Consider the following 52,964-nt stretch of genomic DNA (forward strand, 5'->3'; position numbering starts at 1 on the left):
CCCTGGCCGGGGGGGGGGGGGGCCCGCCCCCCCCCCCTTCCCCGCCCCGGGGGGGGGGCCCCCCCGGGCCCCCCCCCCCCCGGCACCGGTCGTCAGACCTCCTGGACGGCGGCGGAGCGCTGCTCGGCGCCGTGCCGCTCGCCCTTCTCGGGCTTCTCCGGGACGACGAAGCGGTAGCCGACGTTGCGCACGGTGCCGATCAGCTGCTCGTGCTCGACGCCGAGCTTGGCCCGCAGCCGCCGGACGTGGACGTCGACCGTCCGGGTGCCGCCGAAGTAGTCGTAGCCCCACACCTCCTGCAGCAGCTGGGCGCGGGTGAAGACCCGGCCGGGGTGCTGCGCGAGGTACTTCAGGAGCTCGAACTCCTTGAAGGTGAGGTCCAGCACCCGGCCCTTGAGCTTGGCCGAGTACGTCGCCTCGTCGACGGACAGGTCGCCGTTGCGGATCTCCATCGGGCTGTCGTCGGCGGTGACCTGGAGCCGGCCCATGGCCAGCCGGAGCCGGGCCTCGACCTCGGCCGGCCCCGCGGTGTCCAGCAGGACGTCGTCGATGCCCCACTCGGCGGTGACGGCGGCCAGGCCGCCCTCGGTGACGATCAGCACGAGCGGGCAGCCGATGCCGGTGGAGCGCAGCAGCTGGCAGAGGCTGCGGATCTGCGGCAGGTCGCGCCGCCCGTCGACCAGGATGACGTCGGCGCTCGGGGTGTCGACCAGGGCCGACCCCTCGGCCGGGGCGACCCGGACGTTGTGCAGCAGCAGCCCGAGCGCGGGCAGCACTTCGGCGGACGGCTGCAGGGCGTTGGTCAGGAGGAGGAGAGAACTCATACCCGGTAGTCCCCTTTCCGGGTCGTCGCGGTCGCACCACGCCTGCGGTCACGGCCGGCGGACGCGGGAGCGGTGGAGGTGGAGGGTGCGCTCGCAGGGCGTCGGGGAGTCGTTCCGGCGGATTCGTCGGCGCGCACGGCACGGCGGGGCGCACGGCAGAGGTCCCGCGACCTCTGGCGTACCGTTCCTGCCCTGCCCATCCGCGAACCTTCCGGTCTGCTCCCGCGCCGGGCGGAGGCCCGGCGCCGGTCCTGACGCCCCGTCGGACCACGCGCACTCCGTTGTGCCGCTGTCCTCGGGGTGTTCCCGCTTCCGGCGCGGGTGGTGCGCCGTTCGCAAGAACGTCCGTACTGGCGTCCTGAAAGCACAAAAGGACCCGGGGGCGACTCTGCCCGGATCCCTTACGCGTCGAGAATAGCCGACCACACCCCGCTCCGGGAGGGGCGTGCGGGAGTGGTGGACCACACGGCGCGCGCCCCGGGGCGTCCGGAGGCCCGCATTCCGCCCGGCCGAACTGCGCCGTTACCGCCCGGGCGGGCCGTCGGGCCATCATGGGAGACAGCGCACCGGCCGCACCGTACGTGTACACCTGTGGCGTGGGCGGGCCGGCGGACGGAGCCGGGCCGCTGCACCGGGCGAGGACGACGAGGAGGGCTTGCCATGGGCACCACCGCCGCAGCTTCACCCCGGGGAGTGGCTCCGGAGGCCGTGCGGGTGACCGGGACGATCCGCTACTGGGCCGCCGCCAAGGCGGAGGCCGGCACCGCCGAGGAGCCGTACGAGGCCGCCACGCTCGCCGAGGCGCTGGCCGCGGTGCACGAGCGCCACGCCGACCGCCCGCGGCTGCTCCAGGTGCTCGGGCACTGCTCGTTCCTGGTGGACGGCGAGCAGGTCGGCACGCGCGACCGCGCCGGGGTGCTGCTGACCGAGGGCGGCACCGTGGAGGTCCTGCCGCCCTTCGCCGGCGGCTGAGCCCGGCCCGCACCCAGGAACCGCAGGGGTCGGCCGATCGTCGTAGGTCTCCGAACGGCACGGCGACACGGAGCGACCATCGGGGAGAGAGATGCGCGGCTGGCTGAAGCTCACGATCGGCCTGGCGGCCCTGGCAGGCCTGCTGGCCGGTGCGGACCGGATAGCCGTGGGGGTCGCCGAGGACGAGGCGGCCGACAAGCTGGCCGGCAGCGGCCGGATGTCGCAGCGGCCCACCGTGCACATCGACGGTTTCCCCTTCCTGACCCAGGCCCTCGCCCGGGAGTTCGACGACGTGCGGCTCTCCGGCGAGGGCATGACGGTGGGCAACGGCAACGAGCAGGTGGCGCTGCGCTCGTTCAGTGCCCGGCTGTCCGGTGTGGCGGTGGGCGACGACTACCGCAGCGCCACCGTGCGGCACGGCACCGGCACCGGTCTGATCAGTTATGCCGATGCGGCGCGGTTGGCGGCACCGGCCTCCGGTGTGCCGGGCGCCGACCGCCTGGAGCTCTCCTACGGCGGCCCCGGCAAGATCAAGGCCTCGCTGATGGGCGTCTCGATCGGCCAGGGCGACGTGCACAGCAAGGGCAACACCATCACCGCGGACGGCTTCAAACTGACCGGCATGGGTTCGCTGCTGAACGGCCCGCTGGCCGGGAAGCTCGGCGCGCGCAGCTTCACCCTGACCGAGCTGCCCGCCGGGCTGAACCTCGCCGGTGCGGTGCCGCAGCCGGACGGCCTGCAGCTCACCTTCCAGGGCGACAACGTCCGCGTGATCGGCTGACCGGACACTCCGGCCGGCCTTTTCCCGACCTCTCCAGGCGTCCCGCTCTGCGAGACGCGCTGTCCAGCCCCGGCGTCCGAGCGGCCGTCCGGGGCCGTTCTGTGCGGGCGCCGGAACCGCGTTCTCGCTGGCCGTGGCGGCGGTAAATCGGCAAATCCCAGTATTCGGGCCATTCGGTCTCATTATTTGACACGCTGATGACAGCGGACGTTCCGGGTCCCTAGCATCGTCGACATGAAGCGACAGGCGGATCTCACGAAGCGGCGGGCGGTAGACCTGTGCCGCGTGTCCACCTGCCTGTGTCGAATGCGCTGACCGGGCAGCTCTGACCGGCCCGTCAGACCCCGCCCGCCCCGCATGCCGGCCCCGCACGGCCCGCTCCCGAGCCGACGGCTCCCCGGCTCCCATGACCCGAACCGCACGGCAGGCCCATGACCTGTGGTGTCCGAACTGTGGACACCTATTCGGAACCGGGCCCTTCGAGCACCCCAGCAGCCTTCCGCAAACCGCCCCCGGATGGAGACATCACCATGAGCCGCAGCGACGTCCTGGTCGACGCCGACTGGGTCCAGGCCCGCCTGGACGACCCGCAGGTCGTCATCGTCGAGGTCGACGAGGACACCTCCGCCTACGAGAAGAACCACATCCGCAACGCCGTCCGCATCGACTGGAAGAAGGACCTCCAGGACCCGGTGCGCCGCGACTTCATCGACCAGGCCGGCTTCGAGGCGCTGCTCAGCGCCAAGGGCATCGCCAACGACCAGACCGTGGTGCTCTACGGCGGCAACAACAACTGGTTCGCCTCGTACGCCTACTGGTACTTCAAGCTGTACGGCCACGGCGACGTCCGCCTGCTCGACGGCGGCCGCAAGAAGTGGGAGCTGGACTCCCGCGAGCTGGTCGTCGAGGTGCCCGAGCGCGCCGCCACCGAGTACAAGGCGCAGGCCGCCGACAGCTCGATCCGCGCCTTCCGCGACGACGTGATCAACGCGATCGGCAACCTCAACCTGGTCGACGTGCGCTCGCCCGACGAGTTCTCCGGCAAGCTGCTCGCCCCGGCCCACCTCCCGCAGGAGCAGTCGCAGCGCCCGGGCCACGTGCCGAGCGCCAAGAACATCCCGTGGGCCAAGAACGCCAACGACGACGGCACCTTCAAGAGCGACGACGAGCTGCGCGCGCTCTACCAGGAGGAGGGCGTGGACCTGGCCAAGGACACCATCGCCTACTGCCGCATCGGCGAGCGCTCCGCGCTCACCTGGTTCGTCCTGCACGAGCTGCTGGAGCAGCCGAACGTGAAGAACTACGACGGCTCCTGGACCGAGTACGGCAGCCTCGTCGGCGTGCCGATCGAGCTCGGCTCCAACTGAGCCCCGGCTGGAACCGTAGGAAGGGAAGACAAGACATGTGCGGTGCGAAGGCCGGCGGCCCGGACCTGGCAGGAGTTGACGTGGCAAGCGAGACCATCATCCAGGGTTCGGTGACCCGCGACGGCGAGCCGGTCAACGGCTACGTCCGACTGCTCGACGAGGGCGGCGAGTTCACCGCCGAGGTGCCCACCTCGGCCACCGGGCAGTTCCGCTTCTTCGCCCGTCCGGGCAAGTGGACGCTGCGTGCACTGGTGCCGGGCGCGACCGTCGACCGCCAGGTCGTCGCCGCCCAGGGCGAGTTCACCGAGGTCGCGATCGCGGTCTGACCTCCGGAGACCGGTGCTGTGGCCCCCTGCCGTGCAGGGGGCCACAGCCATACCCTGGAGACGTGCAGGCACACCAGCGGCACGTCCGCTACTTCGTGATGATGGGCGTCTGCCTCGGCATGTTCGTCCTGGCCTGGGGCGTCGTGCGCCTCTGGTCCGTCCCGGCCGCGGTCGGGATGTGCCTGTTCGCCATGGTCATCCCGCCGCTCGCCGCGGTGTTCGCCAACAAGCGCGACCCGGACGACGACTGGTGGAACGACCCGCGCTGGGACGACCCCGGCTGGAACAGGCCCGGCCACGACCGGGACCGCCCCGACCACGAGCCCCGTCAGTAGAGCGGCCCGCGAGCCCCGTCAGTAGACCAGCGCCTGCACCCCGTCCTGCATGATCTCGCTCAGGAAGACCTGGGCGCCCGCGATGCGGACACCCTCGACGGTGTCCTTCTCCGTGATGTCCCGGCGCGCCGCGCACTGGGTGCACAGCGTCACCGTGCCCGCCGCGAGCACCGACTCCAGCAGCTCCGGCAGCGGCGCCGCGTGCGGCAGCTCGAACTCCGCCGCCCGCCCCGGCAGCGCGAACCAGGACGACTCCCCGGTCAGCCAGAGCGAGACCTCCACACCGCTGGCGACGGCGACCGCCGCCACCGTGAACGCCTGCGAGCAGCGCTCCGGCGCGTCCGCCCCGGCCGTGACCTTGATGACCAGCTTCTTCGACATGCCGCCCAGACTATCGACGGCGTGGCGGGGCTCACCGAGACCGGCCGGAGGGCGGCCGATAGACTCGCGACGTCCTTCGTCTATCTGTCCGCCCGCCCGCAATGGAGCGCCTCGTGTCCGGTCTGGAAATCTTCTTCGACAGCCTGCTCGCTCTGATGGCCGTGCTGATCACCTGGTTCGCCATCTTCTCCGTGATGAAGCTGTACCAGGGCCAGCGCTGACGCTGCCCGGACTGCCGTACCGTTGGGTCCAGGGCCTGTTCTTGCGGAACGGGCCGACTCCGACGACAGCAGCAGGAAAATGATCGAGATCCCCTCAGACCTCCACCGTGACGTCGTCCCGCTGGCCTTCCTCCTGGGCACCTGGGAGGGCGCCGGCGTCTACGACTTCCCGGGTACCGAGAAGTGCAACTTCGGCCAGGAGGTCGTCTTCCGGCACGACGGGCGCCCGTTCCTGGAGTTCCGCTCCCGCACCTGGGTGCTGGACGAGCAGGGCGAGAAGGTCCGCCCGCTGGAGAACGAGCACGCCTTCTGGCGGATCACCAGCAACCAGCACGGCACCTCCGGCGAGCGCGAGATCGAGGTCTCGTCCGTCCGCGACGACGGCACGGTCGAGGTCTGGTACGGCAAGCTGCACGACGGCAAGCCGCAGATCGACCTCGCCACCGACGCGGTCGCCCGGATCGAGGGTGCCGCACCGTACACCGGCGGCAAGCGCCTGTACGGCATGGTCAAGGAGGAGCTGCTCTGGGTCGGCGAGAAGGCCGCCCCCGAGGTTCCGCTGCGGCCGTACATGTCCGCCCAGCTGCGGAAGGTGCTCAGCCCCGCACAGCTGATCAAGGACATCAACGACCTGCCGGACGACGGCATCGCCTTCTTCCGCTGACCGCCGCGGGGCCGCCCCCGCACGGCGCAGGCCGCACGACGTAGGGACCGGCCGCACGGCCGGTCCCTACACTTGTCCCATCACCTCGAACCGGGCAGGGACCTAACGTGGCGAACACCGACACCTCCACCGACTGGAAGAGCGACCTGCGGCAGCGCGGCTACCGGCTGACCCCCCAGCGCCAGCTCGTCCTGGAGGCCGTCGACGTGCTGGACCACGCCACCCCGGACGAGATCCTCGGCCACGTCCGCAAGACCGCCAGCGGGGTCAACATCTCCACCGTCTACCGGACGCTGGAGCTGCTGGAGGAGCTCGGCCTGGTCTCGCACGCCCACCTCGGCCACGGCGCCCCGACGTACCACCTGGCGGGCCGCCACAGCCACCTCCACCTGGTCTGCCGGGACTGCGACAAGGTCACCGAGACGGACACCGCGATCGCCGCGCCGCTGATCGACAGCCTGCGCGCCCAGCACGGCTTCGACACCGACCTCAAGCACTTCGCGATCTTCGGCCGCTGCGCCGACTGCACCGAAAAGCGCCGCGCCGAGCAGTCGTAAGCTGGCCGGTATGACCGGAACCAAGAGCCCGCTGCTGGACCTGCCCGGTGCCGTCCCCGCCGAGGGGCCCGACGAGGGCGTCGCCGCCCACTACGGCGACTTCTTCCGCGAACAGCGCGAGCTCGCCGGCGGCCGCGGCTTCGTCGACCTCTCGCACCGCGGGGTGGTCACCGTCGGCGGCGCCGACCGCCTCTCCTGGCTGCACCTGCTGTTGACCCAGCACGTCAGTGCGCTGCCCCCGCAGCAGGCCGCGGACGCGCTGATCCTCTCCCCGCACGGGCACGTCGAGCACGCCCTCTACCTGGTCGACGACGGCACCACCACCTGGCTGCACGTCGAGCCCGGCACCGCCCCCGCACTGCTCGCCTACCTGGAGAGCATGAAGTTCTTCTACCGGGTGGAGATCGCCGACGCGACCGCCGACTTCGCCGTGGTGCACCTGCCGGCCGGCTCCGCCGCGTCCGCCGACGGCGCCGCCGCCGTCCGCGAACTCCCCCACGGGCGCGACCTGTTCCTCCCGCGGGCGGAGCTGGAGAAGCTGACGGCCGGTTACGGCCCGGCGGCCGGCGTCTGGGCGTACGAGGCGCTGCGGATCGAGGGGCACCGGCCCCGGCTCGGCTTCGAGACCGACCACCGCACCATCCCGCACGAGGTCGACTGGCTGGCCACCGCCGTCCACCTGCAGAAGGGCTGCTACCGCGGCCAGGAGACGGTCGCCCGGGTGCACAACCTCGGCCGCCCGCCCCGCCGCCTGGTCTTCCTGCACCTGGACGGCACCGAGGAGAAGCTGCCGCCGCACGGCGCCGAGGTCCGGCTGGCCTCGGACGGCGAGGACGGCCGGGTGCTCGGCTTCGTGACCTCCTCGGCCCGGCACTGGGAGCTCGGCCCGATCGCGATGGCCCTGGTCAAGCGGAACGTGCCGGTCGACGCGGTGCTGGTGGCCGACGGCGTGCCCGGTACCCAGGACGTGATCGTGCCGCAGTAGCCGCGGCCGGCCTCAGATCTCCAGCAGCACGGTGAACGGCCCGTCGTTCACCAGCGACACCTTCATGTCCGCCCCGAACCGCCCGGTCTCCACCTTGGCGCCCAGCGCCCGCAGCTCGGCCACCACCGCGTCCACCAGCGGCTCGGCGACCGGGCCGGGCGCCGCGGCGTTCCAGGTGGGCCGGCGGCCCTTGCGGGCGTCGCCGTACAGCGTGAACTGACTGATCACCAGCAGCGGTGCGCCCAGCTCCTCGCAGGAGCGCTCGGGGGTGCCCTCGAACAGTCGCAGCGTCCACAGCTTGCGGGCCAGTTGGGCCGCCTTCGCCGGGGTGTCCTCGTGCGTCACGCCGATCAGGACGCACAGCCCCGGCCCGTCGATCGCACCCACGCACTCGCCGTCCACCCGGACGGCGGCCTCCGACACCCGCTGCACCACTGCTCGCATGCCGCCATTCTGCCGGAGGCGCACGCAGGCACGGCGCGCGCCGGGTCGTGCGCGCGTGCGCCAGTGTCGGCGCAGGTCAGCGAGCGGCCGCCAATTGTCGTACCAGCCATGGCGGTTCGCCAGGGGGGCCGTTCGGGTGCCGGGCGGTGCGCGGTCCCCTGCCGGGGTGGCACGCTGTCGGTGGGCCCACTCGGGACGCTGCACGTTCGAACGGACCGGCTCCCCGGCCGCGCGGCTAGCCCGAGCGGGTGGCACCGGGCCCCGCCGGGAACTCTCCCGGGGGCTGCGGGCGTGCTCTGTTCGGGCCGCACACGGCGCAGGAACTTCGGCAGGTGGTGGATGGACGCGAGCGACATCGGCGGGCTGGGCCTCGACCGGCTACGGACGCTCCGGCGGGACGCGCAGGAACAGGAGGCCGACCTCTCGTACCTCCGGCGCCTGCTGCAGGGCCGGATGGACATCCTGCGGGCCGAGCTGGCCGGCCGCCGGGTGCCGCACCAGCCCGCCCCGCCCGTCCCCGCGGACCTGGTCGACCGGCTGCCGGCCATCCTGGCCGACGCGCCGTCCTCCGTCCGGCGCCCGGCCCGACACGTCACCCTGGGCCCGCCGCGCGGCGAGCAGTACCGGCGGGAGGCCGACGCCCTCATGGGGGACGTCCGGCTCGCCGACCTCGCCGCGCATCCCACGCCGGCCCTGCTGGCGGCCGTCGAGCGGCTCGCCCGGCACGAGCGCGAGGTCTCCGGTCGGCGCCAGCGGCTGCAGCGGACGGCGGACGACTGCAGCGCCGAAATCACCCGCAGGTACCGTGAGGGGGAAGCACGGGTCGACGACCTGCTCACAGGGGGCTGAGGAGCGGGCGGCGGCCGGGCCACCCTCACCCAGTGCACAGCCGTCAGGAGTACCCGCATGCCGCAGTCCGCCCTGCCCGCCCTCGCCGAAGTCATACGCTCCGGCTTCACCGAGGGCCGCCACCGCGGCTCCCTCGTCCTGCTCGCCGCCGACGGCAGCGTCGAGTACGCCCTCGGCTCGCCCGAGGCAGCGGTCTTCCCCCGCTCCACCGCCAAGCCCTTCCAGGCGGTCGCCACCCTCCGGGCCGGCCTCGCCCTCGACGGCGAGCTGCTCGCCCTGGCCGCCTCCAGCCACTCCGCCGAGGAGTTCCACCGGGACGCCGTCCGCGCCGTGCTGGCCGGCGCCGGGCTCACCGAGGCCGACCTGCTCACCCCGGCCGACCTCCCGCTCGACCGGGTCGAGGCCGAGCTGCTGCTGCGCTCCGGCGGCGCCGCCGCCCCGATCCTCATGGACTGCTCCGGCAAGCACGCCGGCTGGCTGGCCGCCTGCGCCGCCAACGGCTGGGACACCGCCGGTTACCTCGACGCCGCCCACCCCATCCAGCGGCTGGCCCGCGAGGCCCTGGAGGAGGCCACCGGCGAACCGGCCGCACACGTCGGCACCGACGGCTGCGGCGCCCCGCTGCTCGCCGTCTCGCTGACCGGCCTGGCCCGCGGCTACCGCGCCCTGGTGCTCGCCGAGCCCGGCACCCCGCAGCGCCGCGTCGCCGACGCCATGCGCGCCCACCCGGAGTACGTGGCCGGCACCCGCCGCGCCGACACCTGGCTGATGCGCGCGGTGCCCGGTGCGCTGTCGAAGATGGGCGCCGAGGCCGTCCAGGTGGTCGCCCTGGCCGACGGCCGGGCCCTCGCCTTCAAGATCGAGGACGGCGCCGAGCGCGCCCGCGGCCCGGTGCTCGCCGCGGCACTGCGCCGGCTGGGCGTGGAGGACGAGGTGCTGGCCCGGATCGGTGCCGAGCCGCTGCACGGCGGCGGCACGGTGGTCGGCGAGGTGCGCGCCGCCTTCTGACGCATCCGCGTCCGGGCGCGGCGGCTCCCGGGGCACCCGCCGGCCGGGTCCCCCGGGCGGCCGACGCCCGGGCGGCGGCTCGGCGCGCGGGCCACGGCGTCCTGCGGCACGGTGGACGAGGGCCCGTCACACCACCCTCGCCACACCACCGCTGGGAGATGCGCCATGACCGACCACGTCTACCGAGTCACCGAGATCGTCGGCTCCTCGCCCGAGGGCATCGACGCGGCGATCCGCAACGGCATCGAGCGGGCCTCCCGCACCCTCCGCAACCTCGACTGGTTCGAGGTGACGCAGGTCCGGGGGCACCTCGCGGACGGCCGGATCGAGCACTACCAGGTCGGGCTGAAGGTCGGCTTCCGGCTGGACGACGCGGGCTGACGGCACCAGGGCTGACGGCACCAGGGCGGCCGCACGCCGCAGGCGCCGCCCGCCCGCCGGGCGCGGACGCCCGCGCGCACGCACGAGGGCCGGGGCGAGCACACCTGCTCGCCCCGGCCCCCGTCACCCCGGAGAACCGAGGGGAGGGACGGCTCAGTGGCCGCCCTTCTCCTCCAGGCGCTTGATCGAGGCCTCGATCTCGGCCTCGGCCTCGGCGCGGCCCACCCAGTTGGCACCCTCGACCGACTTGCCGGGCTCCAGGTCCTTGTAGACCTCGAAGAAGTGCTGGATCTCCAGGCGGTCGAACTCCGAGACGTGGTGGATGTCCCGCAGGTGCTCCCAGCGCGGGTCGGTCGCCGGGACGCAGAGCAGCTTGTCGTCGCCGCCGGCCTCGTCGGTCATGTGGAACATGCCGATGGCGCGGCACTTGATCAGGCAGCCCGGGAAGGTCGGCTCGTCCAGGATGACCAGCGCGTCCAGCGGGTCGCCGTCCTCGCCGAGCGTGCCCTCGACGTAGCCGTAGTCGGCCGGGTAGCGGGTCGAGGTGAAGAGCATCCGGTCGAGACGCAGGCGACCGGTCTCGTGGTCGACCTCGTACTTGTTGCGCGAGCCCTTCGGGATCTCGATCAGGACGTCGAACTCCAAGGTTCCTCCAAGGTAGAAACTGACAGAATCCAGTGTCTCGCACGGCAGGGAGTGCTCGGGAAAGGGGCCGGTCGGTGAACGAGGGTGCACGGGTGGGGCGGGCCGGGAGAGCCGCTGCCGCCGGAGCCGTGGCGACGGTGCTCGCGGTCCTCGTGGCGGCCACCGCCCCGACGGCCGCGGCGGCCCGGCCCACGCCTTCCCCCGGCCAGCAGGGCCGGCACCACTCCGGCGACGACGCCGACGGCGCCCGGCACCCCACCGGCGACAACAGGAACGACGGCAGGGGCGGCAAGGGCACGGCCGGGCGCCACCGGGCCACCCCGGTCAAGGGCCCGGTGCTCGCCGCCACCGGCACCGCCGCGGACCCGGCGGGCGCCCCCACCGGCCCCGGCGTGCAGAACGCGCTCGGCACCAGCGTCCGGGACAGCTCCCTCGGCACGCTGAACTTCGCGGTGGCCGACGCCGCCACCGGCAAGCTGCTGTACGGCTCCGGCGAGAACACCCCGGCCACCCCGGCCTCCACCACCAAGCTCGCCACCGCGGTCGCCGCGCTCGCGCTGATCCCGCCGACCACCCGGCTCGCCACCACCGTGGTGCGCGGGGCCGAGCCCGGCACGATCACCCTGGTCGGCGGCGGCGATCCGACCCTCACCGTGCTGCCGGCCGACCAGATCCGGATCGGCGGCCAGCCGGTGGACGCCGACACCGCCCCGGCCTCGCTCGCCGACCTCGCCTCCCGCACCGCCGCCGCGCTCCGCGCGGCCGGCACCACCACGGTGAGGCTCGGCTACGACACCTCGCTGTACACCGGCCCGCTGCTGCACAAGGAGCACGACGCCACCAACATCGCCGCCGTCACCCCGCTGATGGTCGACGAGGGCCGGATCGACCCCAAGTCCCCCGACGAGGCCCCGGCCCGGGTCTTCGATCCCGCCGGGCAGGCCGCGGCGGCCCTCGCCGACCGGCTCCGCGCCGAGGGCATCACCGTGACCGGCACCCCGGCCAGGTCGACCGCCCCGGTCGGCGCGGCCGTCCTCGCCGCGGTGCAGTCGCCGACCGTCCCCCGGCTCATCGAACGGCTGCTGACCACCTCCGACAACACCCTGGCCGAGGCCGTCGCCCGGCAGGTCGCCGTCGCCGCGCACCGGCCCGCCAGCTTCGAGGGCGCGGCCGCCGCCACCGTGCAGGCGCTGGAGCGGCTCGGCGTGCCGACCGCCGGCGTGGTGCTGAACGACGGCAGCGGGCTCAGCCAGGACAACCGGATCCCGCCGATCACCCTGACCCAGCTGCTCGCCCGCGCCGCCGCGCCCGACCACCCCGAACTGCGGCCGGTGCTCACCGGCCTGCCGGTGGCCGGCTTCACCGGCACGCTGGCCAACCGCTTCGGCGCCCGTTCCGGCGCCGCCGAGGCGGCCGGCATCGTCCGGGCGAAGACCGGCACGCTGTCCGGCGTGGCCACACTGGCCGGCACGGTCGTCGACGCGGACGGCCGGGTCCTGGCCTTCGCGCTGATGAGCCGGACGTCCGGCGGGGACGCCAGGGCCGCGGTGGACCGGATCGTCGCCCGGATCGCCGCCTGCGGCTGCCGCTGATCCACTCCGCCGGGGCGACCGGCCGGGACCGCGCGGCAGGTTCCCTCCCTCCACCGGCCCGGAGCACGTACGGTGAGGGCATGACGAGCGGTAGCGGCGGAGCAGGAATGGTCGACTGGAACCTCGCGGTCGCGACCGCCACCCGGCTGGCCAGGCCCGGCCCGGAGGTGACCCGCGAAGAGGCCGTCAAGGTCGTCGCCGAGCTGCGCCGGCACGCCCTGGAGGCCGAGGAGCACGTGCGCGCCTTCACCGGGCTGCAGCCGGCCCGGCTGACCGACGCCGAGGCCACCCCGGTCCTGGTGGTGGACCGGCCCGGCTGGGTGCGGGCCAACGTGGCCGGCTTCCGCACCATCGTCCAGCCGCTGGTGGACCGGATGCAGGCGCGCCGCGGCGACGGCACCGGCGCACAGGTCTTCGGGGCCATCGGCGAGAAGGCCACCGGCATCGAGGTCGGCGCGCTGCTGGCGTTCCTGTCCACCAAGGTGCTCGGCCAGTACGAGACCTTCGCGCCGGCCGAGCTGCCGCCCGCGCCGGACAGCCCGGCCGGGCTGTTCGACAAGCCGCGGCGTGGCCCCGAGCCGCCCGGCCCCGGCCGGCTGCTGCTGGTCGCCCCGAACATCGTCCAGGTCGAGCGGGAGCTCGACGTCGACCCGCACGACTTCCGGCTCTGGGTCTGCCTGCACGAGGAGACCCACCGCACCCAGTTCAGCGCGGTGCCGTGGCTGCGCGACCACATCCAGTCCGAGGTGCAGTCCTTCCTGGCGCAGACCGACATCGACCCGGGCGCGCTGCTGGAGCGGGCCCGGGAGGCCGTCGCGGACGGCTTCCCCGGCCTCGGCGGCCGCGGGGACGGCTCCGGCCCGCAGACCCTGCTGGAGGCCGTGCAGTCGCCCGGCCAGCGCGAGGTGCTGGGCCGGCTGACCGCCGTGATGTCGCTGCTGGAGGGCCACGCGGACGTGGTGATGGACGGCGTCGGCCCGGCCGTGGTGCCGAGCGTCGGCGAGATCCGGGAGAAGTTCCAGCGCCGCAGGGACCGCGGCGCCGGCCGGCTCGACCTGGTGCTCCGCCGGCTGCTCGGCATGGACGCCAAGCTGCGGCAGTACCAGGACGGCGCGGTGTTCGTCCGGGGTGTGGTGGAGCGGGTCGGCATCACCGGCTTCAACCGGGTCTGGACGTCGCCGAACACCCTGCCGACCAAGGAGGAGATCCACGACCCGGCCGCCTGGGTGGCGCGGGTGGCCCGCTGAGGCAGGCGCGTCCGGCCCGTACAGATGCCCCCACCCGGGCGGACGGCGGCCGAATGAACGTTTCTCCATTCACCCGTACGTGGGACGGTGGAGACGGCGCTAGCGCGCACGGCCTGGCAGCGGCCCGCTATCTGCGACCATCTGTGAGCGCCCGGTGACCGTGAGCGTGCGAGGTCCCCGCCCCGCCGCCCGGGCCGGTCCGCCCGTCCCTCCCCCTCTCCGTCAAGGAGTGCACCCCGTGGGCCCTCACCCTGCCGTCGCGGCGATACGCCTCGCCGTCCGCCGCACCCTCGCCGAGCTCGCCGCCGAGGCCGGCGTCGAATCCGGCGCCCCGGTCCGCGCGCCGCAGAGCCGCCCGGCGACCCCCGCCCTGGTGCCGGCCGGTGCCACCGCCCTGATCGGCAACGCCCGCCGCCACCCCTCCGGGCTGCCCCGCACCCCCGCCGCCCCCGGCTCCCCGCTGGTCCTGGTCGCCGTCAGCGGCGGCGCCGACTCCATGGCGCTGGCCACCGCGACCGCCTTCGAGGCGCCCAAGCTCGGCCTGCGGGTCGGCGCCGTCACCGTCGACCACGGCCTGCAGCCCGGATCCGCCGAGCGCGCCGAGCAGGTCGCGGTACGGCTGCGCGAGCTCGGCCTGGACCCGGTCGAGGCCGTCCCCGTCCTGGTCGGCCGGGAGGGCGGCCCGGAGAACGCCGCCCGGGACGCCCGCTACGCCGCCCTCGACGCCGCCGCGGACCGCCACGGCGCCCTCGCCGTGCTCCTCGGCCACACCCGTGACGACCAGGCCGAGACGGTCCTGCTGGGCCTCGCCCGCGGCTCCGGCGCCCGCTCGCTGGCCGGCATGCCCGCCCAGAAGGGCCGCTACCGCCGCCCGCTGCTCGAACTCGACCGCGCCGCCACCCGCCAGGCCTGCTCCGCGCAGTCCATCCCGGTCTGGGACGACCCGCACAACTCCGACCCGGCGTACACCCGGGCCCGGGTCCGCCACGAGGTGCTGCCGGTGCTGGAGAAGCACCTCGGCGGCGGCGTGGTCGAGGCGCTCGCCAGGACCGCCCGGCTCTTCCGCGACGACGCCGACGCACTCGACCAGTGGGCCGCCCTCGCCGAGCGCGACCTCCGGACGGCCGAAGGCGGCCTGGACGTCGGAAAGCTCTCCGAACTGCCCTCCGCCGTCCGCCGCCGGGTGCTGCGCCGGGCCGCTCTGCGCGCGGGCTGTCCGGCCGGAGACCTCTTCGCCCGCCACCTGGAGAGCGTCGACCTGCTCGTCACCGGCTGGCGCGGCCAGGGCCCGCTGCACCTACCCGGGGGGATCGAAGCGAGCCGCCGGTGTGGCACGCTGGTGTTTCGGCGACAGAGCGACTAGCGGCAACGCGTCGCAGGGCCGCCGCCGACACAGGACCCCGAACGTTTGAGGACGTATCCCCGGTGGATCAGAACGACATGGGCGCCGACCTGGCGAAGGTGCTCATCAGCAAGGACGAGATCGACGCCAAGCTGCTTGAGCTGGCCGAGCGGATCGACCGGGACTACGCCGGACGGGACCTGCTGCTGGTCGGTGTGCTCAAGGGCGCCGTCATGGTGATGGCCGACCTCGCCCGGACGCTGCACTCCCAGGTGACCATGGACTGGATGGCCGTCTCGTCGTACGGGATGGGCACCAAGTCCTCCGGTGTGGTCCGGATTCTCAAGGACCTCGACACCGACATCGCCGGCAGGGACGTGCTGATCGTCGAGGACATCATCGACTCCGGTCTGACGCTGTCCTGGCTGCTCGGCAACCTCGGCTCGCGCCGCCCCGCCTCCCTGGAGGTGTGCACCCTGCTGCGCAAGCCCGACGCCGCCAAGGTCGAGATCGACGTCAAGTACGTCGGCTTCGACATCCCCAACGAGTTCGTCGTCGGCTACGGCCTCGACTACGCGGAGAAGCTGCGCAACCTGCCGTTCATCGGCACCCTGGCGCCGCACGTCTACGGCGGCTGACGACCGTCCGGGCGACGGGTGGGAACAGTGCACCGTTCCCACCCGTTGTGCCGAGGTAGGAAAATACGTCGTGCCGACTTCGTGCTCCCGCCGCGTGCGGGTGGCACTGCGGTACGGTCCAATGAACCGCTCTTCTCATGAGCACATCCGAATGCGCCGGTGGCCGAGGCCGCACAGCGCCGTTGAGTGGCAGGAGGGACGGGGCGGCAACGCCCCGCATGGATGGACGTCAAGCGATACTTCCGCGCGCCGATCATGTGGATCGTGCTGGCCGTCCTCGCCGTCATCGTGCTGATGCAGGTCGTCTCGGACTCGAGCGGCTACAAGACGGCGGACACCGGCCAGGTCATTGCCGCGATCAACAACAACCAGGTCAAGCAGGCGCAGCTCACCACCGGTGACTCCAACCTGATCAAGATCGAGCTGAAGGACGGCCAGCAGCTGCCGGCCAAGGCCAACGGCAAGGCCCCCGGCGGCAGCAAGTTCCAGGCCTCGTACGTCTCGGACGGCCAGGCGAACGACATCGCCGACACGCTCCAGCAGTCGTACAAGAACGGCCAGCTGCCCAACAACTACACCGTCACCCCGGAGCGGCAGTCGACCTTCGTCAGCCTGCTGCTGTCGATGCTGCCGATCGTCATCATCGTCCTGGTCTTCCTGTTCCTGATGAACCAGATGCAGGGCGGCGGCTCCCGGGTCATGCAGTTCGGCAAGTCCAAGGCCAAGCTGCTCACCAAGGACACCCCGAAGACCACGTTCTCCGACGTGGCCGGCGCGGACGAGGCGGTGGAGGAGCTCCAGGAGATCAAGGAGTTCCTGCAGGAGCCGTCGAAGTTCCAGGCCGTCGGCGCCAAGATCCCCAAGGGCGTGCTGCTGTACGGCCCGCCCGGCACCGGCAAGACCCTGCTGGCCCGTGCGGTGGCCGGCGAGGCGGGCGTGCCGTTCTACTCCATCTCCGGTTCCGACTTCGTCGAGATGTTCGTCGGTGTCGGTGCCTCCCGGGTGCGCGACCTGTTCGAGCAGGCCAAGGCGAACGCCCCGGCGATCATCTTCGTCGACGAGATCGACGCCGTCGGCCGGCACCGCGGTGCGGGCCTCGGCGGCGGCCACGACGAGCGCGAGCAGACCCTGAACCAGCTGCTCGTCGAGATGGACGGCTTCGACGTCAAGGGCGGCGTCATCCTGATCGCCGCCACCAACCGCCCGGACATCCTGGACCCGGCGCTGCTGCGCCCGGGCCGCTTCGACCGGCAGATCGCCGTCGAGCGCCCCGACCTCCAGGGCCGCCTGGACATCCTCAAGGTGCACCAGAAGGGCAAGCCGATCGCGCCGGACGTCGACCTGTCGGCCGTCGCCAAGCGCACCCCCGGCTTCACGGGTGCCGACCTCTCCAACGTCCTGAACGAGGCGGCCCTGCTGACCGCCCGCTCGGACAAGAAGCTGATCGACAACCTCGTCCTCGACGAGGCGATCGACCGCGTGGTGGCCGGCCCGCAGAAGCGCACCCGGATCATGTCCGACCGGGAGAAGAAGATCACCGCGTACCACGAGGGCGGCCACGCCCTGGTCGCGGCGGCCTCCCCGAACGCGGACCCGGTCCACAAGATCACCATCCTGTCCCGCGGCCGCGCCCTGGGCTACACGATGGTGCTGCCGGACGAGGACAAGTACTCGACCACCCGAAACGAGATGCTCGACCAGCTGGCGTACATGCTGGGCGGCCGCGCCGCGGAGGAGCTGGTCTTCCACGACCCGACCACCGGCGCGTCCAACGACATCGAGAAGGCCACCGCCACGGCCCGCGCGATGGTCACCCAGTACGGCATGAGCGAGCGCCTCGGCGCGATCAAGTTCGGCTCCAGCGACTCCGAGCCGTTCCTGGGCCGCGAGATGGCCCACCAGCGCGACTACTCCGAGGAGATCGCCGGGCTGGTGGACGAGGAGGTCAAGAAGCTCATCGAGAACGCGCACAACGAGGCCTGGGAGATCCTGGTCGAGAACCGCGACGTGCTCGACAATCTCGTGCTGGAGCTGCTGGAGAAGGAGACGCTGAACAAGGAGCAGATCGCCGAGATCTTCGCCTCGATCGTGAAGCGCCCCGCCCGCCCGGCGTGGACGGGCTCCTCCCGCCGCACCCCCTCCACTCGCCCGCCCGTGCAGTCCCCGAAGGAGCTGGCGCTGACCAACGGCGTCGTCGCCTCCCACGAGACCGCCCCGGTGGACGTCGTGAAGCTGCCGCCGAGCAGCGAGGGCAGCACCGAGGGCTGACCGGCCGCACCGTACGGAATGAATGCCGCGCCACCGGGGTTTGTACCCTGGAGGCGCGGCATTCGTGCTGCCGGGCCCGTGTGCCCGCCATCGGACACCTACAGGCAAGCGAGGCCCGCATGATCGACCCGGTGACTCTCGAAGGCGAGACCGCCGTCGGGCACTTCGACCAGAAGCGTGCGGAGGACGCCGTCCGCGAGCTGCTCCTCGCCGTCGGAGAGGACCCGGACCGCGAGGGTCTGCTGGAGACGCCGGCCCGGGTGGCGCGCGCCTACAAGGAGATATTCGCCGGGCTCTGGCAGGAGCCGGAGGACGTGCTGACCACGACCTTCGACATCGGCCACGACGAGATGGTGCTGGTCAAGGACATCGAGGTGTTCTCCACCTGCGAGCACCACCTGGTGCCGTTCCGCGGCGTGGCGCACGTCGGCTACATCCCGTCCACCAGCGGCAAGATCACCGGCCTGTCGAAGCTCGCCCGCCTGGTCGACGTGTACGCCCGCCGGCCCCAGGTCCAGGAGCGGCTGACCAGCCAGGTCGCCGACGCGCTGATGCGAATCCTGGAACCCCGCGGTGCGATCGTCGTCATCGAGTGCGAGCACATGTGCATGTCCATGCGCGGCATCCGCAAGCCCGGCGCCAAGACGCTCACCTCGGCCGTCCGCGGCCAGCTGCGCGACCCGGCCACCCGCGCCGAGGCGATGAGCCTGATCGCCGCCAGGTAGCCCCGCGGGGCTACTGCCGGGGCTCGCGGTCCGGCGGCGGGGCCAGGTGGTCGCTCATCCACTCCAGCGCCGCCGGTAGCTCCCGCCGCCAGGTCTCGAAGCTGTGGCCGCCGTCGTCCAGGAAGAGCGAGTCCGCGGTGAACTGCGGATTGTTCGCCGAGACCTGCTGGGCGGCGGCCAGGAACTGCTGGGTCGCCTGGTAGTTGTCCTCCGTCCTGGTGCTGATCAGCAGCAGGGCCGCGTGCGGGGCCGGCAGGTTCTTCAACCGCCAGTTCAGGTCGGACTGCGAGGCGGTCTGGGCGTCGCCGTGGAAGAGGTCGCCGTCCGTCCAGCGGTCGTTCGGCACCTGGTAGTCCGCATGCAGACCGGCCGCGTTCGGGAAGGACTCCGGGTTGCGCATCGCCAGTCGCAGCGCGCAGCTCCCGCCGGTGGAGTAGCCGAGCACCCCCCAGGAGCCGGCCGAGTGGCTCGCCCGGTACGCCGAGCGGATCGCGGCCGGCAGGTCCTTGGCGAACCAGGTCTCCGAGCGCGGCCCGCCGCCGGCCACGTCCACGCACTCGGTGTTCCGCGGCGGCGTCACCGTCGGGCGGGCCATCACCACGATCGTCGGCGACATCCGGCCCGCCCGCTCCAGCTCCGACACCGTCTGCGGCACCCGCAGCCCTTCCACCAGGTGCAGCGAGGGCCCCGGATACCCGCCGATCGCCAGCATCACCGGGAACCGTTCGCGTGCGTACTTGGGGACGAAGTACTCCGGTGGCAGGTAGACGAAGACCTGGTCGGACAGCCCGGACTCGGTGCCCGTCACCTTCACCGAGTCGACCCGCCCGACTTCCTCCGGCTTCCCGTCCGGCAGCACGTCCTTCACCGTCTCCAGGCCGCCCTCGGAGGTTGCCTCGACGAGCTTCCCGGAGTCCGGCGCCGCCCCCTTGGCGTGCTCCGAGCTGGTCAGCGCCAGCGCCGCCCCGCCGGGGTGCAGCAGGTCGTTCCACGAGGTGTAGAAGCTGTACGAGTTGTTGACCGCCAGGGCCAGCACCCCCAGCACCGACGCCTGAACCACCGTCAGCAGGCCCAGCCGCCCGAGCATCGGCAGCGGACGCTGGCGGGCCAGCCGGGGCCACAGCCAGAGGGTGGCGACCAGGGCCACGGCCGCCGTCGCGATCAGCGAGTACACCAGCGACCTGCTGGTCAGTTCCATGGCGGAGCCTTCCATCCGGCGGGGGGTGGGCCAGGGTTCATCGTCCGTTCGCCCACGGCCCGGGGCCACCGGGGATAGCCTGACCGGGCGTCGGATTCCCGCCCTGGCGGGGGAGCCGATCCGGCTGCAACCGAGGCCCTAGAATGCGGCGTCCACCCTGTGTAGTGCGTGAACCACCGTCCCGTTGCGACGGCGCCCGTGAGCCGTCACCCGCTACCGCCCCGCCCTCCGGCCGCCCGGTCCCACACCGGTCCGTCCGGCGGCGGACCCACCCGTCCCCAGGCTCCCCCCCGGCCCGGAGGCGCCCGTCCGGCACACCCGCCGGCAGGCCCTTCCGACCGGCGGATTGCCCGATCAAGGAATAGGCATGAAGGTCCATCACAACTCCTACTTCGGAGTGACAGGACGAGCCGGATCGGCCCCTACGCTGAGCTTCCATGAGCGTTCCCGTGTCCGTTGAGCCGTCGACCGAGCAGCCCCGCCGCAGCGGGCTGCAGACGCTGCGCACCCAGGCCGCGGCGGTCCCCCGCGCCTGGCTCCCGGGCGTGGTCGGCTACGCGTGCCTGCTGATCGGCCTGCTCGACATCTGCAGCGCGGTCTTCCCGAGACTGCGCCACACCCGGATGCACACCTTCGCCGGCCAGCTGCCCGGCGCGACCACCACCCTCGCCGCGGCCGGCACGCTGATGGTCGGCGTGCTGCTGGTGCTGCTCGCCCACGCCCTGCGCCGCCGCAAGCGGCGGGCCTGGCGCGCGGTCTGCGTCCTGCTGCCGGTCGGCGCCGCCCTGCACCTGCTGCGCTGGCACCAGACCGTCCCCGCGGTGATCTCGCTCGTGCTGTTCGCCGTGATCCTGGTGCACCGCCGCGAGTTCTACGCCAAGGCCGACCCCCGCACCCGCTGGCGCGCGGTCGCCAACCTGGTCGTCATGGGCGCCTTCAGCGTCCTGCTCGGCCTGCTGATCGTGAGCGTCCACCCCAAGTCGGAGGTCGGCGACCCGTCGATGACGCAGCGCCTGGAGGAGACCCTCTACGGCCTGTTCGGCTTCGACGGCCCGATCCAGTACGGCTCCGACCGCGTCACCGACCTGGTCGGCTACTCGCTCGGCGCGCTCGGCCTGCTGACCGCCTTCACCACCGGCTACCTGGCGTTGCGCCCGGAGAAGCCCGAGCCCGAGCTCACCGCCGAGGACGAGGTCCGGGTGCGCGAGCTGCTCGACCGGCACGGCAAGCGGGACTCCCTCGGCTACTTCGCGCTGCGCCGCGACAAGAGCGTGCTCTTCTCGCCCTCCGGCAAGGCCGCCATCTCCTACCGCGTGGTGTCCGGCGTGATGCTCGCCTCCGGCGACCCGGTCGGCGACGTCGAGGCCTGGCCCGGCGCGATCAAGGTGTTCATGGCGGAGGCCCGCGAGCACGCCTGGGTGCCCGCCGTGATGGGCTGCAGTGAGGTCGGCGGCGAGGTCTGGACGCGCGAGGCCGGCCTCGACGCGCTGGAGCTCGGCGACGAGGCGATCGTCGACACCTCGACCTTCTCGCTGTCCGGCCGGGCCATGCGCAACGTCCGGCAGATGGTGAAGCGGATCGAGCGCAACGGCTACTCCTGCCAGGTCCGCCGGGTCGGCGAGCTCACCCTGGAGGAGAAGCGGCAGATCGCCGACGCCGCCTGCCGCTGGCGCGGCACCGACACCGAGCGCGGCTTCTCCATGGCGCTCGGCCGCTTCGGCGACCAGGGCGACGACGCGTGCGTGGTCGTCACCGCCCACAAGGCACCCGAGGAGGGCGAGCCGGCCGGCCCGCCCGGCAGCGACCTCAAGGCCGTGCTGCACTTCGTGCCCTGGGGCCCCGACGGCATCTCGCTGGAGCTGATGCGCCGCGACCGCGAGGCCGACCCGGGCCTCAACGAGCTGCTCATCGTCGCCGCCCTGCAGGCGGTGCCCGCCATGGGCGTCCGCCGGGTCTCGCTGAACTTCGCGATGTTCCGCTCCGCCCTCGCCCGCGGCGAGCGGATCGGTGCAGGACCGGTGCTGCGCGCCTGGCGCGGCCTGCTGGTGTTCCTCTCCCGCTGGTTCCAGATCGAGTCGCTGTACAAGTTCAACGCCAAGTTCCAGCCGGAGTGGGAGCCCCGCTTCCTGGTCTACAAGCAGACCCGCGACCTCCCGCGGATCGGCTTCGCCGCGATGCAGGCCGAGGCCTTCATCACGCTCGGCATGCCCCGCCTGGGCCGGCCGAAGCAGCGGCAGGGCCTCATGCCCGAGCCCGACCTGGCCCGGCCCGCCTCGGTGACCGAGGCGGCCTGACCCCCGGCCGCGCACGGCGGCCCGCTCCACCCGCCCGCGGCGGGCACCGGCCCACGGTGCCCGCCGCAGGCGCGTCCGGCAGCCGGTCCACCCCGGCGGTGGCTCGATAATGGCCCCATGGACAACCCGCTGCCCGGCCTCCCGACCCTCGACCGCTGTGCCGTGATGGGGGTGGTCAACGTCACCCCGGACTCCTTCTCCGACGGCGGCCTGTGGCTCGATCCCGCCGCCGCGGTGGCGCACGGGCTCCGGCTGACCGCGCAGGGAGCCGACCTGATCGACGTCGGCGGGGAGTCCACCCGGCCGGGCGCCCAGCGGGTCACCGAGCAGGAGGAGCTGCGCCGGGTCATCCCGGTCGTCCGCGAGCTCGCCGCCGCCGGTGCGGTCGTCTCCGTCGACACCATGCGGGCGCGCGTCGCCGCCGAGGCCGTGGCGGCCGGCGCCAGGCTGGTCAACGACGTCTCCGGCGGCCTCGCCGACCCGGCGATGGCCGAGGTCGTCGCCGCCACCGGCGCCCCCTTCGTGGTGATGCACTGGCGCGGCCAGTCCGCCGACATGGACTCCCTCGCCGTCTACGACGACGTGGTCGCCGACGTCACCGCCGAGCTCACCGCCCGGATGACCGCCCTGCTGGCCGCCGGCGTCAAGGAGGAACAGCTCGTCCTCGACCCCGGTCTCGGCTTCGCCAAGACCAGCGAGCACAACTGGGCCCTGCTCGGCCGGCTCGACGCGCTCACCTCGCTCGGGCGCCCGGTGCTCGTCGCCGCTTCACGCAAGCGCTTCCTGGGTACGCTGCTCGCCAACCCGGAAACCGGGGAGCTGCGCCCGGCCAGGCAGCGGGACGACGCCACGGCGGCCGTCTCGGTGCTCGCGGCCCGGGCCGGCGCCTGGGCCGTCCGGGTGCACGACGTGGCCGGCACGGCGGACGCCGTACGAGTGGTCGCGGCCTGGCAGCAGGCCGCCCGAAGGGGGTAGGCGTGGCAGAGGCCCGGCAGGAGGCACAGTGCGAGGCGACGGCGAGGCGGATGCGCCGGGCGGAGGCGGCACGATGAGCGGCGGCGAGCGGGCGGCGGCCCTGGAAGTGGACCGCGAGGCCGTCCTGGCGGTGAACCAGGCACTCTACGAGGCGATGGAGAACGGCGACCTGGAGGCCGTCGAGTCCATCTGGCTGGGCGCATCGGACGCCGACGACAAGGGCGGCGTGGTCTGCGTCCACCCCGGCTGGCCGGTGCTGCGCGGGCGGGCACAGGTCACCCGCTCGTACATGCTGATCATGGCGAACACGGAGTACATCCAGTTCTTCCTGACCGACGTCGAGTGCGAGGTGCAGGGCGATGTGGCCCTCGTCACCTGCACCGAGAACATCCTCTCCGAGGGCGAGGCCGAGGAGGAGGGCGAACTGGGCCCGCTGGTCGGCGGGAAGGTCGTCTCCACCAACCTCTTCCGCCGCACCGCGGACGGCTGGCGGCTCTGGTCGCACCACGGCTCACCCGTCCTGACCAGCGCGGACGACGAGGACGAGGACTGACCCGGAGAGCGGTCGCCGGGCCGTCGCCGGAACGGCACGAAACGTTCACGTCAATCGCCGATCCGGCGTGCGTGCCGCCCCGTGCTGCCGGGTAGACGGTCAGGCACCCCGGGTACCCGGAGGTAGATTCGAGGGACGGCGGGCGACGGTGCCCGCCGTCGCCCTGTCCTCGGCCGGGGCCGTTCTCCTGGGAGCAGTGATTCGTTTGCTGGACCGCGTCACCCTGCGGGGCCTGCGTGCCCGCGGCCACCACGGCGTCTTCGAACGGGAGCGCGTCGAGGGCCAGACCTTCGTGGTCGACCTCGTGCTGTTCCTGGACACCCGGCCGGCCGCCGCCGGGGACGACCTGACCAAGACCGCGCACTACGGCGTGATCGCCGAGGAGGTCACCGCGGTGATCGCCGGTGACCCCGTCGACCTGATCGAGACGCTCGCCCAGCGCATCGCCGACCAGTGCCTCAAGCACGAGCCCGTCCAGGAGGTCGAGGTCACCGTGCACAAGCCGGACGCCCCGATCACCGTCCCGTTCGACGATGTGACCGTCACCATCCACCGGGGCCGCGCATGACGTGCCGGCCGCGTCGCCCCCGAGCCGCAGAGGGAATCCGATGAGCACCAGCGACCCGACCGCCTCGCCGACCACGTTCGACCTGGAGCGCCGGGTCGACAGGGCCGACTCCACGCTGCAGACCGTCCGCACCGCCGCGATCGCCCTCGGCGCCAACCTGGGCAACCGCCTGGAGACCCTGCAGGGCGCCATCGACGCCCTCGCGGACACCCCCGGCATCCGCGTCACCGCCGTCTCCGCGGTGTACGAGACGGACGCCGTCGGCGGCCCGGAGGACCAGCCGTCCTACTTCAACGCCGTGGTGCTGCTGCGCACCACCCTGCCCCCGCACTCCCTGCTGGAGCGCGGGAACGCCGTCGAGGACGCCTTCGGGCGGGTCCGCGAGGTCCGCTGGGGCCCGCGCACCCTGGACGTCGACATCCTCGCCGTGGAGGGCGTCCTCAGCGACGACCCGCAGCTGCTGCTGCCGCACCCGCGCGCGCACGAGCGCGCCTTCGTGCTCGCCCCCTGGCTCGACGCCGACCCGGACGCCGAGGTGCCCGGCCACGGCCCCGCCGCCGCCCTCCTCAAGGGGCTCGGCGGCGAGGAGGCCCAGGGCGTCCGCCGCCGCGCCGACCTGCAGCTGAGGCTGCCCGAGTGACACCGTCCGTACGGCCCGGTGCCCGGTGGGGAACTTCCCCCGGGGCCGGGCCGTCCGTACAGGTGGCACCTGGCGGCCCGGTACGGTGGGCTGTCACCGCCACCCAGCGACGGTCCGTCAGGGACAGCAGTCCGTCGCGTCCGCCGGGAAGGACACCGTCCGCGTGAAGCCGATCCGTCTCCGCCTGCTGCTCGGCATCACCGTCGTGACGGGGGTGCTGTCCTGGTCCGGCGCCAAGCTGTGGGGCTCCCTCGGCAGCCTCCCCGGCGTGCCGGCCGCCGCGCCGGTGGTGCTCGCGGCCGTCGCCGTGGTGCTGCTCGCCACCGCGATCTCGCTGCGGTCCCGGCTGAAGGCGGTCCGCGAGCGGCAGCCCGGGGCCAAGGGCGTCGACCCGCTGCACGCGGCGCGGGCCGTGGTGCTCGCCCAGGCCAGCGCCCTGGTCTCCGCCGTGGTCACCGGCATCTACGCCGGCACCGGCGTCTTCCTGCTCGGCCAGCTCGACATCTCGGCCCGCAAGTCCCAGGCCGTCACCGCGGGCTTCGCGGTCCTGGCCGGCGCCGCCGTGATGGCCGCCGCCCTGTGGCTGCAGCACATCTGCAAGCTCCCCGAGGACCACGACGGCCCGAGCCACCCGGCAGAGCCCTCCCCGCGCTGACCGCTGCCGCGGTCCGGCTCAGCGGGGCGGGGCGGGGGTGGTCTCCGCGCCGCGGCCGGCGACCACCCGGCCGATGTTCGCCAGGGAGGCCGACGGGCCGTCCGCCGCCGTGTCGAAGTAGGCGGAGTGGCTGGCGAAGGCGTTCCCGCGGTCGCCGGGGGCCACCTCGAAGCGGTGCGCGCCGAAGCCCGCGTCCGCCGGGTCGCGGCCGAACCACAGCTCGTCCGGCCCCGAGGCCTGCCGGGCCACCGCCACCGGCAGCCCGCCCAGCAGCATCCCGCCGGCCACGTCCGCACCGTCCGGCAGCCGGCCCACCGGGTCGTGGTCGGCCACCCCGACGTACACGTGGCCGCTGCCCACCCTGAGCTGGTCGGCCCGCTCCACCCCGGCACCCGGGCTGCCGACCAGGACCACGTCGTCCACGCCGGCGCCGTCCTGCCGCGCCGCGAGCCCGACCACCAGCGAGCCGTAGCTGTGGCCGACCGCCGTGACGTGCGCGGCCTCCTCCGGGCGGGCGGCCCGCAGCCCGCCCAGGAAGCGGTTCAGGTCCTCCGCACCGGCCCTGGCCCTGGCGTCCCCCGCGACCTGCGCCGAGCGCAGGCTCAGCCCCTCGTTGGGCGGGGCGTCGTAGCCGAGCCAGACCATCGCGGCGGCCGTCCGCCCGGTGCCGCAGCGCTCGGCGGCGCTGCGGATGCGCTCCGCCCGGTCGGCGTCCCCGCCGCCCGCGTTCGCCAGCCCGGTGCCGAAGCCCGGCACGTACACCGCGACGTCGTCCGCGGTGTCCGGGTCCCCGTAGGACAGCACGGCCCGGCCCTGCCCCTCGGCGCCGAGGGCGAGCAGCAGGACGTCGCCGCCCGCCGGGTCGCCGGCGGCCAGCTTCTGCGCGACCGCCCGCAGGGCCTCCCGCAGCGGACCGGACAGCGTGTCCGGGTGCTCCAGCAGCCGGGCCAGCTGCAGCCGGTTGGCACGGTCGCGGTCGCGGGCCGGCAACCCGTCCAGGGCGCCGACCAGTTCGGGCCGGCCCTCGGTCATGGCCGCCCGCGCGCCGGGCGGCAGGCCGCGCCACCAGGCGGCGACCTGTGCCGGGCTCGCGCCGAGCGGCGGCAGCAGGGCCCGCAGCCGGGCGTTCAGCGGCTCCCGGGGGTCGGACAGCCGGACCATCCCGGCCATCGCCGCGGCCGGGGTGAGCCCGCCCTCCCGGGCCGCCGCGGCCAGCGCGTTCAGCCGCTCGGCGACGTCCGCATCGGCCCGCTCGGCCTGTGCGACCCCGCCCTCGGGGTCGCCGCCCTGCTGTGCCGCCTGGGCGACCCGGAACGCCTCCGCGGCCTGGCGCAGCGTCTCCTGGACGAGCGTCAGCTCCATCCAGGCGGCCTGCAGCCGGCCCGCGGCCCGGTCCACCGCGGCTCCGGCGAGGCCGGCGGCCCGGCCCTGCCAGCCGGAGCCGCGCACCCGGTCCGCCGTGCGCCGGGCCCAGGCGACGTGGTGCCGGTCCAGGGCGGCGGCCAGGGCGCCGTAGGCCTCGGCGGCGGCCAGCAGTTCGGCCGGGCGGGCCGCGGCGAGGGCGGGGGCGTCCACCTCAGCCCGCCGGGGTGAGGCTGCGCCGGACGGCCTCCTCGGTGGCGGTGTACCCGTCGGCCGTCCGCCCGAGGTCCGTGCCGATCGTGCCGAGGTCGTCGGCCAGCCGCTCCAGCACCCGGTGCCAGGCGTCGGTGCAGGCGCGCAGCGCCTCGGCGGTGCGCCAGCCGGGGAGTGCGGCGGCGGCCGCGTCGGCCGGGCCGAGCATCGCCCTGGCATCGCCGCGCAGCTGTTCGGCGGTCTGCCGGGCGGCCTGCCCGGCGGCGGTCAACTCGCCTGGATGCACACGGAAACCGGGGGACACGGGCGCCTCGCTCTGACGGTCGGTCGGACGCCCGCCATGGTAACGGGCCGTGACGCCCCGGAAGCGCCGGGTATTTCCGACGGGCTGTCAAGAGCCGAATGAGTGGCGAGGCTGACAGGGCCCCGATTCGCACGCTAGTTTCTTGGCATGTCTCGTGGACGCCACCGTCATTCCTCCGTCCTCGGCCGTTCCGTGCCTCCCGTCGCCACCGGCGTTCTCGTCCTCGCCGCGGTGGCCGCACTGGTGGCCACGCCCGATGCGGTGGTGGCGCGTTCCGTCGGTGTCGCCGCCGTGGTGGCGGCCGTCGGCCTGGGCCTCCTGCTGCGCCAGCGCGACCGTGCCGCCCGCGCCGCGCTGCAGCTCGCCGCGACCAGGCGGCTGCGCCTGGAGGAGCGTTTCGAGGAACAGCTCGCCGAGGCCGAGTACGCCGCCGAGGTCGCCGAGGAGCGGGCCACCCGCTTCGGGCGCCGGCTGACGGCGGAGAAGTCGCGCCTCGCCAAGGCCGAGACCGAGATCGCCCGACTGCTGCGCGAACGCGCCGTCATGGTCGCCGAGCAGGCGATGCGCGAGGCCGAGGCGGCCCAGCGCGCGCTCGACGCCGCCCGCCCCGAGCACCCCGTCACCCCGGCCGCGTACGTCCGCGCGGCAGCCGCGCTGCGCCACCTGGAGCGCCGCGGTGCGGAGGCCGAGGAGCGCCGCCGCGAGGGCGAGGCGCGGGCCCAGCTGGAGCTCCGCCCGCGGATGCCGCAGCCTGTGCCGGTCGCCCGGCCGCAGGCCGTCCCCGCCGCGCCGACCGCCCGGGAGCCCGCCACCGAGCCGCAGCCGGTGTCCTCGGCACCCGTCCTGCGCACGCAGGCCGCAGGCACCGTCGTCCCGGCCGTCCGGCCCCGGCCCGTCGGGCGCATGAGCTTCAGCTTCTTCGGCCGCCCGGCCACCGCCGCCGCGCTGCGGGCCGCCGCCCCGGCGCCCGCGGTGGGCGACCTGGCGGACGTGGTGGGCGACGAGGCGCTGGCGGAGAGCGTCCGCTACGCCGCCCCGGCCGACAGCGCCGCACGGCCGGTCGAGCCCGCCCCCGCCCCGCTGCAGTCCGAGCCCGCCGAGCAGGCCGAGCACGGCCGGCCCGAGGTGGTCGACCTGACCCCGCACGAGGACACCGAGATGCTGCAGCTCCCCGAGCTGCGGGCGGGCCGCTCCTGACGGGGCGGCGGAAGACGCCGAACGGGCGATGCCCGGGACTCCCGCAGGAGTCCCGGGCATCGCCCGTTCGTGGTGCGCAGGCCGTTGACGGCCCGTCGGAGCAGAGCGTCAGACGTTGACGCCGAAGTCCTGGGCGATGCCGACCAGGCCGGAGGCGTAGCCCTGGCCGATGGCGCGGAACTTCCACTCGGCGCCGCTGCGGTAGAGCTCGCCGAAGATCATGGCGGTCTCGGTGGCTGCGTCCTCGGACAGGTCGTAGCGGGCGATCTCGGCGCCGCCGGCCGCGTTGAGCACGCGGATGTACGCGTTGCGGACCTGGCCGAAGCTCTGGCCGCGGCTGACCGCGTCGTAGATGGAGACCGGGAAGGTGATCCGGGTGACGTCGGCCGGCAGGCCGGCCAGGTTGACGTTGATCTGCTCGTCGTCGCCGGCGCCCTCGCCCGTCCGGTTGTCGCCGGTGTGGACGACCGTGTTGTCCGGGGTGGCGGTGTTGTTGAAGAAGACGAAGTGACGGTCGGAGTACACCTTGCCGTCGTTGTTCAGCACGATCGCGCTGGCGTCGAGGTCGAACTCCGCGCCGGTGGTGGTGCGGACGTCCCAGCCGAGGCCGACGGTGACGGCGCTCAGACCGGGGGCCTCCTTGGTCAGCGAGACGTTGCCACCCTTGGAGAGGCTCACGGGCATGGTGTGTGTGTCCCTTCGGTCGCTTTTGTTCGGGAGAACGCTGGTCGCGGGGGCCATGGTTCCAGGCCGGAGCGAATTTCTCGTACGAACCGTCGCACTGCGGCGTGCCGCGGGGCGGCTCCGGGTGTCAGACCCTGGGGAAACGGCCCTGCACCGTCCAGATGTTCGGATTGTCGCCGAGGCCCTCGTGCAGGTCCGTCAGATCGGCCAGCACGTCCTGCAGGAAGTCCCGCGCCTCGCGGCGGAGGTCCGCGTGGCGGACCACGATCGGCTCGGCGTCCCGCAGCCAGGTGGCGGTGATCTCCACCCAGCCGAAGCGGCGGGCGAAGCGCAGCAGCTCGGTGTTCTGGGTGAAGTCGAGGTCGGCGGTCTGCACGGTGGCGGCGCGGCTGCCCTGTGGGTCGCGGTCGAGCTGCTCGACGATGTCGCACAGCGCCCACGCGAAGTCCAGCACCGGCACCCAGCCCCAGCGGGTCTCCACGGCCTCGCCGTCCGTCTCCAGGTAGACGTCGCCGCAGAACAGGTCGTGGCGCAGACTGCGGACGGGGGCCTCCCGGTAGTCGGTCTGCGGCGGGTCGGGAAAGCGGTTGGACAGGGAATACCCGAGCTCGATCACGCCCCCATTCTCCGCCACCGGCCGGGGCGACCTTTCAGGGCGCCGGGCCGGCCACTCAGGGGCGCGGGGAACCGCGCCCCCTACGGGTGAGCCGATGCCCGGAAGGGGCGGGCCGATAACCGGGTGACCCGGGATGGGGCGGGGCGGGATGATGGGGGGTATGTCCGAGCCCATCCGCGTACGGGGGTCGGTGGTCGTCCCTGACGCCGAGCTCGTCTGGCGCTTCTCGCGTTCTTCCGGCCCCGGTGGCCAGCACGTCAACACCTCCGACACCCAGGTCGAGCTGCGCTACGACCTGGCGGGGTCGGCCGCGCTGCCTCCGGTGTGGAAGGAGCGTGCCCTGGAGCGCCTGGCCAACCGTCTGGTGGACGGCCGGGTGCTGGTCGTCCGGGCGTCCGAGCACCGCTCGCAGTGGCGCAACCGGGAGGTGGCCGCGGCCCGCCTCGCCTCCCTGCTGGGGGAGGCCACCGCTCCGCCGCCGAAGGCGCGCCGGGCGACCCGGCCGACCCGCGGCATGGTCGAGCGCCGTCTGGAGAACAAGCGGCACCGCGCCCAGCTGAAGCAGGGCAGGGGCCGCGTCCGCGGTGCCGACTGACGTTCCGTCGGCCGACGGGCCGTCCGTCCGGGGGCGGTGTCAGGCGAGCCGGCGGTAGTCGCCGCGGAAGTACAGCAGTGGCCGTCCGCCGGGTTCCTGCACCCGGGCCTCCAGGACGCGGCCGATGACGAGCGTGTGGTCCCCGGCGGGGACGCGCTGTTCGGTGCGGCACTCCACGGTGGCGAGGGCGCCGTCGATCAGCGGTGCGCCGCTGTGCTCGCCGCGCCGGTGCGGGGTGTCGGCGAACAGCAGCCGGTCGCTGAGCCGGCCCTTCATGGCGAACCGCGAGGCCGCGGTGCGCTGCTCCTCGGCGAGGAGGGAGACCGCCCAGGTCTCGGCGCGGGTGAGCACGTCGTCCATCCGGGAGTCCTCGCGGACCGAGATGAGCACCAGCGGCGGCTCCAGCGACACCGAGAGGAACGAGGTCGCCGTCATGCCCGCGTCCTCGCCGTCCTCGGGGTCGTTCGCCGTCACCAGGGCGACCCCGGAGGCGAGCTGGGAGAGGGCGGACCGGAACTCGTCGGGGCCGGCCGTGCGGGCGTGGGAGGGTTGCGAGGAGGTGTGCACGTACCGCACGGTAGTCCGCGGCCCTGTGGAGCGGAATCGGGCCCTGGTCGTAGGACCGTGGGCCGGTGCGGCGGAAGCGACGCGGGAAGATGTCCCGATTCGTCCGGATTTGCCATCGTCCATCGAGGTGAGGGCACGGGCAAGTGGTGTGATTTGAGTCACAAGTGATGGCCTATTGCTGACCGAGCGTGCCTATCGCTGTGCTCGCTGTGATTCAGTTCTTCTGGCAATCGGACGATAACCATCACCGCCAATCCGAAGCAGCCGGGGAGCCCCCGCATGGAAGCCGAGTCGGAGCCCTATGTCCGCCTCGCGACCCTCCGCACCTTGCACCGGGTCGTGGCGGACCTCAACGCTGCCCGCAGCCTGGCCGGCACCCTGCAGGCGGTGGTGGAGGGCGCCGTGCACGGGCTCGGGTTCGACGCGGCCGCGGTGAGCCTCGTCCGGCCCGACGGCGACCTGGTGGTGGCGGCGGTCTGGGAGGTCGAGGAGAGCGGGGTGGGCGGCCCGGCGGTGCTGCTCGGCCAGGTCGGCTCCCGCGAGTCCTGGGACCGGATGCTCAGCGTCAGCGACCACTGGGGCACGCTGCGCTTCCTGCCGTACGACCGGGGCTGGGCGATCGGCACCGACGTGCCGACCTGGACGGGCGACGGCCCGCTGCCCGTCTACGCCAACGACTGGCACCCCCGCGACTTCCTCTTCGCCCCCATGTACAGCGCCGGCGGCGACCTGCTCGGCGTGCTCTCGGTGGACCGGCCGCGCAGCGGCAAGCGGCCCGGCGCGTGGACCCGCGAGGCGCTGGAGATGTTCTCCCTGCAGGCGTCCATCGCGATCGGCAACGCCCGGCTGCGCGCCGAGATGCAGCGGGCGCTGGCCCGGCTGGAGAAGGAGCAGCAGGCGCTGCGGGCCAGCGAGGAGAGCTTCCGCCAGGCCTTCGAGTACGCGCCGAGCGGAATGGCGATCACCGAGCTGCACGGCGTCGGGCGGGGCCAGCTGACCAGGGTCAACGACGCGCTGTGCCGCCTGCTGGGCCGGCCGCGGGCGACGCTGCGCCAGCAGAGCTTCGCCGATCTGGTGCACCCGGAGGACCTCGCCCTGCTGCAGCGCACCAGCGCCGAGGGCGGCCGGGCGGAGCTGCGGCTCTCCCGGCGGGACGGCGGCTACCAGTGGGTCTGCCTGCGCAACTCGGTGGTGGCGGACGCCGCCGAGGGCCCGAGCTTCCTGCTCACGCACGTCGAGGACATCGAGGACCGCAAGCGGCACGAGCTGCAGCTGGCGCACCGGGCCAGCCACGACGCGCTGACCGGGCTGCCGAACGGCTCGGAGCTCAGGGCCAGGCTGGGCCGCCGGCTGTGCAGCGTGGCGCCGAGTGCGGCCGAGCACGGTGCCGCGCTCGCCTCCTCCGGGTTCTCCTACAGCGCGCACAGCGCCTTCGACGGCATGGGTGCGCCGGTGCCGCTGGCGCACGGGTACGGCGCGCCCGGCAGTGCCCTCGACCGCGACCTGGAGGCCTTCGCGGCCGGGGAGGTGCTGGGGCGCTTCGACCGCGGCCCGGCGCACGTGCACACCGTGGTGCCCGCCGAGCAGCCCGAGGGCGCCGAGCCGTGGAACGGCGCACACCGGATGCCGGCCGTCCCCGACAAGGGCCTGGCGGTGCTCTTCTGCGACCTGGACGGTTTCAAGTCCATCAACGACCGGTTCGGCCACAACGCCGGTGACGCGGTGCTCATCGAGGTGGCCCGTCGGCTCCAGCAGGCCGTCCGGGAGGGTGACACGGTGGCCCGGCTCGGCGGTGACGAGTTCGTGGTGCTCGCGGACGGCATCGGCCGCGAGGAGGCGAAGGACCTCGCCGGGCGGCTGCGCAACGCGATCATCCCGCCGATGCGGATCGACAACCGCGCGATGCGGGTGGGCGTCAGCCTCGGCATCGGCTGGGCGGGTTGCGGCATGTCCACCGAGGAGGTGCTGCACGCCGCCGACGAGCGGATGTACGACGAGAAGCGGGCGCGTGGAGGTTCCGTGAGGGGAGCGAGGGGGGAGCGTTCCCACCGTCGCGCCGGGTAGTCGCGCCGTTGATCGGCTTTCCCTGCGGCAGGGCCCTGCAGGTAGGGTTCCCCGGTACGAGCGTCCATCATCTGCCCGGGGAGTGAGCACCGTGACCACGGACGGCAGCAACGGCGCGCCCGAGGGCGCGGGCGACGACGACCCGTTCGCCTATCTCTACCGCCCTGCCGACGGCTCCGCCGCGCCCAGCCAGCCGCGCAGCTCGTACAGCCGCCCGATGGAGGTCGGCCGCGCGCAGTACGGCCAGCAGGCCGCCCCCCGCCCCCAGCAGGCCCACCCGGCGCAGCCCTCGTACGGCCAGCAGACCACCAGCCCGATGACACCGCTGCCGCCGCAGCAGCAGAGCCGCTACGCCGAGCGCTCCCGTCCGCAGCCGGGCGAGGACCGCCCGAGCTCGGGCCGCGGCAAGGGCGCCGTGATCGGTGCCGTGGCCGTGATCGCCGCGGTGGCGATCGGTGCGGGCATCGCGCTGTCCACCGGCGACCCGGGGAAGAAGGACAAGGCCGCGCCGAACCCGAGCGCCTCCGCGCAGGCCTCGACCGGCGCGCCCGCCTCGCCCTCCGCGTCTGCGAGCCCGACGCCGGACGCCAAGCCGGTCGCCGACGCCGCCAAGCTGCAGGCCCAGAACGCCCCGTCGGCGAGCACCGTGAAGGGCGCGATCTCCGCCGACGGCAGCTACCTGACGCTGCAGGGCGGGTCGACGGTGACCTGGACGGTGACGGCCGAGCAGGCCGGGCAGACCAAGTTCTGGCTGCACTTCAACAACACCGGCTCCGACACGCCGGCCCAGGTGACCGTCAACGGCAAGGAGCACCCCGGCGGGGTGACCTTCAAGAACTACTCCAAGGGCAGCACGGACGCGGACCGCGCCTGGTACAGCACCAACATATGGCCGCAGCTGGTGGCCGGGACGAACACCCTGACGGTGACCCTTCCGGCCGGCAGCGGCAGCATCCTGCTCGACCAGGTCGCGCTGACCCCGATGTCGGTCAGCGACTACCCGAAGAGCTGACGACGGCGGCGAGCCGGGCGACCGCGGCGGCCATCGCCGCGCGCCCCTCGGCGAGGTAGCGCCGCGGGTCGGTGACCCGGGCGTCCGCGGCCAGGTGCCGGCGGACGGCCGGGGTGAAGGCGGTGTTGAGCGCCGTGCCGATGTTCACCTTGACCAGTCCGGCCGCGATGCCGTCCGCGAGCTGGCCGTCCGGCACTCCCGAACTGCCGTGCAGGACCAGCGGAACGGGCACTGCGGCGGCCAGCCGGGCGATCAGGCCGTGGTCCAGTTCGGCGGTGCGGGCGGTCATCGCGTGCGAGCTGCCGACGGCGACGGCGAGCGCGTCCACACCGGTGTCCGCGACGTACCGGGCCGCCTCGTCCGGGTCGGTGCGGGCACCGGGGGCGTGCGGGGAGAGCGGCGGCTCGCCGTCCTTGCCGCCCACCCGGCCGAGCTCCGCCTCCAGGTGCAGCCCGTGCCGGTGCGCCCAGGCGGCGGCCTGCGCGGTCGACTTGACGTTGTCGTCGTGCGGCAGCCGGGAGGCGTCGTACATCGCCGAGGAGAAGCCGGCCGCCGGTGCGGCGTGCAGCAGATCGGTGTCCTCGACGTGGTCGAGGTGGAGCGAGAGCGGGACGCGGGCGGCGGCCGCGACCTCGGCGCAGGCGCGGGCCAGCGGCAGCAGCCGGCCGCCGTGGTAGCGGACCGCGTTCTGGCTGATCTGCAGCACGGCGGCGGTGCCGGCGGTCTCCGCGCCGGCCGCGATCGCCTCGGCGTGCTCCAGGGTGATCACGTTGAAGGCGGGCAGGCCGCGGCGGGCGGCCGCCGCGGCGGCGAGCAGGTCGGCGGTGGCGGCGAGAGGCATGGGTGTCCCCCTGGGGTGAGTGGCGGGACGCAGTACCGCCACTCACCCCGGTGGGACGCGGGGATCAGACCGGGAGGGCCTGGGAGAGACGGTCGGCGCCGGTGATCCACTCGCCGCGGCGCATCACCGCGACGAGGTCGTACGTGAGGGAGTCGAGGACGACCAGGTCGGCGTTCTTGCCGGTCTCCAGCGACCCGACGGTGTCCGCCAGGCCGAGCAGCCGGGCCGGAACGGTGGACAGGGACTCGACGGCCTGACCGAGGCTCAGTCCGTTGACGGTGACGGAGCGCTCGAACGCCACGTCGAGGGTGAGGGTGGAGCCCGCGATGGAGCCGCCCTCGACCAGCCGGGCCACGCCTCCCTCGACCCGGACGGCCAGGGGCCCGAGCGGGTAGAGGCCGTCGCCCATGCCGGCCGCGCCCATGGCGTCGGTGATCAGCGCGACCCGGCCGGAGCCGGCGGTGCCGTAGGCGAGGTCCAGCACCGAGGGGTGCAGGTGGACGCCGTCGTTGATCAGTTCGACGGTGACCCGCTCGTCCTCCAGCAGGGCGACGATCGGGCCGGGGGCACGGTGGCCGATGGCCGGCATCGCGTTGAACAGGTGGGTGGCGACGGTCGCGCCGGCCTCGATCGCCTCCAGGGTCTTGGCATAGTCGGAGTCGGTGTGGCCGACGGCCGCGATCACGCCGAGGTCGGCCAGCATCCGGACGGAGTCCAGGCCGCCCGGGAGCTCGGGGGCGAGGGTGACCATCCGCGCGGTGCCGCGGGCGGCGTCCACCACCTTGCGGACGACCGCCGGGTCGGGGTCGCGCAGCAGGGCGGGGTCGTGCGCGCCGCAGCGGCCCGGCGAGATGAACGGGCCCTCGAAGTGCACGCCGGCCAGCACGCCGTCCTCGACCAGCTCGGAGAGGACGGCCGCCTGCCGGCACACCTCGTCGATCTCGCCGGTGACGGTGGAGGCGATCGTCGTGGTGGTGCCGTGTGCCAGGTGGGTGCGTGCCGCGACCAGTGCCTGCTCGGCGTCGCCGGAGGCGTACGAGGCGCCGCCGCCGCCGTGCACGTGCAGGTCGACGAAGCCGGGGACGACCGTGCACCCGGTGAGATCGAGGTCGGCGGGCTCGCGCTCGCCGCCGAGGGCCGCGATCCGCGACCCCTCGACGGTGAGCCGGCCGTTCTCGACGACGCCGCCCGGCAGGACGAGTCGGGCTCCGGCCAGTGCAATGCGGTCCGCGGTCACGCGGTCACCTCCGTGGAGAGCAGGTCCCAGGCGAGCAGACCCGCGCCCAGGGAAGCTGCGGTGTCTCTGAGCTCGGCCGGGACGACCTTGGGCGGCATCTGGAAGGTCAGCCGCTCGGAGACCGCCGCACGCAGCGGTGCGAAGAGCGTGTCGCCCGCCTCGGCCAGCCCGCCGCCGACGATCACCGTGGACGGGTCCAGCAGGCTCTGGGCCATCACGATGCCGTCCGCGAGGGCCTCGACCGCCGTCCGCCAGACCTCGGCCGCGCGCGGGTCGCCGGCCTCGACCGCGGCCGCGCAGGCAGCCGCGTCCGCCTCCGGGTCGCCGCTGGCCCCGGCCCAGGCCCGGGAGACCGCGGAGGCCGAGGCCAGGGTCTCCAGGCAGCCGCGGGCGCCGCAGCCGCAGGCCGGGCCGCCGGGCCGGACCACGACGTGGCCGATCTCGCCGCCGTAGCCGTGCGCTCCCGCCTCGATCCGTCCGCCGATGCCGATGGCGCCGGCGATGCCGGTGCCCAGCGCGACGAACAGGAACCGGTCGACGCCGCGGCCGGCGCCGATCCGTCCCTCGGCCAGCCCGCCGGAGCGGACGTCGTGGCCGAGGGCGACCGGCAGGCCGCCGAGGCGCTCGCCGAGCAGCTTGCGCATCGGCAGGTCGCGCCAGCCGAGGTTGGCGGAGAAGACCGCGATCCCGTTCTTCTCGTCGATCGTCCCCGGCACGGCGACGCCGGCGGCGAGGGGAGCGCTCCCGAGACGGGTCCGGCCCTCGTCCGCCAGGTCGGCGGCGAAGTCGAGGATGGCGGCGACGACGGCGTCCGTGCCGTGCTCCCGCCCGGTCGGCCTCCGTGCTTCCAGCAGCACGGAGCCGTCCTGGGCGAGCAGCGCGGCCTTCATGCCGGTGCCGCCCACATCGAGTGCGATGACGTGCTTCACGGGGGACAGTCTCCCTTGAGCCGGTCCGAGAGGTCTAGTCCAGTTGCGTGATTGGTCTGGTCCATGTCGGTGACGTTTGTCGCCATTGCGCCACAGCCGAGAGGTTTGCTCCTTCCCGCCCCGCCTCCTTTCTCATGCCCCGTCCGGGGCGAGTACCACCGACCGGGTCAGATTCCGCGGCCGGTCCGGGTCTAGTCCGCGGGCTGCGGCGACCGCCAGCGCCAGGCGCTGCGCCCGGACGAGGTCGGCCATCGGGTCGATGCCGTCCGTGCCCGAACCGGCCACCAGCAGCGCGCCGGTCGCCGCGATCTGGCCGGCCAGGCCTTCCGGCAGGTCGCCGAAGACCCAGACCGCGCGGCCCGGCGCGGCGATGCTGATCGGCCCGTGCCGGTACTCCATCGCCGGGTAGGCCTCCGTCCAGGAGAGCGAGGCCTCGCGCATCTTGAGCGCGGCCTCCAGGGCGAGGCCGGCCGTCCAGCCGGTGCCGAGGAACGAGAACTGCTCGCAGCCGGCCAGCCCCTCCGGGAGCGGGTCGGCCACCGCCCCCAGCCCGTCCGCGGCGGCCCGGGCGACCGTGCGCGCCCCGGCGGGCAGGGCGCCCTCCGACTCCAGGTGGGCCCGGAGCAGGGCGAGGGCGGTGGTGGCGAAGCGGGTCTGCACCACCGAGCGCTCGTCCGCGAAGCCGAGGTCGAGCACCGCGTCGGCGGCGCCGGTGACCGGCTGCGAGGTGTCCGCGGTGATCGCGGTGGCGGGGGCCTTGGTGCGCCCGAGCAGCTCCAGCACCTCGGTGGTGGTGCCGGAGCGGGTGATCGCCAGCACCCGGTCGTAGCGGCGGCCCTGCGGGAACTCGGAGGCGGCGAAGGCGTCCGTCTCGCCGTGCCCGCCGGCCTCCCGCAGCGCGGCGTACGCCTGCGCCATGAACCAGGACGTGCCGCAGCCGACCACGGCCACGCGCTCCCCGCGCTGCGGGAGGCGGTCGGCCGACTCGGCGGCCAGCGCCGAGGCCGTGCGCCAGTCGGCGGGCTGGGTGGCCAGCTCCTCGGCGGTGAGGGATGGCTGGGGCATGGAGCGGCTCCTCGGACTCGTGACCCGGAACTGCGTGAAGATGATTGATTTATAGCTCTTTCGCGCATCAATGCGCAACGGTGCGAAGGCCGGGCGTGGCGCGGGCCTGCGCCCGGCCGGGCGCGCCGCGCAAGCGGTGTGCAAAGCTGTGCAGGCTTCGCGCACATGCGCGCAGCGGCCGGATCTGGTCAGGAGGGCGGCGCGGGGTGTCCAGGTACGAGCGGTGGAACGCACTGCTGGAACTGCTGGCGGAGCACGGCCGACTGGAGGTCGAGGAGGCCGCCGAGGAGCTCCAGGTCTCCGCCGCGACCATCCGCCGCGACCTCGACCAGCTGGCCCGCCAGCAGATGGTCACCCGCACCCGGGGCGGCGCGGTCGCCCACCACGTCTCCTACGACCTGCCGCTGCGCTACAAGACCGCCCGGCACGCCGACGCCAAGCAGCGGATCGGCGCCGCGGTGGCCGGCCTGGTCGCCCCCGGCGAGGTGGTCGGACTCAACGGCGGCACCACCACCACCGAGGTCGCCCGGGCGCTCGCCGTCCGGCCCGAGCTCACCGAGCGCCCCGAGGGCGGCGCCGGCCAGGGCCTCACCGTGGTCACCAACGCCCTCAACATCGCCAATGAACTGACGGTCCGTCCGCAGGTGAAGATCGTGGTCACCGGCGGCGTCGCCCGCCCGCAGTCCTACGAGCTGATCGGCCCGCTCGCCGGGCTGATGCTGGCCGAACTCGCCCTGGACGTCACCGTGCTGGGCGTGGACGCGATCGACGTCGAGCACGGCGCCACCGCCCACCACGAGGGCGAGGCCGGAGTGAACCGGCTGCTCGCCGAGCGGGCGAAGCGCGTGGTGGTCGCCGCCGACTCCTCCAAGCTCGGCCGCCGCGCCTTCGCCCGGATCTGCGGCCTGGAGGCGATCGACACCCTGGTCACCGACTCCGGTGCCGACGCCGGTCTGACGCGGGCGTTCACGGAGGCCGGCGTTCAGGTGGTCACCGTCTGAACACCGTTCCGGACTGTCCGGATTCGCCCGGTTCCGATTGCATCCGGTGCAACGACATCTGACACTTCGATAACTACCGCGCGAACAGGTCTGGACCACGCCTACGGCGGCTTGGGAGGGTGGCGCAGCTTCCCCTCCCTAAGGCGGTACCCCGCGTGAACACCCTCACCCGCACCAATCCGCTCCGCGCCTGTCGCGCCCTCCTGCCCGCGCTCGCCCTGGTGCTGGCCACCGGCTGCGGCACGTTCGGCGACGGCGACGGCGGCGGCGACGTCACGCTCCGCCTGGTCGCCGCGGACTACGGCGACAGCGACGCCAACAGCACCTCGCGCTTCTGGGACGAGGTCGTCCGCGGCTTCGAGGCGGCCAACCCCGGGATCAAGGTCCAGGTCGACCTGCAGAGCTGGAACGACATCGACAAGCGGGTCGCCTCGCTGATCGCCGAGGGCCACGTCCCCGACCTCGTGCAGACCGGCGGCTTCGCCGACCAGGTCGCCGCCGGCCGGCTCTACCCCGCCACCGACGTGCTCTCCATCGACACCCAGGCCGGCATGATCGACGCCTTCGCCCGGGCCGGCCAGGTGCTCGGCAGCCAGTACGGCATCCCGTTCGTCGCCTCCACCCGGGTGTTCTTCTACAACAAGGCGATCTTCGCCAAGGCCGGCATCACCGCCCCGCCCACCACCTGGGACGAGCTGCGCCACGACGCCGAACAGATCAAGGCCAAGGTGCCCGGGGTGATCCCGTACGGGCTGCCGCTCGGCCCCGAGGAGGCCCAGGCCGAGTCGATGATCTGGGCCATGGGCGGGGGCGGCGGCCTCGCCGACAACGCCGGAAACTACACCTTCGACTCCCCGCAGAACCGGGCCACCTTCGCCTGGCTGCGCAGCAACCTGGTCGACAAGCACCTCACCTACGCCGACCCGGCCGCCACCGACCGCAAGACCGCCTTCAACGACTTCGCCGGCGGCAAGGTCGCGATGCTCAACGGCCACCCCGGCCTGATCGCCAAGGCCGTCGGCGCGAAGATCGACTACGGCACGGCGGCGATCCCGCGCAAGGACGCCTCGGTGAAGCCGGCCACCTTCGGCGTCGCCGACTGGATGATGGCTTTCAAGGCCAACGGGCACCGCGCCGAGATCAAGAAGTTCCTCGGCCACCTCTACCGGAAGGACAACCAGCTCTCCTTCGACGAGCAGTACAACCTGCTCCCGGTCACCCAGGAGACCCGCGCCGACATGACCGGCAGCGGCCGCCACCGCGACCTCACCGAGTTCCTCAACGCCCTGCCGACCGCCAACTTCTACCCCTACGGCGACCCCTCCTGGGACAAGGTCAGCGGTCTGGTCAAGCAGCAGATCGGCGCGGCGGTGAAGCGCGACGGCGACGACGCCCTGGCAGCACTCCAGGCCGCCGCCGCAGCCGAGGCAGGGCGCGCGAGGAGGTAGCCAGTGCCGCGTCGGGCAGCCCGCGCCCTGTCGCGCAGAGAGTCGCCTGACGCGGCACTAGCCCAGCGTGATCGCGTAGGCCTTGCGGAGGGTCTCGTGGACCGTCCAGGTGGTGCGGTCGCCGGCGCGCAGGACGGCCGCGTCGCCGGGGCCGACCTCCAGGGTCGGGCCGCCCTCGACCTCGACGGTGGCCCGGCCGCTCACCACCACGAACAGCTCGTCCGCCTCGGTGTCGGTCACCACCCCCGGCGTGATCTGCCACAGGCCGCGCAGCTGCCGCCCGTCCGGCGAGGTCCACAGCACCTTCCCGGTCACCTCGGGCGTACCGGAGACGATCCGGTCGGGGTCGAGCGGCTCGGGCTCGAGCTCGGCGCCGGGGACGTGCAGTGCGAAGGTCATGGCTCCGACGCTAGCGGCGCCGGGCACCCGGGCGGGGCGGGCAGAGTGTGTCGCACCGGCCGGGCAGAATGACACCTCGTAAGAGGAGGTGGACGATGGCGGAACTGACCGAGCGGGAGCGCGCGGTGCTCGCCCTGGAGGCCCGGCCCTGGCGCACCGCGGGTGCCAAGGAGCGGGCGATCCGCGAGGAGCTCGACATCTCGGCCACCCGCTACTACCAGCTGCTCAACGCCCTGCTGGACCGGCCGGAGGCGCTGGCCGCCGATCCGGTGCTGGTCAACCGGCTGCGGCGGGTCCGCGAGCGCAGGCGCGCCGCGCGCTGACGGTGTCCGGCGCCCGCGCCTGGGTACCGTCCCGGACATGGGCATTCCTGAGCAGTTCACACCGAGCACGGCCGCCGGGCGGGACGGCCTCGCCGCCCTGCTGGCCGCTCCCGGCGAGGCCGTGGTGGCACTCGACTTCGACGGCACCCTGGCCCCGATCGTGGCCGACCCGACCGCGGCCCGGGCCCACCCGGAGGCCGCGGCCGTGCTGTCCGCACTGGCCCCGCAGGTCGCGGCGGTGGTCGTGGTCACCGGCCGGCCCGCCGCCGACGCCGTCGCGTACGGGGGCTTCGCCGGCGTCCCCGGTCTGGAGCACCTCACCGTCCTCGGCCAGTACGGCGCCGAGCGCTGGGACGCGCAGTCCGGGGAGCTGACCGCCCCCGAGCCGCCGGCCGGCGTCGCGGCCGCTCGGGCCGCCCTCCCCGGGGTGCTGGCCCGCGAGGCCGCCCCCGAGGGCACCTGGACGGAGGACAAGGGCCGGGCGCTCGCCGTGCACACCCGCCGCACCGCGGAGCCGCAGCCCGCGATGGACCGGCTGCGCGCCCCGCTGGCCGCGTTCGCCGCCGAGCACGGCCTGGTCGTGGAGCCCGGCCGGTTCGTGCTGGAGCTGCGGCCGCCGGGCGTCGACAAGGGCGCCGCGCTGGAGGCCTTCCTCGCCGAGCGGTCCGCCCGGACCGTCCTCTACGCCGGCGACGACCTGGGCGACCTGGCCGCCTACGCGGCGGTCGAGAAGCGGCGCGGCGAGGGGTCGCCGGGGCTGCTGGTGTGCAGCGGCCCGACCACCGGCGAGGCGCCGGTGCGCGAACTGGCCGACCGGGCGGACCTGGTGGTCCAGGGTCCGGCCGGCCTGGTGGACCTGCTGTCGGCCCTCGCCGAGGAACTGGGCCCGCGGCGCTGAGGCGTGCCGTCGGGGCACATGGGTGACCCTGGTGGGTCACCCATGTGCCCGGGTGTCAGCCGAGGGCGTTCAGCTGGTCCAGGAACCACTGCTGCGGGGGCAGTGCGGTGGCTGCGGCGGCGAGCCGCTTGGTGCGGTCGGTGCGCTCGCCCGCGGGCATGGTGAGGGCCTGGTGCAGGGCGTCCGCGGTGGCGATCACGTCGTACGGGTTGACGGTGATCGAGTCGTCGGCGAGCTCCGCGAAGGCGCCGGCCTCCCGGGAGAGGACCAGGGCGCAGCCCGTGTCGGAGACCACCGGGATCTCCTTGGCGACCAGGTTCATGCCGTCCCGGATCGGGTTGACCAGGGCGACGTCGGCCAGCCGGTAGGCGGCCAGCGAGCGCGGGAAGTCGTCGTTGACGTGCAGGATCAGCGGCTGCCAGGAGGGCGTGGCGAACTCGTCGTCGATCTCGTGGGCGATCCGCTGCACGGCCGCCGTGTACTCGCGGTACTCCGGCAGGTCGTGCCGGGACGGGTAGGCGAAGGCGATGTGCACCACCCGGTCCAGCCACTCGGGGCGGCTGCGCAGCAGGTGCCGGTAGGCGAGCAGGCCGCGGACGATGTTCTTGCTGAGCTCGGTGCGGTCGACCCGCACGATGGTCCTGCGGTCGCCGACCGACTCGCGGAGTGCGGCCAGCCGGGCGTCGACGTCCGGCCGGTGCGCGCGCTCGCGCAGGAAGTCGGCGTCGGCGCCGAGCCCGTGCACGCCGAGCCGTGTGGTGCGTCCGGCGTGGGTGACGGTGCGGGCGGCGCGGTCCACCTCGGCGCCGAGCACCTTCTCGCAGCAGTCGGCGAAGGCGAGCGCCCAGCGCTCGGTGAGGAAGCCGGCCCGGTCGGCGCCCAGGATGCCGGTGAGCACCTCGGCGGCGACGTCGTCGGGCAGCAGCCGGTAGTACTCGGGCGGCGCCCACGGGGTGTGCGAGAAGTGTCCGATCCGCAGGTCGGGGCGGAGTGCGCGGAGCAGTGCCGGGGCGAGCGACAGGTGGTAGTCCTGCACCAGCACGGCGGCGCCCGGGGCGGCCTCGGCGGCCAGTGCCTCGGCGAAGGCGGTGTTGTACGCGGTGTAGGACTCCCACTCGCGGCGGAACCGGTCGTCGAAGACGGGGGAGACCGGGGTGTCGTACAGCAGGTGGTGGACGAACCACAGGGTGGAGTTGGCGATGCCGTTGTAGGCGCGGGCGAATGTGCCGGGCTCGATGTCCAGCATCCGGACGGCCTGTCCACCCACGTCGTGGCCGGCGAGGTCGAGCCGTCCGTCCGGGGCCTGCCGGGCGGCCGTCCGGTCGGCGTCACCGAGGGCGGCGCAGACCCAGACCGCCGAGGGGTCGTCGATCGCGGACAGCCCGGAGACCAGACCGCCACCGCCTCTCTTCAGGGTGAGCGCGCCGTCGTCCCCGCTGCTGAAGGACACCGGGCCGCGGTTCGAGGCCACCAGGACGGGGGCGGCGCCGGACTGCTGCGTACGTTCGAACGCGAGATCGGCCATATCCCCTAGCTTGCCGCGGGACCGCCGCGGCAAACCATTCGAAGCCCCGCGCGGGCCGCGCTCAGCGGTCCCGGTACTCGGGGACGGTCCGCATCGGCGGGCGTTCCAGGGCGGTGACCTCGTGGGTGTGCGCGGTGAAGCCGCGGGTGCCCGGGTCCCGGCTGAACTGGGTGAGCAGCGGGTGGACGAGGTCCTCGCCGGCCTTCAGCCGGTGGGCGCGGTCGAGCCGCTCCAGGGCGGTGCGGTAGATCGTGGCGGCCATCCGCCCGAGCGCCTGGCCGTCCTGGTGGCGGTGGTGCCGCACCCCGACGTCGACCTGGGCCAGCGCGTCCAGGCCGACCTCCTCCAGCGCGTCCACCAGCAGACCGAGTTCCACCCCGTACCCGGTCGGGAAGGGCAGCCGCTCCAGCAGCGAACGGCGCGCCGCGTACTCGCCGCCGAGCGGCTGGACGAAGCCGGCCAGCTGCGGCCAGTGCAGGTTGAGCAGCGGCCGGGCGACCAGCTCGGTGACCCGTCCGCCGCCGGCCGGCACCACCGCCCCCTCGGTCTCCAGCGGACGGTCGTACATCGCCTTGACCAGCTGGATCCCGGGGTCGGTGAGGAGCGGGCCGACGATGCCGGAGACGAAGGCCGGGTCGAACTCGCGCAGGTCGGCGTCGACGAAGCAGACGATCTCGCCGGTGGTCGCCAGCAGCGAGCGCCAGAGCACCTCGCCCTTGCCGGGGGCCGCCGCGAGCCGGGGGAGCACGTCGTCCCTGTGCACCACGCGGGCGCCGGCCGCGCGGGCGGTCTCGGCGGTCCGGTCGACCGAGCCGGAGTCGACCACCACCAGTTCGTCGACCAGGGGGTGGCGCTCCATCAGCTCCTCGCGGACGGTGGCGACGATCTCCCCGACGGTCGGTTCCTCGTCGAGTGCGGGCAGGACGACGCTGACGGTGCCGGCCCGACCCGCCGCCCGCTTGGCGGCGAGCAGCCGCTCCAGGGGGCGGTCGGCCGCCGTCCAGGAGCGGCGACGCAGCCAGGACGCCACCTCCGGGAGGACGTCGGGACGGGGCAACTCGGTCACGGTCTCGCTCCTCGCAACTTCCATCTCGCGGATCGGACGCAACCTCTCGGCGCCCGGGCCTTCGGATACAGTCTTCGTACTGAGGTCGAGCCTTCGCACGCCGGGGTCGCCGCAGCGCACGACACACAACTTCACAGAGCTCATCCAGAGGGACTGAGGGAACGGCCCGTTGACGTCCCGGCAACCTTCTCGCGCGGCGGTCGCAGGCCCGCGGGACAGGTGCCAATTCCGGCCTGTGGCGCAACCGCGTCACGGGGAAGATGAGGAGAGAGGCCTCCGCCACCATGGCTACCGCTACCCCTGCACCCGTTGCCGCCGTCGATCTCGGTCCGGCCGCAGCGCTTTCCTGTCGCGAGTGCGGCACCTGCTTCCCGCTCGGCCCGAGCTTCGCCTGTCTCGAGTGCTTCGGCCCGCTGGAGATCGCCTACGACTACTCCGGCTACGACGCCGCGGAGCTCCGCAAGCGGATCGAGGCCGGCCCGGCCAGCATCTGGCGCTACGCCCCGCTGCTGCCGGTGCCCGCGGACGTGGCCGGCAAGCCCAACCTGAACCCCGGCTGGACCCCGCTGGTGAAGGCCGACAACCTCGGCCGCGAGCTCGGCTTCACCGCCCAGCTGCACGTCAAGGACGACTCGGGCAACCCCACGCACTCCTTCAAGGACCGGGTGGTGGCCTGCGCCATCGAGGCGGCCCGCGCCTTCGACTTCACCACGCTCTCCTGCTCCTCCACCGGCAACCTGGCCGGCGCGGTCGGCGCGGCCGCGGCCCGGGCCGGATTCAAGTCCTGCGTGTTCATCCCGCACGACCTGGAGCAGGGCAAGATCGTCATGGCCGGTGTGTACGGCGGCGCCCTGGTCGGCATCGACGGCAACTACGACGACGTGAACCGCTTCTGCTCCGAGCTGATCGGCGACCCGGCCGGCGAGGGCTGGGGCTTCGTCAACGTCAACCTCCGCCCGTACTACGGCGAGGGCTCCAAGACGCTGGCTTTCGAGATCTGCGAGCAGCTCGGCTGGCGGCTGCCGGAGCAGATCGTGATCCCGATCGCCTCGGGCTCCCAGCTCACCAAGATCGACAAGGGCCTGCAGGAGCTGATCAAGCTCGGTCTGGTCGAGGACCGCCCCTACAGGATCTTCGGCGCCCAGGCCGAGGGCTGCTCCCCGGTCTCCGCCGCCTTCAAGGCCGGCCACGACGTGATCCGCCCGGTCAAGCCGCAGACCATCGCCAAGTCGCTGGCGATCGGCAACCCGGCCGACGGCCCGTACGTGCTGGACATCGCCCGCCGTACCGGCGGTGCCGTCGAGGACGTCACCGACGCCGAGGTGGTGGCCGCCATCAAGCTGCTGGCGCGCACCGAGGGCATCTTCGCCGAGACCGCGGGCGGCGTGACCGTCGGCGTCCTCAAGAAGCTGGTCGAGACCGGGCAGCTGGATCCGTCGAAGGAGACCGTCGCGATCAACACCGGCGACGGCCTGAAGACCCTCGACGCGGTCGCCGACGCCGGCCTGACCGCCACCATCCGCCCGACGCTGGAGTCCTTCCGCGCCGCCGGCCTCGTCTGAGCAGCCCACCCCCGTCCGCAAGGAGCACCGCATGAGCGCCACCGTCCGCATCCCGACCATCCTGCGCACCTACACCGGCGGCTCCGCCGAGGTGACCGCCGAGGGTGACACCCTGGCCGCGGTCATCGCGGACCTGGAGCAGAACCACACCGGCATCTCCGCCCGCATCCTGGACGACGCCGGCAAGCTCCGCCGCTTCGTCAACGTCTACGTGAACGACGACGACGTGCGCTTCGCCGACGGCCTGGAGACCGCGGTCAAGGACGGCGCCTCGGTGTCGATCATCCCCGCGGTGGCCGGCGGCTGCTGACGTTCCGTCCGAGACGGGAAGCGGAGAGCCGCCGCCGGGACCGGAACCCGATTTTCCGGTCCCGGCGGCGGCTCTCGCCGTGCCGGGTGGAAATACCACCGCCTGACGGGGAGTAGAGTTCGGCCGTGGCAGTGCTCCCCTCCGCGCCCGCCCGCCCCTGATCAGCCGCAATACCCGGAATTCTGCAGCCCGGCCGACCGGTCGGATCGTGTGCGCAGCGCTCCGGGGCCGATCGACGGCCACGTCCGCCCGCTGAGACGGGACGCGGACGGCACGGGGACGAACCTGTCAGGCAAGTGTCAGAATTCATACGGCAATATGTCGTTTTCTGCCCGTTATGTCCGGCGTGAATTGCCGAGATCCGCCGCTTTCATCCCGTCATATCCCTTGTCATGGCCCGGGATTTCCGTGAAGTTGGCCCTGTTGCACAGGGCTCCTGTCCGGATACATTCAGCCGCGGTCGACGCATTCACCGTCCGCCGGGCCCGTTGAAGGGCCACGGGCGGTGGTCTGCGGCGTGCAGGGCTGCGCCCAGGGGGGGTTCCCTCGGGCCGGCCCACCGGACCTGGGCCCGCAAAGACTGCGGACCCGTGAATGGCCAGCACAGCACAAGGGGAGTTCGGAATGGCTCAGGGCACCGTCAAGTGGTTCAACGCGGAGAAGGGCTACGGCTTCATCGCGGTCGACGGTGGTGCGGACGTGTTCGTCCACTACAGCGCGATCCAGATGGACGGCTACCGCACCCTCGAAGAGGGCCAGCGGGTCGAGTTCGAGATCTCCCAGGGGCAGAAGGGGCCGCAGGCGGACATGGTTCGTGCCGCCGCGGGCTGACCTTCGAAACCTGCGGAGCCCTCGGCTCGTCACGAGCTGGTCGGCGATTTCTTCGCGCCAGGCCCGTACGACACGTCGTACGGGCCTGCGTCATGTCCGGAACCGGTGCGGCCGGTCCGTGGGGACACGGCGATCGGGCTTGCACTCGCCACCCGTGAGTGCTAATCATTGGCGTTAGCACTCACAGCATGAGAGTGACAAGCGGACCGGGTCGGTGAGGCCCCGGCGAGCGGTAGGGGAAAGGACCCCCGCTCACAGGGCCGTCCGTCGCGGGCACCTCTGGTCCGAGCAGTCGACCGTGTCCCGGAGGACCACTTCAGATGGCCAAGATCATCGCTTTTGATGAGGAAGCTCGCCGCGGCCTTGAGCGCGGTATGAACCAGCTTGCCGACGCCGTCAAGGTCACGCTCGGCCCCAAGGGCCGCAACGTCGTCCTTGAGAAGAAGTGGGGCGCCCCCACGATCACCAACGACGGTGTCTCCATCGCCAAGGAGATCGAGCTCGAGGACCCGTACGAGAAGATCGGCGCGGAGCTCGTCAAGGAGGTCGCCAAGAAGACCGACGACGTCGCGGGTGACGGCACCACCACCGCCACCGTGCTCGCCCAGGCGCTCGTCCGCGAGGGTCTGCGCAACGTCGCCGCCGGCGCCAACCCGATGGCCCTGAAGCGCGGTATCGAGAAGGCCGTCTCGGCCGTCTCCGACCAGCTGCTCGCCCAGGCCAAGGACGTGGAGACCAAGGAGCAGATCGCCTCCACCGCCTCCATCTCCGCCGCCGACACCCAGATCGGCGAGCTCATCGCCGAGGCCATGGACAAGGTCGGCAAGGAAGGCGTCATCACCGTCGAGGAGAGCAACACCTTCGGCCTGGAGCTCGAGCTCACCGAGGGCATGCGCTTCGACAAGGGCTACATCTCCGCGTACTTCGCCACCGACCTGGAGCGCATGGAGACCAGCTTCGAGGACCCGTACATCCTCATCGCCAACTCCAAGATCTCCTCGGTCAAGGACCTCCTCCCGCTGCTCGAGAAGGTCATGCAGAGCGGCAAGCCGCTCGTCATCATCGCCGAGGACGTCGAGGGCGAGGCCCTGTCGACCCTGGTCGTGAACAAGATCCGCGGCACCTTCAAGTCCGTCGCCGTCAAGGCCCCGGGCTTCGGCGACCGCCGCAAGGCCATGCTCGGCGACATCGCCATCCTCACCGGCGGCACCGTCATCTCCGAGGAGGTCGGCCTCAAGCTGGAGAACGCGGGCCTCGACCTGCTGGGCACCGCCCGCAAGGTGGTCATCACCAAGGACGAGACCACCATCGTCGACGGTGGCGGCGACAGCGAGCAGGTCGCCGGCCGCGTGAACCAGATCCGCGCCGAGATCGAGAACAGCGACTCGGACTACGACCGCGAGAAGCTCCAGGAGCGCCTCGCCAAGCTGGCCGGCGGCGTGGCCGTCATCAAGGCCGGCGCGGCCACCGAGGTGGAGCTCAAGGAGCGCAAGCACCGCATCGAGGACGCCGTCCGCAACGCCAAGGCCGCCGTCGAGGAGGGCATCGTCGCCGGTGGTGGCGTCGCCCTGCTGCAGGCCGGTGTCGCGTTCGACAAGCTGGAGCTGGAGGGCGACGAGGCCACCGGTGCCAACATCGTCCGCGTGGCGCTCGAGGCCCCGATCAAGCAGATCGCGACCAACGCCGGCCTCGAGGGCGGCGTCGTGGTGGAGAAGGTGCGCAACCTCCCCGCCGGCCACGGCCTGAACGCCGCCAGCAACGAGTACGTCGACCTCATCGCCGAGGGCATCATCGACCCGGCCAAGGTCACCCGCTCCGCGCTGCAGAACGCCGCCTCCATCGCGGCGCTCTTCCTCACCACCGAGGCCGTCATCGCCGACAAGCCGGAGAAGGCCTCCGCGGCCGCCGGCGGCGGCATGCCGGGCGGTGACATGGACTTCTGATCCTCCCGAGGATCAGCAGTCCGGAACGCTCCGCGAGGGCGGTCTCCCCACCACGGGGAGGCCGCCCTCGCGGCATTCCCTCCGTCACTCACTCGTTCGTGGGACGCTGGGCCCATGACCGGATGGGGCGCCTCGGACGATCCGTGCAGTGACGACCACGAGCGTCGAACGGGAGACAGGAGGTCGGCGGTGACTGCGATGTCGGTCGAGCCGGGGCGTCAGTGGGACTACCTGCTGAACACCTGGCTGGAGCTGGACGTCCCCGAGGGCTGGCGCGCGGAGATCGACGAGGGAGAGATCCGTTTGGTGCCGCCGCCCAACGTGGGCCACAACGTGATCGCCGGTGAGGTCCACCAGGCGCTGCTCGCGTGCCTGCCGCCCCAGGTGGGCGTCTACCAGACCCTGGGGACGGAGATCGTTTCGCTGGAGAAGCTGTACGTGCCCGACCTGGTGGTGGTGGACAAGGCGCGCCTGGTGGCGCAGGAGGCGTCGATCGACGCGGCCGGCCTGCTGATGGCGGTGGAGATCACTTCGAAGCGCACCGCCCGGCTCGACCGCACGAAGAAGCTCTGGGCGTACGGTCACGCCCCCGTCCCGCTCTTCCTGCTGGTCGACCGCTTCGACGAGGAGGGGCCGACGGTGACGCTGTTCTCCGAGCCGGCCCAGGGGCGGTACCAGCGGGGTGTCCGCACGCCGTTCGGGCAGCCGGTCGCACTGCCCGAGCCGTTCGCGATCGAGCTGAGCACGGCGGGGTTCCCGGCCGGCAAGTGAGCTGCGGGAGAATGGGCGGATGGCCAGTCCTGAGATCGAAGCCGCCCTGCACGGTGCCCGTGCGTTGATCCTCGCCGACCTGACCGCCCGGGACGTGGCGGATGCGGCGGTGGTTTCGCTGGTGGAGGATGCGGTGACGCACCGGCGGTGGTGGCTGGAGCAGTGGTCGGACGGTGTCGGGTTCGTCCTCGGGCTGGTCGCCCAGGACGTGCAGGACGCCCTGCTGGAGGCGTACGGGCGCTGGCCGCTGTGCGCGGACTGCGCCGCCGAGGACGACCCGCACGCGCTGAGCGTGGAGCCGGAGCTCGGCCCCGACCCGCACTGGGTGTGCGGCAAGCGCGGCGTGGTGGTGGCGCCGGTCGGGGAGCTCTCGTGATCCTCATAGACCCGCCGACCTGGCCCGGCCACGGCAAGTTCTGGTCCCACCTGGTCAGCGACGCCAGCTACGAGGAACTGCACGCCTTCGCCGAACTCCTCGGTGCACCGGCGAAGGGCTTCGAACGCGACCACTACGACATCCCGGCCGCCTGGTACGACCGGGCCGTCGCCCTCGGCGCCCGGCCGGTGGGCAGCAAGGAGCTGGTCGCGCGGCTGACCGCGGCCGGACTGCGCCGGCGCAAGGTCAGCCCTCCAGGCTCCTGAGCTCCGCCGCCAGGTTGGCCCGGGCGGGGGCGTCGAAGCGGGCCAGCGCCTCCGGCGTGCGGTAGAGCGAGGGAAGTTCCAGCAACTGCCGCAGGATCGCCGCCCGCCCGGCCCGGAACGCCTCCTCGGGGACGAAGGCGTACTCCTCGCGCACGGCCGCCGTGTACGCCGCGTAGCGGTCCTCGTCGGAGCCGAGGATCGCGAGGTCCGCGTCGCAGAGCACCTCCCCGTTGCGGTCGCCCGGCTCGCAGCCGTGACCGGTCGTCAGCCGCACCAGCCGGGCGGTCTCGGCGACCAGCTCCTCGGCCAGGCCCGCCTCGTGCAGGGCGCGGACGGCCAGCTGGGCGCTGCGCTCCTCGTTCTCCGAGCGGTCCGGGCGGTAGACCGCGTCGTGGAACCAGGCGGCGAGCCGCACCGCGTCGGCGTTCTCGGCGCGGTCGGCGAGCGCGTCCACGTGGTCGAGCACGGCGGCCAGGTGCTCCACCGTGTGGTAGCGGCGCTGCGGCTCGGACCAGCGGGCCAACAGGTCCCGCCCGTAGGGCTCCGGGTCCGCCGCGGCCCCGCAGCGGTGCAGCAGCTCGTTCCAACGGTCCAGCAGCGCATCGGTCATGACACCCATTCTGCGCCCCCGCGGATTCGGCGGATCGCCTGACGCCATATGTCGGTGACAGGTATATGTAGTCGACATGACGGAACGAAGCATGCAGGAGCCCACGCTGCTCCTGCTCACCGCGCTCGCGGACGCCCCGCGGCACGGCTACGCGCTGATCCAGGAGGTCGCCGAGATCTCCGCCGGCCGGGTCAGGATGCGCACCGGCACGCTGTACGGCGCCCTCGACCGCCTGCTCCAGCAGGGGCTGATCGAGGTCGAGCGCGAGGAGGTGGTGGACGGCCGGGCCCGTCGTACCTATGCGCTGACCGAGGGCGGCCGGCACGTGCTGGCCGCCGAGACCGAGCGGCTGCGGGCCGTGGTGGCGGAGGCGGAACGCCGGATGGCGGCCGCCGGCCCGAACGCCCGCCAGAAGAAGAACCCGAGGGTCAGGGGGGCCTTCGCATGACGACACCGATGCTCGCCGCGGCACTGCGGCTCTACCCCGCCGCCTACCGGGCGGAACGCGGAGCGGAGATCGCCGCCGTGTACGCCGACACCACGTCCGGCGCAGGACGCCTCGCCGCCGCCCGGGAGACGGTCGGCATCGCCGGGTACGGCTTACGGCTGCGCACCGGGCTGACCTCGGCCTCGCCCGCCGGGCACCTGCTCGCCACCGCCGCGCCGATGGTCCTGGCGGTGGGTGCGGCCATGGCGCTCCTCGACCTCGGGATGCTGACGTTGACGGGCCCGTCGATCGTGATGGGCCGTGGCGCCGGTTTCGTGCCGGCACTGGTGGCCGACGCGGCCCAGATCGCCGCCGCCGTCGCGGCGTTGGCCGGCCGGTGGGCGGTCGCGCGGCTGATGGTGGTGCCGGTGCTGCTGGGCGCCGCCAGCACCGGCCTGCAGTTGTACGCCTGGCTGACCGCCCCGTCGGTCGGCCCGTTCGGGTCCGTCGTGGTCCAGGCCGTGGCGCAGGTCCTGCCGCCGCTGATCTGGGCGCTGCTCGTGCTCGGCGCGCCGCCGGACCTGCTGGGCCGGGTCAGGGCACGCCGTGCGGCGCTCGGCGGGGCGGCCGCCTTCGCCGCCCTGCTGCTGGACCACGCCTTCAACAACTTCGCCATGGGGCCGGCCACCCCCGTCGTCGTGCTCCTGCTCTCCGTCGCGCTGGCGGTACTCGGCCTCGCCGTGACGGCCCGCGGGTGCCGTCTTCCGGCCGCGGTCGTGGTGGCGCTGCTGCCGGTGACGGCCGCCGAGGACCTGTGGGGGCTGTTCGTCGTCCTGGGGGCCGCCCGGGCCTTCGCCGTGGCACTGGTCGGCACCGCGGTGCTGGGCGCCGCAACCGCCCTGGTGTTCCGCCGCGGCCGTTCCGTGGAGCGTCCCCCGGCGGCCCGGTGACCGATCGGGGGAGGGGGCTCGCCCAGCGGGCCCCCGATGTGGCAGGGTACGCATATGTCTAGACCAATTGTCGAAGTCATCGCGCTGACTGCCGAGGATGCCAGGGCCGCCGAATCCGGCGGTGCCGACCGCCTGGA

60 protein-coding genes and 1 riboswitch (1 of these 61 running past the window's edge) are annotated in these 52,964 nt (G+C 73.4%); of the genes, 42 read left to right on the plus strand and 18 right to left on the minus strand.

Annotated elements, in window-relative coordinates; translation table 11 throughout:
* Positions 1 to 92: 92 nt before the first annotated feature.
* Entirely contained in the window at positions 93 to 824 is a 732-nt protein-coding gene (locus tag AB0M03_RS05120; RefSeq protein ID WP_363488561.1) for a response regulator transcription factor, read from the minus strand.
* A 660-nt stretch (positions 825 to 1,484) separates the two neighbouring features.
* Here AB0M03_RS05120 and AB0M03_RS05125 point away from each other — a divergent pair.
* The 6 genes from AB0M03_RS05125 to AB0M03_RS05150 all read left to right on the plus strand — a co-directional run bounded on the left by AB0M03_RS05125 (position 1,485) and on the right by AB0M03_RS05150 (position 4,605).
* A complete protein-coding gene (locus AB0M03_RS05125; RefSeq protein ID WP_363488563.1) occupies positions 1,485 to 1,796 on the plus strand; it encodes a MoaD/ThiS family protein in 312 nt (103 codons plus the stop codon).
* Positions 1,797 to 1,887: 91 nt separating this feature from the next.
* Positions 1,888 to 2,577: a DUF2993 domain-containing protein gene (locus tag AB0M03_RS05130; RefSeq protein WP_363488565.1), complete on the plus strand. Its 690-nt coding sequence runs from the start codon at positions 1,888 to 1,890 to the stop codon at positions 2,575 to 2,577.
* 234 nt (positions 2,578 to 2,811) lie between these two features.
* The gene (locus AB0M03_RS05135; RefSeq protein ID WP_350637490.1) at positions 2,812 to 2,892 is read left to right on the plus strand and encodes a putative leader peptide; all 81 of its coding nucleotides are present in this window, start codon (positions 2,812 to 2,814) and stop codon (positions 2,890 to 2,892) included.
* Between the two features lie 215 nt (positions 2,893 to 3,107).
* Entirely contained in the window at positions 3,108 to 3,944 is an 837-nt protein-coding gene (locus tag AB0M03_RS05140) for a sulfurtransferase (RefSeq protein ID WP_363488567.1), read from the plus strand.
* Between the two features lie 35 nt (positions 3,945 to 3,979).
* Positions 3,980 to 4,270 carry a DUF1416 domain-containing protein gene (locus tag AB0M03_RS05145; protein ID WP_095873619.1) on the plus strand — a complete coding sequence of 97 codons (291 nt, stop codon included), beginning with the start codon at positions 3,980 to 3,982 and terminating at the stop codon, positions 4,268 to 4,270.
* A 62-nt stretch (positions 4,271 to 4,332) separates the two neighbouring features.
* The gene (locus tag AB0M03_RS05150; RefSeq protein ID WP_363488569.1) at positions 4,333 to 4,605 is read left to right on the plus strand and encodes a DUF3099 domain-containing protein; all 273 of its coding nucleotides are present in this window, start codon (positions 4,333 to 4,335) and stop codon (positions 4,603 to 4,605) included.
* 18 nt (positions 4,606 to 4,623) lie between these two features.
* Here the strand turns inward: AB0M03_RS05150 and AB0M03_RS05155 are convergent, their stop codons facing one another.
* Positions 4,624 to 4,986, minus strand: a complete 363-nt coding sequence (locus AB0M03_RS05155) for a DsrE family protein (protein ID WP_363488571.1) — start codon at positions 4,984 to 4,986, stop codon at positions 4,624 to 4,626.
* Positions 4,987 to 5,286: 300 nt separating this feature from the next.
* Between AB0M03_RS05155 and AB0M03_RS05160 the strand changes: the two genes are divergently transcribed.
* The 3 genes from AB0M03_RS05160 to AB0M03_RS05170 all read left to right on the plus strand — a co-directional run bounded on the left by AB0M03_RS05160 (position 5,287) and on the right by AB0M03_RS05170 (position 7,413).
* Complete coding sequence (locus AB0M03_RS05160) at positions 5,287 to 5,871, plus strand: FABP family protein (protein ID WP_363488573.1); 585 nt, start codon at positions 5,287 to 5,289, stop codon at positions 5,869 to 5,871.
* 107 nt (positions 5,872 to 5,978) lie between these two features.
* Positions 5,979 to 6,428, plus strand: a complete 450-nt coding sequence (locus AB0M03_RS05165; protein WP_363488575.1) for a transcriptional repressor — start codon at positions 5,979 to 5,981, stop codon at positions 6,426 to 6,428.
* A gap of 10 nt (positions 6,429 to 6,438) precedes the next feature.
* Positions 6,439 to 7,413, plus strand: a complete 975-nt coding sequence (locus tag AB0M03_RS05170; RefSeq protein WP_363488577.1) for a folate-binding protein — start codon at positions 6,439 to 6,441, stop codon at positions 7,411 to 7,413.
* 12 nt (positions 7,414 to 7,425) lie between these two features.
* Here AB0M03_RS05170 and dtd read toward each other — a convergent pair whose 3' ends face one another.
* Entirely contained in the window at positions 7,426 to 7,857 is a 432-nt protein-coding gene (gene dtd / locus AB0M03_RS05175) for a D-aminoacyl-tRNA deacylase (protein WP_363488579.1), read from the minus strand.
* Positions 7,858 to 8,196: 339 nt separating this feature from the next.
* Here dtd and AB0M03_RS05180 point away from each other — a divergent pair, with 339 nt between their 5' ends.
* From AB0M03_RS05180 to AB0M03_RS05190, 3 genes are all read left to right on the plus strand, one after another.
* Positions 8,197 to 8,706, plus strand: coding sequence for an ABC transporter substrate-binding protein (locus AB0M03_RS05180; RefSeq protein WP_363488581.1), 510 nt, complete (start codon positions 8,197 to 8,199; stop codon positions 8,704 to 8,706).
* A 57-nt stretch (positions 8,707 to 8,763) separates the two neighbouring features.
* On the plus strand, positions 8,764 to 9,714 hold the full coding sequence (locus tag AB0M03_RS05185) for an asparaginase (protein ID WP_363488583.1): 951 nt from the start codon (positions 8,764 to 8,766) through the stop codon (positions 9,712 to 9,714).
* A 165-nt stretch (positions 9,715 to 9,879) separates the two neighbouring features.
* Complete coding sequence (locus tag AB0M03_RS05190) at positions 9,880 to 10,095, plus strand: dodecin (protein ID WP_363488585.1); 216 nt, start codon at positions 9,880 to 9,882, stop codon at positions 10,093 to 10,095.
* Between the two features lie 153 nt (positions 10,096 to 10,248).
* On the opposite strand, the gene AB0M03_RS05195 is transcribed toward AB0M03_RS05190, so the two are convergent.
* Positions 10,249 to 10,740 carry an inorganic diphosphatase gene (locus tag AB0M03_RS05195; protein WP_363488587.1) on the minus strand — a complete coding sequence of 164 codons (492 nt, stop codon included), beginning with the start codon at positions 10,738 to 10,740 and terminating at the stop codon, positions 10,249 to 10,251.
* Positions 10,741 to 10,814: 74 nt separating this feature from the next.
* On the opposite strand from AB0M03_RS05195, the gene dacB reads away from it, so the two are divergent.
* The 6 genes from dacB (at position 10,815) to folE (ending at position 18,552) form a co-directional block, all read left to right on the plus strand.
* A complete protein-coding gene (gene dacB / locus AB0M03_RS05200; RefSeq protein ID WP_363488589.1) occupies positions 10,815 to 12,332 on the plus strand; it encodes a D-alanyl-D-alanine carboxypeptidase/D-alanyl-D-alanine-endopeptidase in 1,518 nt (505 codons plus the stop codon).
* Between the two features lie 80 nt (positions 12,333 to 12,412).
* A complete protein-coding gene (locus tag AB0M03_RS05205) occupies positions 12,413 to 13,579 on the plus strand; it encodes a zinc-dependent metalloprotease (protein WP_363488591.1) in 1,167 nt (388 codons plus the stop codon).
* A gap of 238 nt (positions 13,580 to 13,817) precedes the next feature.
* Entirely contained in the window at positions 13,818 to 14,942 is a 1,125-nt protein-coding gene (gene tilS, locus AB0M03_RS05210; RefSeq protein WP_363488593.1) for a tRNA lysidine(34) synthetase TilS, read from the plus strand.
* 62 nt (positions 14,943 to 15,004) lie between these two features.
* Entirely contained in the window at positions 15,005 to 15,559 is a 555-nt protein-coding gene (gene hpt, locus AB0M03_RS05215; protein WP_363488595.1) for a hypoxanthine phosphoribosyltransferase, read from the plus strand.
* 222 nt (positions 15,560 to 15,781) lie between these two features.
* Positions 15,782 to 17,827 (plus strand): ATP-dependent zinc metalloprotease FtsH, encoded by a 2,046-nt coding sequence (gene ftsH / locus AB0M03_RS05220; protein ID WP_363488597.1) that lies wholly within the window; start codon positions 15,782 to 15,784, stop codon positions 17,825 to 17,827.
* 119 nt (positions 17,828 to 17,946) lie between these two features.
* Positions 17,947 to 18,552, plus strand: coding sequence for a GTP cyclohydrolase I FolE (gene folE, locus AB0M03_RS05225; RefSeq protein ID WP_363488599.1), 606 nt, complete (start codon positions 17,947 to 17,949; stop codon positions 18,550 to 18,552).
* Between the two features lie 10 nt (positions 18,553 to 18,562).
* On the opposite strand, the gene AB0M03_RS05230 is transcribed toward folE, so the two are convergent.
* Positions 18,563 to 19,750 carry an alpha/beta hydrolase-fold protein gene (locus AB0M03_RS05230; RefSeq protein WP_363488601.1) on the minus strand — a complete coding sequence of 396 codons (1,188 nt, stop codon included), beginning with the start codon at positions 19,748 to 19,750 and terminating at the stop codon, positions 18,563 to 18,565.
* A gap of 437 nt (positions 19,751 to 20,187) precedes the next feature.
* Between AB0M03_RS05230 and AB0M03_RS05235 the strand changes: the two genes are divergently transcribed.
* From AB0M03_RS05235 to AB0M03_RS05260, 6 genes are all read left to right on the plus strand, one after another.
* On the plus strand, positions 20,188 to 22,044 hold the full coding sequence (locus AB0M03_RS05235) for a phosphatidylglycerol lysyltransferase domain-containing protein (RefSeq protein ID WP_363488603.1): 1,857 nt from the start codon (positions 20,188 to 20,190) through the stop codon (positions 22,042 to 22,044).
* A gap of 117 nt (positions 22,045 to 22,161) precedes the next feature.
* The gene (gene folP, locus AB0M03_RS05240; protein ID WP_363488605.1) at positions 22,162 to 23,019 is read left to right on the plus strand and encodes a dihydropteroate synthase; all 858 of its coding nucleotides are present in this window, start codon (positions 22,162 to 22,164) and stop codon (positions 23,017 to 23,019) included.
* Between the two features lie 73 nt (positions 23,020 to 23,092).
* Positions 23,093 to 23,572 (plus strand): nuclear transport factor 2 family protein, encoded by a 480-nt coding sequence (locus tag AB0M03_RS05245; protein WP_363488855.1) that lies wholly within the window; start codon positions 23,093 to 23,095, stop codon positions 23,570 to 23,572.
* 208 nt (positions 23,573 to 23,780) lie between these two features.
* A complete protein-coding gene (folB, locus tag AB0M03_RS05250) occupies positions 23,781 to 24,140 on the plus strand; it encodes a dihydroneopterin aldolase (RefSeq protein ID WP_363488857.1) in 360 nt (119 codons plus the stop codon).
* A gap of 40 nt (positions 24,141 to 24,180) precedes the next feature.
* Positions 24,181 to 24,780, plus strand: coding sequence for a 2-amino-4-hydroxy-6-hydroxymethyldihydropteridine diphosphokinase (gene folK / locus AB0M03_RS05255; RefSeq protein WP_363488607.1), 600 nt, complete (start codon positions 24,181 to 24,183; stop codon positions 24,778 to 24,780).
* A 163-nt stretch (positions 24,781 to 24,943) separates the two neighbouring features.
* Positions 24,944 to 25,435 (plus strand): DUF3180 domain-containing protein, encoded by a 492-nt coding sequence (locus AB0M03_RS05260; protein ID WP_363488609.1) that lies wholly within the window; start codon positions 24,944 to 24,946, stop codon positions 25,433 to 25,435.
* A gap of 18 nt (positions 25,436 to 25,453) precedes the next feature.
* Here the strand turns inward: AB0M03_RS05260 and AB0M03_RS05265 are convergent, their stop codons facing one another.
* On the minus strand, positions 25,454 to 27,010 hold the full coding sequence (locus AB0M03_RS05265; RefSeq protein WP_363488611.1) for an alpha/beta hydrolase: 1,557 nt from the start codon (positions 27,008 to 27,010) through the stop codon (positions 25,454 to 25,456).
* A 1-nt stretch (position 27,011) separates the two neighbouring features.
* Complete coding sequence (locus AB0M03_RS05270; RefSeq protein ID WP_363488613.1) at positions 27,012 to 27,314, minus strand: type VII secretion target; 303 nt, start codon at positions 27,312 to 27,314, stop codon at positions 27,012 to 27,014.
* Positions 27,315 to 27,461: 147 nt separating this feature from the next.
* On the opposite strand from AB0M03_RS05270, the gene AB0M03_RS05275 reads away from it, so the two are divergent.
* Positions 27,462 to 28,511, plus strand: coding sequence for a hypothetical protein (locus AB0M03_RS05275; protein WP_363488615.1), 1,050 nt, complete (start codon positions 27,462 to 27,464; stop codon positions 28,509 to 28,511).
* Positions 28,512 to 28,619: 108 nt separating this feature from the next.
* Here AB0M03_RS05275 and AB0M03_RS05280 read toward each other — a convergent pair whose 3' ends face one another.
* Positions 28,620 to 29,195 (minus strand): TerD family protein, encoded by a 576-nt coding sequence (locus AB0M03_RS05280; RefSeq protein WP_363488617.1) that lies wholly within the window; start codon positions 29,193 to 29,195, stop codon positions 28,620 to 28,622.
* A 127-nt stretch (positions 29,196 to 29,322) separates the two neighbouring features.
* Positions 29,323 to 29,811, minus strand: a complete 489-nt coding sequence (locus AB0M03_RS05285; RefSeq protein ID WP_363488619.1) for a hypothetical protein — start codon at positions 29,809 to 29,811, stop codon at positions 29,323 to 29,325.
* Between the two features lie 151 nt (positions 29,812 to 29,962).
* On the opposite strand from AB0M03_RS05285, the gene arfB reads away from it, so the two are divergent.
* The gene (gene arfB / locus AB0M03_RS05290; RefSeq protein ID WP_363488621.1) at positions 29,963 to 30,406 is read left to right on the plus strand and encodes an alternative ribosome rescue aminoacyl-tRNA hydrolase ArfB; all 444 of its coding nucleotides are present in this window, start codon (positions 29,963 to 29,965) and stop codon (positions 30,404 to 30,406) included.
* Between the two features lie 39 nt (positions 30,407 to 30,445).
* On the opposite strand, the gene AB0M03_RS05295 is transcribed toward arfB, so the two are convergent.
* Complete coding sequence (locus AB0M03_RS05295) at positions 30,446 to 30,973, minus strand: flavin reductase family protein (RefSeq protein ID WP_363488623.1); 528 nt, start codon at positions 30,971 to 30,973, stop codon at positions 30,446 to 30,448.
* 279 nt (positions 30,974 to 31,252) lie between these two features.
* On the opposite strand from AB0M03_RS05295, the gene AB0M03_RS05300 reads away from it, so the two are divergent.
* Positions 31,253 to 33,037 (plus strand): diguanylate cyclase, encoded by a 1,785-nt coding sequence (locus AB0M03_RS05300; RefSeq protein ID WP_363488625.1) that lies wholly within the window; start codon positions 31,253 to 31,255, stop codon positions 33,035 to 33,037.
* 91 nt (positions 33,038 to 33,128) lie between these two features.
* Positions 33,129 to 34,049, plus strand: coding sequence for a hypothetical protein (locus tag AB0M03_RS05305; protein WP_363488627.1), 921 nt, complete (start codon positions 33,129 to 33,131; stop codon positions 34,047 to 34,049).
* Here AB0M03_RS05305 and AB0M03_RS05310 read toward each other — a convergent pair.
* From AB0M03_RS05310 to AB0M03_RS05325, 4 genes are all read right to left on the minus strand, one after another.
* Positions 34,027 to 34,890, minus strand: a complete 864-nt coding sequence (locus AB0M03_RS05310) for a class II fructose-bisphosphate aldolase (RefSeq protein ID WP_363488629.1) — start codon at positions 34,888 to 34,890, stop codon at positions 34,027 to 34,029. The two genes, AB0M03_RS05305 and AB0M03_RS05310, sit on opposite strands and share 23 nt — an antisense overlap.
* A 64-nt stretch (positions 34,891 to 34,954) precedes the next feature.
* The gene (gene nagA / locus AB0M03_RS05315; protein WP_363488631.1) at positions 34,955 to 36,127 is read right to left on the minus strand and encodes an N-acetylglucosamine-6-phosphate deacetylase; all 1,173 of its coding nucleotides are present in this window, start codon (positions 36,125 to 36,127) and stop codon (positions 34,955 to 34,957) included.
* On the minus strand, positions 36,124 to 37,056 hold the full coding sequence (locus tag AB0M03_RS05320) for an ROK family protein (RefSeq protein ID WP_363488633.1): 933 nt from the start codon (positions 37,054 to 37,056) through the stop codon (positions 36,124 to 36,126). Before AB0M03_RS05320 ends, nagA begins: the two co-directional genes overlap by 4 nt.
* Before the next feature lie 132 nt (positions 37,057 to 37,188).
* A complete protein-coding gene (locus AB0M03_RS05325; protein WP_363488635.1) occupies positions 37,189 to 38,121 on the minus strand; it encodes a sugar isomerase in 933 nt (310 codons plus the stop codon).
* 206 nt (positions 38,122 to 38,327) lie between these two features.
* Between AB0M03_RS05325 and AB0M03_RS05330 the strand changes: the two genes are divergently transcribed.
* Both AB0M03_RS05330 and AB0M03_RS05335 read left to right on the plus strand, forming a co-directional pair.
* The gene (locus tag AB0M03_RS05330) at positions 38,328 to 39,122 is read left to right on the plus strand and encodes a DeoR/GlpR family DNA-binding transcription regulator (RefSeq protein WP_363488637.1); all 795 of its coding nucleotides are present in this window, start codon (positions 38,328 to 38,330) and stop codon (positions 39,120 to 39,122) included.
* A gap of 155 nt (positions 39,123 to 39,277) precedes the next feature.
* Positions 39,278 to 40,570, plus strand: coding sequence for an extracellular solute-binding protein (locus AB0M03_RS05335; RefSeq protein WP_363488639.1), 1,293 nt, complete (start codon positions 39,278 to 39,280; stop codon positions 40,568 to 40,570).
* Positions 40,571 to 40,627: 57 nt separating this feature from the next.
* On the opposite strand, the gene AB0M03_RS05340 is transcribed toward AB0M03_RS05335, so the two are convergent.
* A complete protein-coding gene (locus AB0M03_RS05340; protein WP_363488641.1) occupies positions 40,628 to 40,969 on the minus strand; it encodes a cupin domain-containing protein in 342 nt (113 codons plus the stop codon).
* A gap of 95 nt (positions 40,970 to 41,064) precedes the next feature.
* Between AB0M03_RS05340 and AB0M03_RS05345 the strand changes: the two genes are divergently transcribed.
* A complete protein-coding gene (locus AB0M03_RS05345) occupies positions 41,065 to 41,292 on the plus strand; it encodes a DUF3263 domain-containing protein (protein ID WP_363488643.1) in 228 nt (75 codons plus the stop codon).
* A 37-nt stretch (positions 41,293 to 41,329) separates the two neighbouring features.
* Complete coding sequence (gene otsB / locus AB0M03_RS05350) at positions 41,330 to 42,190, plus strand: trehalose-phosphatase (RefSeq protein WP_363488645.1); 861 nt, start codon at positions 41,330 to 41,332, stop codon at positions 42,188 to 42,190.
* Between the two features lie 55 nt (positions 42,191 to 42,245).
* Here otsB and AB0M03_RS05355 read toward each other — a convergent pair whose 3' ends face one another.
* Both AB0M03_RS05355 and AB0M03_RS05360 read right to left on the minus strand, forming a co-directional pair.
* The gene (locus AB0M03_RS05355) at positions 42,246 to 43,715 is read right to left on the minus strand and encodes a trehalose-6-phosphate synthase (RefSeq protein ID WP_363488647.1); all 1,470 of its coding nucleotides are present in this window, start codon (positions 43,713 to 43,715) and stop codon (positions 42,246 to 42,248) included.
* A 61-nt stretch (positions 43,716 to 43,776) separates the two neighbouring features.
* Positions 43,777 to 44,781: a glucosyl-3-phosphoglycerate synthase gene (locus AB0M03_RS05360; protein WP_363488649.1), complete on the minus strand. Its 1,005-nt coding sequence runs from the start codon at positions 44,779 to 44,781 to the stop codon at positions 43,777 to 43,779.
* A 137-nt stretch (positions 44,782 to 44,918) separates the two neighbouring features.
* Positions 44,919 to 45,048: riboswitch (SAM riboswitch) on the plus strand.
* A 17-nt stretch (positions 45,049 to 45,065) separates the two neighbouring features.
* On the opposite strand from AB0M03_RS05360, the gene thrC reads away from it, so the two are divergent.
* The 7 genes from thrC (at position 45,066) to AB0M03_RS05395 (ending at position 50,840) form a co-directional block, all read left to right on the plus strand.
* Positions 45,066 to 46,343 carry a threonine synthase gene (thrC, locus tag AB0M03_RS05365; RefSeq protein WP_363488651.1) on the plus strand — a complete coding sequence of 426 codons (1,278 nt, stop codon included), beginning with the start codon at positions 45,066 to 45,068 and terminating at the stop codon, positions 46,341 to 46,343.
* 31 nt (positions 46,344 to 46,374) lie between these two features.
* Positions 46,375 to 46,653, plus strand: a complete 279-nt coding sequence (locus tag AB0M03_RS05370) for a ubiquitin-like small modifier protein 1 (RefSeq protein WP_363488653.1) — start codon at positions 46,375 to 46,377, stop codon at positions 46,651 to 46,653.
* Positions 46,654 to 47,277: 624 nt separating this feature from the next.
* On the plus strand, positions 47,278 to 47,484 hold the full coding sequence (locus AB0M03_RS05375; RefSeq protein ID WP_030235075.1) for a cold-shock protein: 207 nt from the start codon (positions 47,278 to 47,280) through the stop codon (positions 47,482 to 47,484).
* Positions 47,485 to 47,804: 320 nt separating this feature from the next.
* Positions 47,805 to 49,427, plus strand: a complete 1,623-nt coding sequence (gene groL / locus AB0M03_RS05380) for a chaperonin GroEL (protein ID WP_363488655.1) — start codon at positions 47,805 to 47,807, stop codon at positions 49,425 to 49,427.
* Positions 49,428 to 49,625: 198 nt separating this feature from the next.
* A complete protein-coding gene (locus AB0M03_RS05385; protein WP_363488859.1) occupies positions 49,626 to 50,198 on the plus strand; it encodes a Uma2 family endonuclease in 573 nt (190 codons plus the stop codon).
* Positions 50,199 to 50,217: 19 nt separating this feature from the next.
* On the plus strand, positions 50,218 to 50,574 hold the full coding sequence (locus AB0M03_RS05390) for a hypothetical protein (protein WP_363488657.1): 357 nt from the start codon (positions 50,218 to 50,220) through the stop codon (positions 50,572 to 50,574).
* On the plus strand, positions 50,571 to 50,840 hold the full coding sequence (locus AB0M03_RS05395) for a DUF4031 domain-containing protein (protein ID WP_363488659.1): 270 nt from the start codon (positions 50,571 to 50,573) through the stop codon (positions 50,838 to 50,840). Before AB0M03_RS05390 ends, AB0M03_RS05395 begins: the two co-directional genes overlap by 4 nt.
* Here AB0M03_RS05395 and AB0M03_RS05400 read toward each other — a convergent pair.
* On the minus strand, positions 50,821 to 51,450 hold the full coding sequence (locus AB0M03_RS05400) for a hypothetical protein (RefSeq protein ID WP_363488661.1): 630 nt from the start codon (positions 51,448 to 51,450) through the stop codon (positions 50,821 to 50,823). The genes AB0M03_RS05395 and AB0M03_RS05400 overlap by 20 nt on opposite strands.
* A 76-nt stretch (positions 51,451 to 51,526) precedes the next feature.
* Here AB0M03_RS05400 and AB0M03_RS05405 point away from each other — a divergent pair, with 76 nt between their 5' ends.
* The 3 genes in view from AB0M03_RS05405 to AB0M03_RS05415 are tightly spaced (at most 54 nt apart) and all read left to right on the plus strand, a layout consistent with a single transcriptional unit that may run on beyond the window.
* Positions 51,527 to 51,898, plus strand: coding sequence for a PadR family transcriptional regulator (locus AB0M03_RS05405; RefSeq protein ID WP_363488663.1), 372 nt, complete (start codon positions 51,527 to 51,529; stop codon positions 51,896 to 51,898).
* A complete protein-coding gene (locus tag AB0M03_RS05410; RefSeq protein WP_363488665.1) occupies positions 51,895 to 52,827 on the plus strand; it encodes a hypothetical protein in 933 nt (310 codons plus the stop codon). The genes AB0M03_RS05405 and AB0M03_RS05410 overlap by 4 nt, the downstream gene beginning before the upstream one ends.
* A gap of 54 nt (positions 52,828 to 52,881) precedes the next feature.
* A protein-coding gene (locus tag AB0M03_RS05415) for a copper homeostasis protein CutC (protein ID WP_363488667.1) crosses the window boundary here: on the plus strand, positions 52,882 to 52,964 show its beginning. It continues 604 nt past the right edge of the window; only the first 83 of its 687 coding nucleotides appear in the window; it begins with the start codon at positions 52,882 to 52,884; its stop codon lies off the right edge, out of view.

The organism is Kitasatospora sp. NPDC051914 (assembly GCF_040680995.1).
Lineage (GTDB): Bacteria > Actinomycetota > Actinomycetes > Streptomycetales > Streptomycetaceae > Kitasatospora.

What these genes read in the sequence shown, in the direction of transcription:
- AB0M03_RS05120 (WP_363488561.1), bottom strand. Translation starts at nt 824, where the DNA reads ATGAGTTCTCTCCTCCTCCTGACCAACGCCCTGCAGCCGTCCGCCGAA.
- AB0M03_RS05125 (WP_363488563.1), top strand. Translation starts at nt 1,485, where the DNA reads ATGGGCACCACCGCCGCAGCTTCACCCCGGGGAGTGGCTCCGGAGGCC.
- AB0M03_RS05130 (WP_363488565.1), top strand. Translation starts at nt 1,888, where the DNA reads ATGCGCGGCTGGCTGAAGCTCACGATCGGCCTGGCGGCCCTGGCAGGC.
- AB0M03_RS05135 (WP_350637490.1), top strand. Translation starts at nt 2,812, where the DNA reads ATGAAGCGACAGGCGGATCTCACGAAGCGGCGGGCGGTAGACCTGTGC.
- AB0M03_RS05140 (WP_363488567.1), top strand. Translation starts at nt 3,108, where the DNA reads ATGAGCCGCAGCGACGTCCTGGTCGACGCCGACTGGGTCCAGGCCCGC.
- AB0M03_RS05145 (WP_095873619.1), top strand. Translation starts at nt 3,980, where the DNA reads ATGTGCGGTGCGAAGGCCGGCGGCCCGGACCTGGCAGGAGTTGACGTG.
- AB0M03_RS05155 (WP_363488571.1), bottom strand. Translation starts at nt 4,986, where the DNA reads ATGTCGAAGAAGCTGGTCATCAAGGTCACGGCCGGGGCGGACGCGCCG.
- AB0M03_RS05160 (WP_363488573.1), top strand. Translation starts at nt 5,287, where the DNA reads ATGATCGAGATCCCCTCAGACCTCCACCGTGACGTCGTCCCGCTGGCC.
- AB0M03_RS05170 (WP_363488577.1), top strand. Translation starts at nt 6,439, where the DNA reads ATGACCGGAACCAAGAGCCCGCTGCTGGACCTGCCCGGTGCCGTCCCC.
- dtd (WP_363488579.1), bottom strand. Translation starts at nt 7,857, where the DNA reads ATGCGAGCAGTGGTGCAGCGGGTGTCGGAGGCCGCCGTCCGGGTGGAC.
- AB0M03_RS05180 (WP_363488581.1), top strand. Translation starts at nt 8,197, where the DNA reads ATGGACGCGAGCGACATCGGCGGGCTGGGCCTCGACCGGCTACGGACG.
- AB0M03_RS05185 (WP_363488583.1), top strand. Translation starts at nt 8,764, where the DNA reads ATGCCGCAGTCCGCCCTGCCCGCCCTCGCCGAAGTCATACGCTCCGGC.
- AB0M03_RS05190 (WP_363488585.1), top strand. Translation starts at nt 9,880, where the DNA reads ATGACCGACCACGTCTACCGAGTCACCGAGATCGTCGGCTCCTCGCCC.
- AB0M03_RS05205 (WP_363488591.1), top strand. Translation starts at nt 12,413, where the DNA reads ATGACGAGCGGTAGCGGCGGAGCAGGAATGGTCGACTGGAACCTCGCG.
- ftsH (WP_363488597.1), top strand. Translation starts at nt 15,782, where the DNA reads ATGGACGTCAAGCGATACTTCCGCGCGCCGATCATGTGGATCGTGCTG.
- folE (WP_363488599.1), top strand. Translation starts at nt 17,947, where the DNA reads ATGATCGACCCGGTGACTCTCGAAGGCGAGACCGCCGTCGGGCACTTC.
- AB0M03_RS05230 (WP_363488601.1), bottom strand. Translation starts at nt 19,750, where the DNA reads ATGGAACTGACCAGCAGGTCGCTGGTGTACTCGCTGATCGCGACGGCG.
- AB0M03_RS05235 (WP_363488603.1), top strand. Translation starts at nt 20,188, where the DNA reads ATGAGCGTTCCCGTGTCCGTTGAGCCGTCGACCGAGCAGCCCCGCCGC.
- folP (WP_363488605.1), top strand. Translation starts at nt 22,162, where the DNA reads ATGGACAACCCGCTGCCCGGCCTCCCGACCCTCGACCGCTGTGCCGTG.
- AB0M03_RS05245 (WP_363488855.1), top strand. Translation starts at nt 23,093, where the DNA reads ATGAGCGGCGGCGAGCGGGCGGCGGCCCTGGAAGTGGACCGCGAGGCC.
- folK (WP_363488607.1), top strand. Translation starts at nt 24,181, where the DNA reads ATGAGCACCAGCGACCCGACCGCCTCGCCGACCACGTTCGACCTGGAG.
- AB0M03_RS05275 (WP_363488615.1), top strand. Translation starts at nt 27,462, where the DNA reads ATGTCTCGTGGACGCCACCGTCATTCCTCCGTCCTCGGCCGTTCCGTG.
- AB0M03_RS05280 (WP_363488617.1), bottom strand. Translation starts at nt 29,195, where the DNA reads ATGCCCGTGAGCCTCTCCAAGGGTGGCAACGTCTCGCTGACCAAGGAG.
- arfB (WP_363488621.1), top strand. Translation starts at nt 29,963, where the DNA reads ATGGGGGGTATGTCCGAGCCCATCCGCGTACGGGGGTCGGTGGTCGTC.
- AB0M03_RS05300 (WP_363488625.1), top strand. Translation starts at nt 31,253, where the DNA reads ATGGAAGCCGAGTCGGAGCCCTATGTCCGCCTCGCGACCCTCCGCACC.
- AB0M03_RS05310 (WP_363488629.1), bottom strand. Translation starts at nt 34,890, where the DNA reads ATGCCTCTCGCCGCCACCGCCGACCTGCTCGCCGCCGCGGCGGCCGCC.
- AB0M03_RS05325 (WP_363488635.1), bottom strand. Translation starts at nt 38,121, where the DNA reads ATGCCCCAGCCATCCCTCACCGCCGAGGAGCTGGCCACCCAGCCCGCC.
- AB0M03_RS05340 (WP_363488641.1), bottom strand. Translation starts at nt 40,969, where the DNA reads ATGACCTTCGCACTGCACGTCCCCGGCGCCGAGCTCGAGCCCGAGCCG.
- AB0M03_RS05345 (WP_363488643.1), top strand. Translation starts at nt 41,065, where the DNA reads ATGGCGGAACTGACCGAGCGGGAGCGCGCGGTGCTCGCCCTGGAGGCC.
- otsB (WP_363488645.1), top strand. Translation starts at nt 41,330, where the DNA reads ATGGGCATTCCTGAGCAGTTCACACCGAGCACGGCCGCCGGGCGGGAC.
- AB0M03_RS05355 (WP_363488647.1), bottom strand. Translation starts at nt 43,715, where the DNA reads ATGGCCGATCTCGCGTTCGAACGTACGCAGCAGTCCGGCGCCGCCCCC.
- thrC (WP_363488651.1), top strand. Translation starts at nt 45,066, where the DNA reads ATGGCTACCGCTACCCCTGCACCCGTTGCCGCCGTCGATCTCGGTCCG.
- AB0M03_RS05370 (WP_363488653.1), top strand. Translation starts at nt 46,375, where the DNA reads ATGAGCGCCACCGTCCGCATCCCGACCATCCTGCGCACCTACACCGGC.
- AB0M03_RS05375 (WP_030235075.1), top strand. Translation starts at nt 47,278, where the DNA reads ATGGCTCAGGGCACCGTCAAGTGGTTCAACGCGGAGAAGGGCTACGGC.
- groL (WP_363488655.1), top strand. Translation starts at nt 47,805, where the DNA reads ATGGCCAAGATCATCGCTTTTGATGAGGAAGCTCGCCGCGGCCTTGAG.
- AB0M03_RS05385 (WP_363488859.1), top strand. Translation starts at nt 49,626, where the DNA reads ATGTCGGTCGAGCCGGGGCGTCAGTGGGACTACCTGCTGAACACCTGG.
- AB0M03_RS05390 (WP_363488657.1), top strand. Translation starts at nt 50,218, where the DNA reads ATGGCCAGTCCTGAGATCGAAGCCGCCCTGCACGGTGCCCGTGCGTTG.
- AB0M03_RS05400 (WP_363488661.1), bottom strand. Translation starts at nt 51,450, where the DNA reads ATGACCGATGCGCTGCTGGACCGTTGGAACGAGCTGCTGCACCGCTGC.
- AB0M03_RS05405 (WP_363488663.1), top strand. Translation starts at nt 51,527, where the DNA reads ATGACGGAACGAAGCATGCAGGAGCCCACGCTGCTCCTGCTCACCGCG.
- AB0M03_RS05410 (WP_363488665.1), top strand. Translation starts at nt 51,895, where the DNA reads ATGACGACACCGATGCTCGCCGCGGCACTGCGGCTCTACCCCGCCGCC.